Origin of the sequence: Novosphingobium sp. (assembly GCF_032093395.1) — a bacterium.
GTDB lineage: Bacteria > Pseudomonadota > Alphaproteobacteria > Sphingomonadales > Sphingomonadaceae > Novosphingobium.
In genome coordinates this window covers 1-42,395 of sequence record NZ_DAMDBA010000041.1, presented here as the reverse complement: position 1 = coordinate 42,395, position 42,395 = coordinate 1, and the positions used below count along the sequence as shown (strand labels likewise).

The 42,395-nt window shown below is 65.4% G+C and carries 35 protein-coding genes; 28 read left to right on the top strand and 7 right to left on the bottom strand.

Annotation, left to right across the window (positions count from 1 at the left end; translation table 11 throughout):
• Positions 1–197: 197 nt before the first annotated feature.
• On the bottom strand, positions 198–1,232 hold the full coding sequence (locus RT424_RS14370) for an integrase (protein ID WP_313439507.1): 1,035 nt from the start codon (positions 1,230–1,232) through the stop codon (positions 198–200).
• 183 nt (positions 1,233–1,415) lie between these two features.
• On the opposite strand from RT424_RS14370, the gene RT424_RS14365 reads away from it, so the two are divergent.
• Positions 1,416–2,609, top strand: a complete 1,194-nt coding sequence (locus RT424_RS14365; protein WP_313439504.1) for a hypothetical protein — start codon at positions 1,416–1,418, stop codon at positions 2,607–2,609.
• A gap of 1,265 nt (positions 2,610–3,874) precedes the next feature.
• On the opposite strand, the gene RT424_RS14360 is transcribed toward RT424_RS14365, so the two are convergent.
• From RT424_RS14360 to RT424_RS14350, 3 genes are all read right to left on the bottom strand, one after another.
• The gene (locus tag RT424_RS14360; protein WP_313439501.1) at positions 3,875–5,224 is read right to left on the bottom strand and encodes a replication initiator protein A; all 1,350 of its coding nucleotides are present in this window, start codon (positions 5,222–5,224) and stop codon (positions 3,875–3,877) included.
• 404 nt (positions 5,225–5,628) lie between these two features.
• The gene (locus RT424_RS14355; protein ID WP_313439499.1) at positions 5,629–6,726 is read right to left on the bottom strand and encodes a ParB/RepB/Spo0J family partition protein; all 1,098 of its coding nucleotides are present in this window, start codon (positions 6,724–6,726) and stop codon (positions 5,629–5,631) included.
• A 94-nt stretch (positions 6,727–6,820) separates the two neighbouring features.
• The gene (locus tag RT424_RS14350; RefSeq protein WP_313439496.1) at positions 6,821–8,014 is read right to left on the bottom strand and encodes an AAA family ATPase; all 1,194 of its coding nucleotides are present in this window, start codon (positions 8,012–8,014) and stop codon (positions 6,821–6,823) included.
• Between the two features lie 832 nt (positions 8,015–8,846).
• On the opposite strand from RT424_RS14350, the gene RT424_RS14345 reads away from it, so the two are divergent.
• From RT424_RS14345 to RT424_RS14300, 10 genes are all read left to right on the top strand, one after another.
• Positions 8,847–10,568: a ShlB/FhaC/HecB family hemolysin secretion/activation protein gene (locus tag RT424_RS14345; RefSeq protein ID WP_313439494.1), complete on the top strand. Its 1,722-nt coding sequence runs from the start codon at positions 8,847–8,849 to the stop codon at positions 10,566–10,568.
• A 90-nt stretch (positions 10,569–10,658) separates the two neighbouring features.
• A complete protein-coding gene (locus tag RT424_RS14340) occupies positions 10,659–11,219 on the top strand; it encodes a 2OG-Fe(II) oxygenase (protein ID WP_313439491.1) in 561 nt (186 codons plus the stop codon).
• Positions 11,220–11,372: 153 nt separating this feature from the next.
• Positions 11,373–12,362 (top strand): ParB/RepB/Spo0J family partition protein, encoded by a 990-nt coding sequence (locus tag RT424_RS14335; RefSeq protein WP_313439488.1) that lies wholly within the window; start codon positions 11,373–11,375, stop codon positions 12,360–12,362.
• Positions 12,363–13,309: 947 nt separating this feature from the next.
• Positions 13,310–14,623 carry a hypothetical protein gene (locus RT424_RS14330; protein ID WP_313439485.1) on the top strand — a complete coding sequence of 438 codons (1,314 nt, stop codon included), beginning with the start codon at positions 13,310–13,312 and terminating at the stop codon, positions 14,621–14,623.
• A 456-nt stretch (positions 14,624–15,079) separates the two neighbouring features.
• Complete coding sequence (locus RT424_RS14325) at positions 15,080–16,540, top strand: hypothetical protein (protein ID WP_313439482.1); 1,461 nt, start codon at positions 15,080–15,082, stop codon at positions 16,538–16,540.
• Positions 16,541–16,614: 74 nt separating this feature from the next.
• Positions 16,615–17,937, top strand: a complete 1,323-nt coding sequence (locus RT424_RS14320) for an EAL domain-containing protein (RefSeq protein ID WP_313439479.1) — start codon at positions 16,615–16,617, stop codon at positions 17,935–17,937.
• Positions 17,938–18,014: 77 nt separating this feature from the next.
• Positions 18,015–18,242 carry a hypothetical protein gene (locus RT424_RS14315; RefSeq protein WP_313439476.1) on the top strand — a complete coding sequence of 76 codons (228 nt, stop codon included), beginning with the start codon at positions 18,015–18,017 and terminating at the stop codon, positions 18,240–18,242.
• Positions 18,243–18,249: 7 nt separating this feature from the next.
• The gene (locus RT424_RS14310) at positions 18,250–18,981 is read left to right on the top strand and encodes a helix-turn-helix domain-containing protein (protein ID WP_313439474.1); all 732 of its coding nucleotides are present in this window, start codon (positions 18,250–18,252) and stop codon (positions 18,979–18,981) included.
• Positions 18,982–19,147: 166 nt separating this feature from the next.
• Complete coding sequence (locus RT424_RS14305; RefSeq protein WP_313439471.1) at positions 19,148–19,540, top strand: response regulator; 393 nt, start codon at positions 19,148–19,150, stop codon at positions 19,538–19,540.
• Positions 19,537–20,634: an ATP-binding protein gene (locus tag RT424_RS14300; RefSeq protein ID WP_313439468.1), complete on the top strand. Its 1,098-nt coding sequence runs from the start codon at positions 19,537–19,539 to the stop codon at positions 20,632–20,634. The genes RT424_RS14305 and RT424_RS14300 overlap by 4 nt, the downstream gene beginning before the upstream one ends.
• On the opposite strand, the gene RT424_RS14295 is transcribed toward RT424_RS14300, so the two are convergent.
• Complete coding sequence (locus RT424_RS14295; RefSeq protein ID WP_313439466.1) at positions 20,614–21,912, bottom strand: hypothetical protein; 1,299 nt, start codon at positions 21,910–21,912, stop codon at positions 20,614–20,616. The two genes, RT424_RS14300 and RT424_RS14295, sit on opposite strands and share 21 nt — an antisense overlap.
• 630 nt (positions 21,913–22,542) lie before the next feature.
• Here RT424_RS14295 and cpaB point away from each other — a divergent pair.
• The 16 genes from cpaB to RT424_RS14215 all read left to right on the top strand — a co-directional run bounded on the left by cpaB (position 22,543) and on the right by RT424_RS14215 (position 39,631).
• The gene (gene cpaB / locus RT424_RS14290) at positions 22,543–23,499 is read left to right on the top strand and encodes a Flp pilus assembly protein CpaB (RefSeq protein WP_313439463.1); all 957 of its coding nucleotides are present in this window, start codon (positions 22,543–22,545) and stop codon (positions 23,497–23,499) included.
• A complete protein-coding gene (locus RT424_RS14285; RefSeq protein ID WP_313439460.1) occupies positions 23,496–24,704 on the top strand; it encodes a pilus assembly protein N-terminal domain-containing protein in 1,209 nt (402 codons plus the stop codon). Before cpaB ends, RT424_RS14285 begins: the two co-directional genes overlap by 4 nt.
• 1 nt (position 24,705) lies before the next feature.
• Positions 24,706–25,869, top strand: coding sequence for a histidine kinase (locus RT424_RS14280; RefSeq protein WP_313439457.1), 1,164 nt, complete (start codon positions 24,706–24,708; stop codon positions 25,867–25,869).
• Entirely contained in the window at positions 25,866–27,275 is a 1,410-nt protein-coding gene (locus RT424_RS14275; protein ID WP_313439454.1) for a CpaF family protein, read from the top strand. The genes RT424_RS14280 and RT424_RS14275 overlap by 4 nt, the downstream gene beginning before the upstream one ends.
• Positions 27,269–28,171 carry a type II secretion system F family protein gene (locus RT424_RS14270; protein ID WP_313439451.1) on the top strand — a complete coding sequence of 301 codons (903 nt, stop codon included), beginning with the start codon at positions 27,269–27,271 and terminating at the stop codon, positions 28,169–28,171. The genes RT424_RS14275 and RT424_RS14270 overlap by 7 nt, the downstream gene beginning before the upstream one ends.
• On the top strand, positions 28,171–29,067 hold the full coding sequence (locus RT424_RS14265; protein WP_313439448.1) for a type II secretion system F family protein: 897 nt from the start codon (positions 28,171–28,173) through the stop codon (positions 29,065–29,067). The genes RT424_RS14270 and RT424_RS14265 overlap by 1 nt, the downstream gene beginning before the upstream one ends.
• Positions 29,064–29,765 carry a tetratricopeptide repeat protein gene (locus tag RT424_RS14260; RefSeq protein ID WP_313439446.1) on the top strand — a complete coding sequence of 234 codons (702 nt, stop codon included), beginning with the start codon at positions 29,064–29,066 and terminating at the stop codon, positions 29,763–29,765. The genes RT424_RS14265 and RT424_RS14260 overlap by 4 nt, the downstream gene beginning before the upstream one ends.
• Before the next feature lie 38 nt (positions 29,766–29,803).
• A complete protein-coding gene (locus RT424_RS14255) occupies positions 29,804–31,627 on the top strand; it encodes a pilus assembly protein TadG-related protein (protein WP_313439443.1) in 1,824 nt (607 codons plus the stop codon).
• Positions 31,628–31,703: 76 nt separating this feature from the next.
• Positions 31,704–31,877, top strand: a complete 174-nt coding sequence (locus RT424_RS14250) for a Flp family type IVb pilin (protein WP_313439440.1) — start codon at positions 31,704–31,706, stop codon at positions 31,875–31,877.
• Positions 31,878–31,886: 9 nt separating this feature from the next.
• Positions 31,887–32,315, top strand: coding sequence for a TadE/TadG family type IV pilus assembly protein (locus RT424_RS14245; RefSeq protein WP_313439437.1), 429 nt, complete (start codon positions 31,887–31,889; stop codon positions 32,313–32,315).
• Entirely contained in the window at positions 32,316–32,777 is a 462-nt protein-coding gene (locus RT424_RS14240) for a hypothetical protein (RefSeq protein WP_313439435.1), read from the top strand.
• A gap of 37 nt (positions 32,778–32,814) precedes the next feature.
• Complete coding sequence (locus tag RT424_RS14235; RefSeq protein ID WP_313439433.1) at positions 32,815–33,879, top strand: response regulator; 1,065 nt, start codon at positions 32,815–32,817, stop codon at positions 33,877–33,879.
• Between the two features lie 136 nt (positions 33,880–34,015).
• Complete coding sequence (locus RT424_RS14230) at positions 34,016–35,230, top strand: GGDEF domain-containing protein (protein ID WP_313439430.1); 1,215 nt, start codon at positions 34,016–34,018, stop codon at positions 35,228–35,230.
• Positions 35,231–35,388: 158 nt separating this feature from the next.
• Positions 35,389–35,766, top strand: coding sequence for a hypothetical protein (locus RT424_RS14225; protein WP_313439428.1), 378 nt, complete (start codon positions 35,389–35,391; stop codon positions 35,764–35,766).
• A complete protein-coding gene (locus tag RT424_RS14220) occupies positions 35,763–38,714 on the top strand; it encodes a response regulator (protein WP_313439426.1) in 2,952 nt (983 codons plus the stop codon). Before RT424_RS14225 ends, RT424_RS14220 begins: the two co-directional genes overlap by 4 nt.
• On the top strand, positions 38,711–39,631 hold the full coding sequence (locus RT424_RS14215; RefSeq protein WP_313439424.1) for a diguanylate cyclase: 921 nt from the start codon (positions 38,711–38,713) through the stop codon (positions 39,629–39,631). Before RT424_RS14220 ends, RT424_RS14215 begins: the two co-directional genes overlap by 4 nt.
• Before the next feature lie 84 nt (positions 39,632–39,715).
• Here RT424_RS14215 and RT424_RS14210 read toward each other — a convergent pair whose 3' ends face one another.
• Positions 39,716–40,768, bottom strand: coding sequence for a Glu/Leu/Phe/Val dehydrogenase dimerization domain-containing protein (locus tag RT424_RS14210; RefSeq protein WP_313439422.1), 1,053 nt, complete (start codon positions 40,766–40,768; stop codon positions 39,716–39,718).
• A 132-nt stretch (positions 40,769–40,900) separates the two neighbouring features.
• On the opposite strand from RT424_RS14210, the gene RT424_RS14205 reads away from it, so the two are divergent.
• On the top strand, positions 40,901–41,362 hold the full coding sequence (locus RT424_RS14205) for an Lrp/AsnC family transcriptional regulator (RefSeq protein WP_313439420.1): 462 nt from the start codon (positions 40,901–40,903) through the stop codon (positions 41,360–41,362).
• Positions 41,363–41,395: 33 nt separating this feature from the next.
• Here RT424_RS14205 and RT424_RS14200 read toward each other — a convergent pair whose 3' ends face one another.
• A complete protein-coding gene (locus tag RT424_RS14200; RefSeq protein WP_313439418.1) occupies positions 41,396–42,187 on the bottom strand; it encodes a hypothetical protein in 792 nt (263 codons plus the stop codon).
• Positions 42,188–42,395: the final 208 nt, after the last annotated feature.

The following is a 42,395-nucleotide window of genomic DNA, read 5'->3' as shown; positions in this document are numbered from 1 at the left end:
ACAATCCCGGATTTTGCCGACTTATCGAGCTACCATTAGGTCCGCTTTGTCGGCGTGTCCGGAACGGCAGCTTTGGAATCGAAAATCTCGGATTGCAGACCTTCGCTCCCGATTACCGCCATGACAGCTACCCATCCATTCCTGCCATTCAGCAGAGGTCGAATTTGCCCACGCCGCCTTGACGACCTCCCGGCACCTCACCGCAGCGAACGGATATCCAGGGCGGCGATCGCCGCTTCCAGCGCCGGGCCTTGCAGCGCGATCAGGCCCAGTTCCGCCGCGCGCCGCGCTCTGCGCTCAAGGATCAGCCGAACCGCCGCCGCCGTCAGTGCGGCTTCACCGATCGCATAGTCGACGCGCGCGGATCGTGCCGCCCTTGCGCCAAGGCGTCCCTCGCCGCGCCTGTGGTTCCATGCCAGCTTGCGAAGCGACGGCTCGGCCCCTGCGCGCGCCTTGACCCGGCGGACCGCGACCCGGCGGAACAGCGCGCCGTCCTCGATGCCCGACACGGCGATCCAGTCCTCGATGCGCCGCAGGGTTGCAGAAGATAGCGCAATGGCAGCCGAACCGTCCGGCAGCACGCCCAGATCCGCGCATGTCACGGCCGCGAGGCGGGCCAGGCGATGGCCGGTTTCGGAGGCAAGCGACAGCAGAGCCGCATCGCGGAGGCCCGGCGGATCGTCGTCGCAAGCGTCCAGCAAGGCTTCCAGCGGGATCGCTGCAACCGGGCCAGTCGCGGCCTTTCGCGCCGCCTCGCGCGCACGGGCCTCGCGCAGGAAATCACGCAGGATGTTCCTCTCCCCGATCATCTCGTTGTGGATTCCCTCCCAACCGAACAGGGCATGAAAGGCTCTCAAGGTGGCCAGGCGCCGTGCAAGCGTGGCCGGCTTCAATCCCCTCGCCTCGCCATCCGCCAGATATGGCAGCAGGCCAGCCTTGTTTGCAGGGAGGCCGATCAGGCGGCGCTCCCGGCAATAGCGGGCATAATCGTCGAGATCGTTCGCCATCGCCTTCACGCTTGCGGGGGTGTGCCTCGCCATCGCGGCGTGCAAGACCGCTGCCTCGATCGCGCGATCCGGCGGCAGCAACCCTTCGATCGCAGCCAGAATCCGCGCGCCCCTGTCCACCCCATGGCCGGATCCGCGTTTGGGCAACACCTGCTCTCCCGGACGATGGACGATGACGATCCGCGCCTCCCCGTTCTCCACCGTTGAAGAAGGTGTCGAGGTCATGGTATCCTTCCTCGCTGTTCGTCGTGCTGCGGCCTGTGCACGCAACCTGCCTTGCCCCGAGCACCTCCATAGCTCGATTCCATCGTTATCGATAGTGCATGAAATTTTGACACAAGAGGGTGTATACCTAATCTTAGTTAGGTTTACTTCTGCAAAATCCCTTTGATTTGGTGAGGAATTTTGGTGGCCCCGGAACCCTATTCCAAGCCGGAAACGCTGGCCGCGCTGCTTCTTGGCCGCTTTCAGGCCGGCATTGCGGGAGCGGGCACGGAAGTGCTGCAGGTTTTGGCCGCGCGATCGGTCCGCGAAAGCCTGATCGCAGCCCTGCGGCAGGAAGGGCATGAATTCACCGAGGACCGCTTTTTCGCCTGGTACGCAGGCCTGGACACGCTGTCGGACCATTCGGCAGCTTATCTCCCCCCTGCCGAAGCGGTACGGCCCAAGGCACTATCCCCCAAAGCACTATGCCAAGCCATCTTGACCGAGTTGCGCCATAATTCCTGGACCTCGCTGGCAACCGCCGCCGCAACACTCCAGCAGGCTTTCATGGCGCCTGAAGACTTCAATGGCGGTGCCGATCATGAAGATGCCCATGCAACGATCGCGGCGGCCCGCCAGGTCGTCGAAGCTCTGAAGGCCGGTGGAAACGGGCTACCTTTCGTGCCGGTAGAAAGGCTTTTCTCTGCGGCGACACAATCCCTGCATTTCGCGCGGGAGGACAACGCCATCGAACTGGCCCGAGGTATCGATCGCGACAAGGGCGTGGCGATCGAACGGCGTGGCTCCGGAAATTCCCGATGGGCGCTGGATCTGCTGGCGGGCGGCTATCTTTCACCTCGCCACGGCCTGCCGATCGCTTTGCCTTTGCCCGGCCTGGTCGCATTGCCGCTGGTCACATCGCCGCTGGCCGGGTTCGAGGCCGACGAAGACAATCTGGCGGACCACGCCGTCGTCAGCCTTCATGACACCCTGGCCCGACTGGATCGTTGGCTGGGCGATGCCAAGGCCGATGTCGCGACGATGCGGTCGCGTCTGGAAAACCGCCGCAGCAGCGGCCGCGCCCAGAGGCTGGCCGAATACCTCGCCGGGTTCGGCCCGTTGCGAGGCACCCAGATAGAGCGGGTGATCGGCGTGTCCCGTCCCGGGGTGCGGGTGGTGACCTCCACGCTGGAGGCCAGCGGCCTCGTTCATAGCCAGACCACGCGCAATGCCACCAGGCTGTACCTCTTCGCGCCCGGCTTCGACGATGCCCTCCCCTCCCCGCTCGATCGGCGGGAGGTGCATCCATCCTCCGATGCAATTGCCGATTACGAGGAATCGATGCGCGCGCTCGATGAACTGCTGAGCCGATCGACGTTCGGGGCCGGACAAAACTAGCGGGCGTCCATCGACCCGGATGGCGATAGCCTCGTTACGGCTCGCTGTGAAATCGGCCCGGGCAATGCCATGCGGGCCGATCGAACCTTCGGATAGCACCTTTTCGAGCGATTTCGGGCCGTTTGAAGTTCAAGTTCCTGGAAAACAGCGGTTTTGAAACGTCGCAAGACCGAGCCTCGTGGAGCGCCGAAACCGACGTTCGATAGGGTGCAGGCCCGGAGCCCTCCTCAACGCGCTCTACGGGCTTCTCAGGGCAAATTTCGCGGCACCATCCCGGCAGAGCGAGGCGGCCGTGGCTGCACTTGCACGAAAACTGCCTCAAGGGTGCTGAAAATGATTCAAATTGGGCGGACGGAACCGGTCGGGCGCGACAGGCCGTCCAGAGCCGCTGGCATCCGTGCAAGGCAGTCCGGGCGTGTGCTGCGCGACGCCTCTCCCCCGTCAATCCGGAACTCAAACTTCGGGCGAAGCGGTTAGAAATCTCTTTAGAGGGATTCTGTTAGAAAAGTTAGGCGCGCGGAAATCCGGCCGCAGGCTTCAAGATTCCGCGATTCGCAATTTCACGGCATTCCCGAAGTGTCGTCGCTTCGTTCCCGATGTGTCGTGGAAGGTGTTCCCGAAGGATCGAAAGCCTGTTCCTGAAATGTCGATCAGCTGTTCCTGAAGGGTCGAAGCATGCGATCAGGGCGTTCCTGGTGTGTCGAAGCCCCGGATTTGCGTCGAATATTTGAATCACTTTTTTCGAGGGGTGCTGCGGAAAGGTTCAATCATCCGCCCGCTCTTACAAAGACTGTCGTTCTGCGCGATCGTCTCGCCGTCGGACGCGACACTTCGGGAACGCCTGCATCGACGTGGATGATGAGGGCACCCTCACTATCGAACTTTCGCGAACGCCCGCCATGCATGCGAGCGGATTTCTATCGTCCAGGTATGCGCTGTGCCGGTACGAGTCGATCACGGCGATTTCGCGTGGCTCCTTGCCGCGCGTTCGTTCTGGCAGGAGTGCCTGTCGGGAGACCCTGCCTGGCGCCCCTGCTTGGCGATCGCAGGTCGGTCACTGCGCGGATTGCGGTTGGGCATAGCCGGATCAGCGAGTTCGGCGACATGGCTACCAAGCTTGCATCGGTTCTGGCAATCATGCCGGCGGACATCACCCGCTGCCCCCGAAAGTTTCATTGCCAGCCCGCCGGGCCGTTCGGGCAAAGAAAAGGCCCCGAAGCGATTACCGCTTCGGGGCCTTCATAGCCTGTTCGGACAGGGCGAGATCAGCCGCGCAGATTACGGCCGTGCTTTTCGTGATGGCGCTTCACCCAACCGATGAAGGCCCGCTGCCAGTCGGCCGGAGTACGTTCGGGCGAGACGGCGACCCACCGTTCGAAGTCGGCGTGAAGGGCGTGAAGATCCCAGCCCGGGCAGGTCCGGCGCAGGAAGTCGATGGTCTCGTCGGTCATGAAACCGCGGGTCGCCGCTTCGGACAGGCCGATCACGGTTCGCCGGATGAGCTGGCTGGCATCGACCACCCCAGCGGTTTCGGCGTCTCTGGCGGCGGCAGGTTTCCCCAGGGAAACGGCTTGTCGCGAAGGCGTCTCCGGGGTGCCTTCGACTTGCGCAGAGGCGGCGGCAGTGCGGGATGACGGCTTCCGCTTGCGCGGGGCGGATGCCTTGGTTCCGCTCTCGGGCAGCACGGCACGGGGTGAAGAGAACGCCTGTTCGACGGCCTGTTCCATTCCGTCCTCATTCGCGGCCAGGGAGGCTGGCAGGCCCCTCTCTGCTCCGCCCTTGCCGTCGACCCGGCGCATGCGGATCATCGGCTCGCCATCGCGCGCGGTTTCGAGCGAGAGCGTGTAGCCCGGCAGATCGTCCTTCTCGACCAGCTTGAGCATTTCGAACTTGAACCGGCGATACTGGCCTTCGGCCCCGGACTTTTCGAAGAGAACGGGCATCGAGATCGCGAAACCGCCCTCCCCCGCACCGCCGGCGTGCTTGCGCGCGACCTTGTAGAGCCAGCGTTCGCGGCCACCGGTGATGTCGAAATAGGCGCGGTCGATCGAAAGCACGCCGCCTTTCATCATCACGCCTTCCCAGAACCAGTTGGAAAGTTCGATGGTCATGCCGCGCGATCGTTCGGTGCGCTCATCGACCAGCTGGTTCCAGCCATCGAGCCAGGAAAACGTGGCCTCGCGGCGGTTTTCGGCACGGATATTGGTTTTGATCGTCGTGGCGACCAGGCGGTCCAGGGCCTGCGCAAGCAGTTCATAGGCGCGCCCGGTGGTTGGGCGGCCGATCGCCCGTAGCAGATCGTAGGGCATGAGATGCAGCTTGCGCGGCACATCGTTGACGCCGCGCCGTGCCATGTCGGCAAGCATGCTGGCGCAGTAGATCAGGATGTCGGCATCCCATATCGTCGCCATGCCATAGTCGGGGTTGGCCGAAACGTGCACCCACAGCTTGCCGTCGGGACTGGTGTAGTCGATCGGCTTGGCGCGCTTCGACTTCGCCAGGCTGAAGAAGGGCCGCTCCATCATTTCGCGCTGGTCGCGCATCGGCAGGTCCGCGATATACGGAAGGAACAGGTCGAACTGCTCCGAGGCCGTCTCTCTTTTCGGGCGACTCATTTTCTCATTCCGCGTTCAGAACGGTGGACAGGGCTTTGCCGGACACGGCGCTTCGCTGTTTCCCCGGGGAAACGAGAATCGACGGGTTCGGGTGATTCTCGGCATAATGGCGGCCCGCCAGGAACCGCGCAAATGGCGTAGAACCTTGCTTGTGCAGAACTTGTGCGTGGATTTCGCAGGCTTTGACGGCTTCCGTTCGACCATCGCGGACGCAGAAGGTGTTTCCCCGGGGAAACAACTGCCGGGATCGGTACCGGGCATGGAGGACGAACCTCTGCGGATACAAAAAATGCAGGGGAGTGCCCCTGCATTTTCGTGAATGGACTTGCGTCCTTCAAGGCAACCGTAACGAGTGGCGAAGGTGACGACGGCCATTCCTGGTCGCGTTTCACCTCCGCCGCCGATCAAGTCTGCAAGCCACGGCCTTCGCCGTCGAGCTGGATCAGCAGATTGCGCACGGCGTTCAGCACTTCCTCGCGATTGGCGCCGGAACCCGCATGAAGGCGCAGCGTAACGCCCTGGCGGTTGCTCGATTGAACCGAAGCCATGGCGCGGCCGTGACGAGACACGATCGACATGGGTTCCGGCTTGGCGCGCTCCGCGTCGGGTGCTGCGAGCAGGGCCTTGAGAACGTCCGCCGCCACGATCGCGGGGCGACCGTCGGCGCGGCGATTGGCCTGCTCGCGGGCGAGGCGGGAGGCTTCCTTGCGGATGGCGACGGCCTTGTCGCGGTCGTCGAGCAGTTGCGCCAGCGGGTAGGCCGGCTTCAACTGCACGTCGGCCGGAGATGCGAAGGCCGACAATACGGCATCGGGAATGGCGGCCACCTTGAGCATCTTCGACAGCCAGCCCTTGGAGAGCTTCAGGCGCTCGGCCATCCGGGTCATGTGGTTGCCGTAATGGTCCCGCAACGCGTGGGCATAGTTGCGGGCGCGCTCAAGATCCGAAACGTCCTTGCGGGCCCGGTTCTCCAGGTCGGCAAGGCGGAAGGCGGCTTCGTCGTCCAACTGGGCGACTTGGGCCACGAACTGCATGTCCGGGTAGGAATGACCGCGCAGCCAGGAGATGGACCAATGGCGGCGGGTACCGGCAATGACTTCATAGTCGTGATCGGCATCGCCTTCCACGCGGCGCACCACCGCTGGGACTTTCTGCCCGCCCTCGGCGATGATCGAGTCGATAAGTTCGCGGCAGGACTCTTCCGACAGATGCGCATAGGATCGGGCATTGCCCGGCCAGATACGCACACGCGCGGGATCGAGAAGGAGCTGCGTGACCTGGCGTACTTCGCCGGTGGCGACGCGGGCGAGGGCGCTCTCGCGTCCTAGCAGGGTGGTGCCGCGCGAACGCTCGGCACGCGGGCGTGGCTCGATGGGCGGCAGGCTCGCCGGTTCGGCGGCTGCTTCGGAAGCGTTGTCGGCCTGTGGCGAGACGTCGTCTTCCAACCGGAAGTCGTCGTCCGAGAGCAGGGCGGCGAGATAGTCTGATTGCTTGCGGGCCATGGCTTACCTCGAAGATGGATAGCGAGAATCGGACGGGAACATATGACGAACAAAAGCCCTGTAGGAAAATGCTTTATCGCGGTGCGAGAGCAGGTTAGCCATTGACCAGCAAATCCTCGTCCACGCGCTGCGAACGGCCCCATCCGGTGCGCACCAGCTGTTCGATCTGGCCCATGGCCTCGTCCAGGTTGGCCTTGCAGCGCTTGTGCGTGCGCGGGGTGCCGATCGGCTTTTCAAGTTCGTAGACCGTCATCATGCGCAAGGCGGCATGGCTGATCTCGGCGCTCTCCAGGATGGGCACGGGCAAGAGGGCGGGCCCGAAGGTCTGCTCCATGATGGTGCGGACCATTTCGTGGCTGGGGTCGTTGCCGTCGAACTTCGAGCAGATCAGGCGAACGAACGAGTAGTCCACCGAGATACCGGCACCGACGAGCTGCTCCAGCACCTGGTCCATCATCGAAAGGAACTGGACGGTCGAGCAGAAGTCCGGCGTGGTCGCTGCCAGCGGAACGAGCAGGGCGTTGGCCGCCTGCATGACTGCAAGGCTGATCGTGCCGAGCGCCGGAGGCGGATCGAGAATGACGACGTCATAATCGCGCGCCAGATCCATCAGACCCTGCTTGAGCTTGCGGAAACGCGCCGCGAGTACCGACTGGCCATCCGCCCCGGCGGCCGCCAATTCGTATTCGACGTCGAAAAGTTCCAGGTTCGAAGGGATCAGGTCGACGTTCGGCCAAGGCGTGCGCTTGACGGCGTAGAGCAGATCGGCCTGCGTCGGGTCAATGGAGAGGTACGGGTAGAGCGTCTCTTCGCGCGTGATGTTGAAGTGCGGGTTGAAGCCGAACAGCGTCGTCGTGGTGGCCTGGCTGTCGCAATCGACCACCAGCACGCGATAGCCCTGCACCGCGAAATAGTGGGCAAGATGGGTGGTAACGGTAGACTTGCCAACGCCGCCCTTGAAATTCTGCACGGCGATCATGGCAGGAACGTCCAACGGTGCGCGGGCAGGGGAGGCGCCCAGAACTTCCCGCATGTGCAGCATTTCTTCCACCGTGTAGCCCAGACGGCGGCCGTTGCCGGCGGCAGGTGGCGGCGGAAGGCGCCCGTCATCCTCGGCCATGCGGATGCGATTCGTGGAACAGCCGAGCAGGGTCGCTGCCTCGGCGATTCCGAAACGGACATTGAGTCCCTTCCGGGTCTCGGGCAGGAAGGCTTTGCGCCGCAACCGCTCGATCATTTTCTCGCCCGCCTGGGCCATTTCCGAGATACGGTCGACTTGTGAATGCATGTCTGGCCTGCGGTTATATTTTGAACGATTTTGCAGGTATATGCGCGAACGGATGTTCAGTCGAGCCCAAATATCAATCAAGAGATGTCTTGGCTGAAGTTCGACCGAACATGGCGACTATGATGCACTGAGCATCAAATTGGGCCTCGGCGACCGGATCGAGGCGCAGATTGCTTCAACCCATAGATTCATGATTCGATTTGCCGCCAAAGGGGGGCATCTTGCGGGAAGCGAAGTGTAACCAGACCAGGATGATCCGCGGCGAACGTCGTCAGCGCTTCAACGACGATCTCACCGGCCCAAGACCCATTTATATAATGTGTCCAGCACCAAGCGGGCTCGCGTCGATACGAACCCTTTTTCGTCTGTCTATCGGAATGCGTTTCAGGGCTAATTTATAGCCGAACCGGCCTATATCCCGTTTCCTCGCTTTTGCCGGTGGGATGACCCCGGTTTGCGTGGGTTGGCTGGGCTTTGCGTGCCTTGGCCAGAGCCGATCCCTTGTGAGTCTCCGCGACGCCCGCAGAATAAAGCGCATAAAATCAGTATGATATAGCTCTTTCCCGGATCGGCATGTCGCCAGGCTTTCGCTCCGCATGCCCGTCCCTGAGGTGAACGAATTCCGGTCCCGGCACTCTATTTTCCCCTACCAGAATGCCTTTTGCGTGTTCTTCGGCGGCGCTTGGCCCGGTGCCGACATCATCTGCCGGTTGCTTTTCCGGCGAAGCCGCCGCTCCGGCTCCAGTTCGAGGTGCCGCCGGACTCCATGTTGTTCATCGTGCGGATGAACGCATTCGAACACCCATCCAACCCAACAGGCGATCCCCGATCCATGACGGCTTCGGCATATCTTTCACTTGGCTCGCGCGCTTCGCTCAGGAGCCTTTCGCACCGAGCGATCCTGCTGCTGGCGGCGCTCTTGCTTGCGCTGACGTTCGCGCTTTCGGCGAAAGCCCAGGTTGCTGCGCCTTCGCCTCAATCGCCGATCCTGGGACGAGAGCGCATCGATCAGCAGGATCCAAGCCTTCCGCGTGCTCAAACTCCTGCCCGCGTGCCGCAATCGCAAGCACCGGTCGTGGCCGCGCCCGCAGCGCCATCTGGCGGACCCGGCGTGGCGCTGACCGCGCTGCGTTATCAGGGTTCGACATTGCCCAAGGACGTACTGGACAAGTCCGTGGCAGCCTTCATCGGAGCGCCGCTCAATCGCGATAATCTGCAGAAAATCGCGAATGCAGTGAGCGCCACCTATGCGCAGAGCGATATTGCCTTCTTCGCCGTTTCGATCCCGCAGCAGGTTCCCACGGGCGGCGTCCTCACGCTGCGCGTGCTCGAAGGGCGGATCGCTCGCTACACGCTCGACGGCAGCACCCGCAGCACCCCCAAGCGCCTGATCGACGCGCAAGTGAAGCGCTTGATGAAGGAGACCCCGACCCGCAAATCGACGATCGAGCGCACCATTTCGCTGCTCCGCGACATTCCGGGACAGACCGTGCAGGCCAGCCTCAAGCAGACTGCAACGCCGGGAGAACTCCTGCTCGATCTCAAAGTGGACCGCAAGCAGATCGACATTACGATGAACGTCAACAACAACGGTATCGTCAACGTCACCACGGGTGTGCAGACCCAGCTCTCGGTCGCGGTGAACGGCGTGCTGCGCGAAGGCGACACCACGCGTTTCTCGGGCAATGTGCCGTTCAATCCGGACCGCTATCAGTTCTATTCTCTCAGCCATGCCACGCCGATCGGCTCGAACGGCACGACACTGGGCATGAGCGGCGCCTATGTGCGCACGAAGACCAGGGATCTGAACATCGTGGGCGAAGCGAAACAGGCAGGCATTGCCATCTCGCACCCCTTGATTCGCTCTTACCGCCGCAATCTTTCGCTTAGCCTTTCTCTGGACGGGACCAATAGCGAGAATTACTTTCTCGATACTGCATTCGGTGGTTTCAAGACGCGGGCTCTACGGCTCGGCACGGTGTGGTCTTCGGTGGACAAGACCGGTGGTTATGCCATCTCCACCAGCCTGAGCCAGGGGCTCGACGCCCTCGGTGCCCGACCGATCGAGGGCTATTCGGAAGCCTCGTTCCGCAAGGCCAACCTTCAACTTACCGCGATCAAGGAAGTGACCAAGGCGATCTCCGTCAAGGCAACCCTGCGCGGGCAATTTACCAAGGATCGGCTGCCCACTACGGAACGCTTTCCGCTTGGCGGCGAAGGTGCCGGGCTGGCCTATCGCGCCGGCATCATCACCGGGGACAAGGCGGTGGCGGGCAGTCTGGAACTGTCATGGCGGGTAGTCGGGAAGCCCACCGCATCGCGCGGTCTGACGGTGTTCGCCTATACGGACGGTGCGCTGGCCCGTAGCTACGAACGACCCGCATATCGATTGGCCGCGCAAGACTTTTCGCTGGCGACGGCAGGTGTGGGCGCCCGGATCACGCCGATAAAAGGATGGACTGCAACTGCACAAGTGGCAGTTCCTGTCAAGTCTCCATCCGATTTTTACAGTAAAAAGGCAAGGTTCTTCTTCAGCGTGAACAGGACCATTTGATTGCGCTTTTGCGTGTACGCAAAAACGGCAGCGGCCCTCCCTCGGTACCGCCGCCGTCATGGACGTGCGGCGAAGGAAAGGGGGTAGGCGATGAAGAATGTTTGGGAAGTCTGGACCAGTGCGCTGACCGACGCGGAGTGCGATGCCATCGTAAAACGCGCCGAAGGTTATGCGGAGCAGGATGCGACGATCGGGTTCTCCGGCAACCTGCGCAGCGATCTGGGGTATCGCACATCGACTGTGCGCTGGCTCGATGCGAGCCGGGAGAAGGACATCGTCTCGCGCATCATGGATTTCGTCCGCCCTTCCAACCGTAACAACTTCGGCGTGGAAATCGACGCGCCTTACGAGCTTCAATTCACCGAATATCGCGCGACGAATAAGGGGCATTACGACTGGCACCAGGACGTCTGGCTGGAATCGCCGCGTCCTTATGCGCGCAAGCTTTCCGTTGTGGTCCAGCTCTCCAATGACGGAGACTACCAAGGCGGTGCGTTCGAGTTCTTCGGCATAACCAACCCCGCCGAGAAATTCCTGCCGCGTGGAAGCCTGCTCGTCTTTCCGTCCTTCCTTCAGCACCGGGTGCTTCCTGTGGTTGAAGGCACCCGCCGCAGCCTCGTTACCTGGGTTGAAGGACCAAACTGGCGCTGAACTTTACGCGCCGTCCGCACCGAAACGGCCCCAATACCCCGCCAGAACGAACATTGTTTAACCTCGATCTTGCGTGATCCGCGATATGAAAGGGCAAGGTAGAAGATCGAGGAGGATGTTATGGTCGGGTTTGTAAGGGACATCTTGGCAACCTTGTCCTATGAACCTAGCCCGGCCGAGGCTTTCGGGGTGGATGGCGAAGCGCTGTCGCGTCTCGATCAGCGGCTTGCCGGTTTCACGCAAGGAAGCGGGCGCGCCCGCACCGCTATTTCCATTCGCCCATCCGACTGTAGCGTGTGGGACGGCAACCCGCGCGACGTTCCGGGGCTTTCGGCGGAAAGCTGCCGGTCGCTCATCGAATCGATCGCGCAGGAGGACGGCAATCGGATTCCCGTGCTCGTTCGCCACAATCCGCCGGGGTCGGATCATCCCTATCAGTTGCTGGTGGGGAGCCGTCGGCGATTTTCGGTCGATTGGCTGAACCACAACGGTCGTCCCGAAATCCGGCTGACCGCGCTCGTGGTGGACCTGACCGATGAAGAGGCGTTCCGCCTTGCCGATATCGAAAATCGAGAACGGGAGGATATCACCGAACTCGATCGCGCGCGCAGTTATCAGAACGCGGTGGACCGGTTCTATGGCGGCGTGCAGTCGCGCATGGCCGAAGCGCTGAATTTGTCCAACAGCCAGCTGAGCCGCCTACTTGCCCTGGCGCAGATGCCCGATGAGGTGGTTAACGCTTTCGCGACGCGGGATGAACTGCGCGTGCGCCATTCCGAAGTCTTGACGCCTTTGTTGCGACGAGCGGAACAGCGGGAGCGGGTGATGTTTTCTGCCCGGCAGATCGGTGAGGAGCAGCAGAGGCTAGCGGCGTCTGGAGAGCGCATGATTCCGGCCGCCACCGTGCTCGCCCGGCTCAAGGAAGCGACGCGGGAAGGGCTGGCCCGCCCCGGCAACGAGCAGCCGCTGGTTCTTGGGGACAGCCGCGTGGGACGGATTCGGTCGGGACGAGAAGGTCTGGCCATCGATCTCCTCGTCACGCGGGATGCTGACATCGACGCTTTGCTGGAGACTTTGCGAACGGCACTTCTCGACAGTCGCCGTCAAGCGGTCAGCGACGCTGAAGCCGATCGAGTCGCCTGAAAACCCGGCAATGAAGGAATAGGGCGTCTTCGCTCCATGTGAAGACGCCTTCGGCGCGGCACTCGGCGGTTTCTCCGCCGAAGGACTTTCAACAACAGCCCTTTCGGTTTGAATTTCCGCATTCGTCGGCAGGGTGTGGTTGCGCGTCCTGAGCGGGAAAGGCTGCATGTCGTGCTGCCCGATACGCCGTCTTGCGTGATCTCACTCCTGAACGCAGCACTTTTTCCAGCTCCCGGCGCTGGTTTTCGCATTCCCCTTGCGGGACATACCGATCGCGCCAAGCGGCACCTTCGCGACGGTTCCTTCTCGCCGAGAAGCGGTTTCGGACCGTGTCTAGCTTCCATGCAGTGGGCATTTTCATGGAGGTCAACACGATGCCGCGTCACCAATCGCACCCAACCGCCAGGCACCTGCTGCTTTGCGCGACGGCCATTCCGCTTCTTCTGTTGAGTGCCTGCGCCGATGGCGTCGGATTCAGGGTAGGCGCCGGAGGCGGCGGTTCACCGTCCGGCCCCAGCGGCGCCACCGGTCCGACAAGTCCAAGCGGTCCCAGCGGTCCAAGCGGCCCGAGTGGCCCAAGCGGCCCGAGCGGCCCTTCCGATCCCAGCGGGCCCACGGGGCCTACCGATCCCAACGGTCCGAGCGGTCCCACCGGGCCCAGCGGCCCAACCGGCCCGAGTGGCCCCACGGGTCCCACCGGTCCGACGAGCCCAAGCGGTCCTGCCGGCCCCACCGGTCCTACTGGTCCGAATGGTCCGGGCGGTCCCACCGGCCCGGCAGGCCCGAGCGGCCCAACCGGTCCCACCGGTCCCACCGGTCCGACAGGCCCGAGCGGTCCCACCGGCCCGACCGGCCCGACCGGCCCCACCAGCCCTACAGGCCCAACCAGCCCAACAGGCCCAACCGACCCTACCGGTACTCCCGGCTTCACCGGTCCCATCGCCGGGGTGAACGTCGGTGGTGGCGGAGTGCTTGGGCCGAGCGGGTCCGGCACACTGATCGACGTCAATGTTGCGCCGGACGCGGCTTCGGCGAGTGGTAGCGGCATCGCCGTGGACCTGCTCACGGGTGACGGAAAGGCTGTGCAGGTCACTCTGCCGACCACGGCCGAACAGACGCAGCAGGCCCTGGCGCCGGTCGGCTCGCTTACCGGGGCGCTGCTCGGCGATCAGGTTGGAAGCACGGTGACGCAGCTGACCGACGGGCTGGCTCCCACCGTGGCGACGCTCACCTCAACGGTGGATGGTCTGACAACGCCGCTGCTCGATACGGTGAACGGCGTGCTGGCTCCCGTGGTGGGCGAATCGGGCCTGCTCGCACCGGTCACCGGCCAGCTCGGCGGCCTCATCGACGGGCTGACCGCCAATCTTGGGGGCACTATCGGCAACGGTAGCGGCGATCCCGCGCGGACATTCGACGGGCCGCTGCTTGGGCTCGATCTGGGCAACAACCCGCTGACCGGCCCAAGCACGGGCGACACCGTCGTCGGTCTGAACGTCCTGTCCGAAGGTACCGGACAAGTTGCCGGTCAGCTCGCGACGGTCGGCGTCCTGTCGAACGGCGCCATCGTGGACCTCGCCCTGCCGACCACGACCGAAGCGGTTGCGGCCGGATTGGCGCCGGTAGGCAACCTGGCCGGAGCCTTGCTGGGCGAGCAGGCCGGGGGCGTCGTCGACCAGCTGACCAGCGGTCTTGCGCCGGTGGTGGCACCGGTGACGGCGGTAGTGGACAGCGTGACGGCGCCGCTGCTCGATACCGTCAACGGATCGCTGGGCGGCGTGGTTGGCGGCCTGACCGGGGGCCTTACCGGTAGTCCGGGTTCGGGCGATGGCGGTGTGCTGGCGCCCGTGACCGGCGTCGTCGAATCGCTGGTCGGTGGACTGGGCGGCGGACTGGGCGGTGGTGCGGCTGCGGGAGGCGTGCTTGCCCCTGTGACGGGCGCCGTCGATACGCTGCTGAGCGCGCCCAACCAGGGCGGCGCGCTCGCGCCAGTCACGGGCGCAGTCACGGGCGTGGTAAACGGCGTGGTCGGGGGCCTGACCGGTGGCGCTGTCCCTGGCGGCACGGGCGGTGCCGGCTCGGTACTGGCGCCGGTCACCGATGCCGTAAATGGCCTTGTCGGCGGCGTGGTGGGCGGCCTCACCGGCGGCGTGGCTCCGGGTAACGGATCGGGAGCGGCCGCCGGGGCGGGATCGGCGCTTGCGCCGGTGACCGGCCTTGTCGGCTCACTGCTCAGCGGTCTTGGCGCAAGGACGAACTGATCGTCATGCGTGCCCGGCGCCCCACAACCCCATGGCCGGGCACGCGAACGACCCCCACCCGCTGAACGCAGGGGAGGGGAGAAGAGGCAGTCCCGGAGACGGGGCTGCCTCTTCGATTCCGGCGCCGTGCGCCTTGCGGCAGCTACCGGAACGCAACGAAATTGAGCCGGAGTGAGTATTTAACCATTGGCGCGTCTTACGCTGATGATTTCGTCCACGATCCGCGCGGGAAGGCGGATATCGGCTGGATTTTCGGCGTTTCGACAGGGTTTGCGTATTCTCCGCCGGCCGATCCGGGCTTGTTCCGGACAATTGCAAATGCACCGCCCGCCCTGGCGTCGTCTCTCATCCGTATCAGGGCCGGGGCGGCTGCTTCTCGACGAGGCCAAGCGTTCCGATCGACCTATCATTTCTCCAACAGGCCGCAGCGGCCGATACCACGTTGGAGAAGATCCCATGCCGATCCGTCGTTACCCGAAGATCAAGCGGCTCGCCCTTCTGGGCACGGCCACGGCTCCTTTGCTGCTGGTAGCGGCCTGCACCAGTGGCATGGATTTTCAGGCGGGCAATCCTTCGGGGCCGTCTAGCCCCAGCCCGAGCGGTCCCAGCCCCAGTGGTCCGACTCCCAGTGGCCCGACTCCCAGTGGCCCGACTCCCAGTGGACCCAGTCCTAGCGGCCCGAGTGGCCCGACAGATCCGAGCGGGCCGAGCGGCCCTAGCCCCAGCGGCCCGAGCGGGCCAACCGACCCGGGCGGCACCACCACCGGCTTCACCGGCCCGGCTGCGGGCATCTCCGTCGGCGGCACCGACCTGCTTGGCCCGAGCGGCTCCGGCACGCTGATCGATGTGAACGTGACGCCCGATACGGCGACCACCGATGGCACCGGCGTGACGGTGGATGTCCTGACGGGCGACGGCAAGGTCGTGCAAGTCACTCTGCCGACCACGGCCGAAGAGACGAAGCAGGCACTCGCCCCGGTCGGCGCGCTGACCGGCGCGCTGCTGGGCGAGCAGGTGGGCGGCACCGTCACCCAGGTGACCGATGGCCTTTCCCCGACGCTCGCGGCGGTCACTTCCACGGTCGATGGGGTAACTTCGCCGCTGCTCGATACGGTCAACGGCGTGCTCGCGCCGGTCGTGGGCGAGACCGGCGTGCTTGCACCCGTTACCGGGCAGCTTGGCGGCCTGGTGGACGGTCTTACAGGCGGACTGGCCGGTGGACTGACCGGCGGCAGCACTGGATCGGAACCGGCGCGGACCTACGAGGGACCGCTGCTGGGGGTGGACCTGGGCAACAATGCCCTAACCGGTCCCAGCAGTGCCGACACGCTGATAGGCCTCAATGTCCTGTCCGAAAATCCCGGACTGGCGACGGGGCAACTCGCCACCGCCACCGTGCTGTCGGACGGCAAGGTGGTGGACGTGGCGCTGCCGACCACCGCGGATGCCGTCACGGCGGGGCTGGCGCCGGTCGGCAATCTCGCCGGCGCCGTGCTTGGCCCGCAGGTCGGCGGACTGGTGGACCAGGTGACGGGCGGACTCGCACCGGTGGTCGCACCGGTTACGGCCACGGTGGAAACGGTGGCTGCGCCTATCCTCGATACCGTGAACGGCGCTTTGGGCAGCACGCTGAGTCAAGTCACGGGCGGCCTGGGTGCGGGTGGCGGCTCGGCCGGAGGCGGTACCGGCGCGGTGCTGGCGCCGGTCACCGGCCTCGTGGATGCGGTGACGGGTGGCCTGGGCGGAGCACCGGCGGGCGGTGCGGGCGGCGTACTGGCGCCGGTGACGGGCGCGGTGTCCTCGCTGGTTGGCGGGCTTACGGGGGGATTGGCCGGTGGCCTTTCGACGGGTGGCGCCGGAGGCGCTGCCACGGGCGGCAATCTGCTGAGCGGCCTGCTGGGCGGCGCCGGAAGCTGATCCTTTCGTCCCCTCGGTGCGGGCTCCCCCGGCCCGCACCGACCCCCGTTTCCATCTCTTGCGGACATCTTTCGATGATCGACCTTGCCAGGATCAGCCCGCCGAACCGCCGCAGCAATTATCTACTGGTCGTCCGCCTCGACAATGCGCGGCAGATCGCTTCGGCCTTTGGCACGGCGGCGCTGATCACGGCCACGGCGCATGTGCGCGGCGCCATCGCCAGCCATCTCGATCCGGTGATTTGCCGGGAGGCGGCGGATGAGATCATCGTGCTGGCCCATGCGGCCATGCTCGAAGCCGACTTCGTCCGCACCCAGATAGAGGTGCTCTGCGCGCGGCTATGCGGCACGCCGGTGGAACACGAAGGATCCCGCATCCTGCTGTCGATCTCGATCGGCCATAGCGACCCCGCACCCGGCGGGCTGGAGAGCGACACGGGCGAGGCTCTGGACGAAGCAAGGTCACGGTTGCAACGCGTGGCCGCGCCTGCTCTCTCGCTGGATACCGGGTCCGCGCCGGAAGAGGCCCGCTATCGGGCGGACATGGCCCGGGCGGCGTGGCTGGTGCATCAGGTCGCACGGGGCGAGATGTTCTTCGCGTGGCGTCCGATCCACGATCCGCGCCGTCCCGATCGCCTGCTCCAGCACGAGGCCCTGCTTCGCTATGCCGATGCGCAGGGCGAGCAGTTCGACTGCACGGCCGCCTATCAGGCGCTGGAGCGGGTGGGGCTGGCCCATCTGCTGGACCGTGCCCTGGTGCTGCGGGTGCTGGACGAGCTGGAGGCGGACCCGCGCGCGCACCTGTCGATCGCGATCTCGCCGCAAAGCCTTTCCTTCGACCTCGGCGGCCAGGATGCCGCCTGGACCGACTTTCTGGCGCGGATCGAGCGCCACCCCGAGCTGGCCGAAAGGCTGGTGATCGAATTTCACGAATCGGCGGCCTCCCGGTTCTGGCCGGGCACGCTGACGTTCCTCAACACGCTGCGCGCGCTGGGAATCGGTATCGGGCTGGTCGGGTTCGGCTCTGGCCATGCCTCGGTTCGCCAGCTTGCCGTCCTGCGGCCCAGCCAGATCAAGCTCGACAGCGCCTTCCTGCGCACTGCCTTTCTGTCCGAGCGCAATCGCGCCCGCGTCGGCCAACTCGCCGCGCAGGCGCGTGGTTTGTGCGATAGCGTGGTGTTCGTCGGCGCCGATACGCCCGCGCAGATCCGGCTGGCGGTGGAGGAGGGCGCGCAATGGGTGGCCGGGGAGCGGCTCGGCCGCGTCTGCACGCGCCGCACCTGGAGTGCTCGCCACCGCAGCCCGGCGCACCATCCCGGCACGTCGTTCGCCTCGCGGGCGGAGCCGTCGCCGGCTCTGGCGGAGGGCCTTCGCGCCGTGCGGAGCCCCGTGTTTTGACAGCCTATCGTGACAGTCAGTCCCGTTCCGGATTCCGGCCGATGACCGGAACCGAATACAAAGGAAAGGAAGCCGCCATGACGAATGACAAGGTGCAGAACGCACGCGAACTCCTGCGGATCGCCCTGGACATGCTCGACGAATGCGATGCTCTGGTCAGCGGGGCGCTTGTGGCAGGCGCGCTAGATGCGCTGGAAGGCGTGCCCGAGCACGACGCGCGCCTATCCGCGCCGCCTGTCGGGATCATGGCTCTGGCGGTCGAGCGTGGCCGCTCCATGCCCGCCGGCCTCCATAGCTGCGCGTGAGCGGGCGATGCTGACGAAAGAAGGCGCCCCGCTGAACTGGGGCAACCAGAGCCTGCCGGCCCGTTTCCAGCGGGACGGGCGTTCGGGACTGCCGCGTTTCAGCCTGCTGCTGGACGCGCAGGTCACGGCGGATGGCGATGCGGTGGACGTCGTGGTGCACAACCTGTCGCAGGGCGGCATGCTGGTGGAATGCGATGCCGACCTGGATATCGGCGATCCGATCGAGATCGATCTTGCTGCCGATCATCGCGCGCAGGCCAGCGTCATGTGGCACAACGAGAATTTCTACGGCTGTCGTTTCGATAGCCCGATCTCCGCCGCCGTGCTGGGCGCCGCCCGCCTGCGTTCGGCGCCGCGCTTGCGGGAGGACCAAGACGATCTCGACGCGCCTGATGCCGAGGGGGGCGATACCGAGGGGGCCAGTCTCGATGGTGAAGCCCAGGAGTCGCTGGCCCGCCGTCTGCGTCGTCTACGCAAGCAAAACGGCTTCAGCCAGGGCGAACTGGCCGAGCGGATCGGCGTGAGCAAACCCACGGTATGGGCCTGGGAGCATGGCCGCGCCCGCCCGCAGGAAGCCCGCCTCAAGGGCATCGCCGACGCTCTGGGCACGACGATCGACGATCTGGACGGCTTGCCCCGCACCGATAATCTGGCATTTCTGATGGCGGAATATCGCGATCAGATCGCCGCCCATTTCAATGTCGCGCCGGCGAAAGTGAAAATCGTGATCGAGTTCTGATAACGATTGATATCAGTTTTTTCAGAACTTGGAGCGGCTTGGGTCGAAACAGCGTGCATCCAGCATTCATTTATTGATAATGTCGCGGCCATATAGGAGTACGAAACATCAGTGGCGGCAGCACCCTTCGGGAACGCCGGTGCGTCGCACGGAGGAACGGGATCGGATGAGTGACGATCAGGCCAGGGTACTTGTTCTCGATGATTTTTCGGCCATCGTCGAAGAGTTGCTGACCTTGATGTCGCTCCACGGCATTGCCGGGATCGGCGCTTCCAATCTTACCGAAGCCGTTGACATGCTGGAGCGGCATCCTGCCGTGAGCGTGGTCGCCTGTGATTTGCGGCTCGATCGCGAATCCGGGCTCGACATCGTTTCGCGGGTTCGCGCGCATCCCCGGCTGGCGGCCCGCCCCTTCGAATATGTCTTCATCACCGGCGACCAGATGCGCGAAGACCTTGTGGAAGGCATCTCGCGCTACGCCTTCCTCACCAAGCCGGTGCAGCCCCAGGCGCTGATCGGCACGATCCGCCGGATGCTGGTCAACGGTGTCGGTGCGTGACGGCACCTTCGGATGAAGCGACCGCGAACCGCGGTCTTCTGGAAGCGCTGCGTCGCCATGTCGGGCTGAAAGTCGTCAGCGACGTTCGGCTCGATGCGGCGGCGACGCGGATACTGTTCCGCAGCGAGCATGCCGCAGCCGACGAACAACCGCAGGCCGTGCGCATCCACTCCGAGGATATCCTGCGTCTGGCCGCGCTGGCGGGCCGGTCCGAAGTCGTGACCGATCTGCGTACGCAAGAAAGCGGCATGGGCACGCTGACGCTGATCCTGCGTGACAATCGCGGCGGGACGCATTGGGGCAGCGCGGTCCTGATCGATGCGCCGACGCCGCGTCATGAGCACCAGGCCCTGGCCGAGCGTGCGCGCATGGCGGATCTGGGCGAACGGGCCCTTACCCTGGCGCATGAACTGCGCCAGCCGCTGTTCACGATCTCGATGGCGAACGAGAGCCTGCGCCTCATGCTCGACCGGCCGGACACCACGCGCTCGCGCCTCCAGACCAGCGCGTCGCGCATCGCCGAGCAAGTGCTGCGTGCCCAGGCGATCATCAAGCGCACCTTGGGACAGGCGGCGGACGAGAAGATCGTGGCGCGCCACACCGACGTCATGGAAGCTGCGGCCAGCGCCGTCGAATTCCTGGAAGCGCTGTTCGAACGGGCCGATATCGTCGTGGAGCGCGATGCCGCCGGCCTTTCCGCCTGCGTGGCGCTGGGCCGGGTGGAACTGGAGCAGGTCTTCGTCAACCTGCTGCGCAATGCGGCCGACAGCATCCAGTCCCGCCGCGCGGCGGGCTGGGACGGGGAAGGGCGGATAGCGATCACGCTGGAGGGCAAGCCGGGCCAGATCCGCTGCGTCGTCACCGACAATGGCGCGGGGCTTTCCGCCGATCTGGAGCGGCTGGCCTTCGAACCGTTCTTCACCACCAAGGCGCAGGACGGCACCGGCCTTGGTCTGCATATCTGCCGCCAGATCGTGGAAAAGGCGCGTGGCTCCATCCGGCTGATCGCCAATCCGGGCCATGGCGCGCGCGTGGAGATCAGTCTTTCACCGGCTCCCGGCGGGCATGCCGCTTCAGATGTCGTCGCGGCCTAGGCGGATGACGAACCGCGTCGGCTGGCTCGATCGCAGCATCGAACGGAAATCCCCACCCGCCTCGATCGCCACTTGCTCCACCAGCCACAGCGTGGCGTGATCGAGCTTGCGGGCGGGCGCGGGCGCGCCGTCCTCTTCGATGCATTGCACCGTCACCACCACGTGCGCCGGAGACATCGCTGCCTTTAGCAGAATCTTGCCGCGCCGCTTCTCGTTGTTCGGGCCGATGAAGCTGCCGAACGCGCTGAGCAGCGCCGCCACCGCCATCATCTCCAGCGCGCCGTGATGTTCGGGGAGGACATGCTCCAGGGCGTTGCCTTCCAGTTCCACGACGACGCCGTGATGGCGCACGTTGGACTTGGTGGCGGCCACGGCGCAGTCCAGCGCGCTGCGCACGTTGAGCGTCGAGCGTTCCTTGTCTCCGTCACGGCCGAACCAGCGGAACAGGCTGAGGATGAAGGCCGCCGCCTCGGTATGGGAGGAGATGCGCGCGACACGGTCCAGCAGTTGCTTGCGGCTTTCATCGCTGATGTCGAGCTGTTCGACGATGTAGCGCATGTTGCCGTTGGCCATGGAGATCACGTTCAGCGGCTGGGCCAGATCGTGCAGCATGCCGGCGGTGACCCGGCCCAGCAGCAGGTCGCGGGTGACGGGGACCAGGCCGTCTTCTCCCCAGGCCAGCAGGCGCGCATCCACCATGGCGAGATGGCGGGCAAGCCCGGCGCCCAGGAAGGCCGCGCTGAGCGAGCCGGAGAAGACGGCGGCCGTGGCGAGCGGGCCTTTGAGCAGCAGCACGCAGCAGAAGCTGGCCATCGACACGAGCAGCGCCACCAGCCAGGTCCAGCGCGGGGCCCGCAGCAGCACCAGGACCAGGCTGCGGGGAAAGAACCCGGCAGCGCAGACCATGGCCAGCACGGTCCAGTAGGCGGCGGAGAAACGAGCTTCGGGGATGATGTAGAAGCCGGCGCTGAGCACCGCAGCCACCAGAGCGGCCTTGAGGGTCTTGTGCAATACGAACAGCGCGCCGGCGGCGCCCGCGCCGATCACGCCCGCGGCGGGCGCCTGGCTGGATACCAGGCCAAGGCACAAGGCGCAGGCGGCCAGGGCGCCGGGGTAGAAACGCGTGCCGTCCTCCCAGGCCCGCAGGCGCATCGCCAGTTGCGGAGCGAACCCCGCGCCGACCGGGCGCGTGCCTTCCAAAGCGTCGTCATTCGCGACTGCCTTGCCGGAAGGGTCGGGCGGAGGAAAATCCACGACGTTGGTGTTTGGCACAATCATTTCAGTCAGCCCCCGAGACCGGTTCGGATGCCGTGCATCTTCGATTCCGGACGGGGCGATGATCGCGAAGCCGCGAAGCTTTCGCAACAGCGAATTAAACCTGATAGAAGGTTTTGTTAGGTCGTAAGTAAATATACTAACAAAGCCGGATTGTCCCGCATCAACAAGCCGGTTTCAAATTGTTAATCCGTCGACATAGCGGGCCAAAATCGGACTATGTGCAAGAGCAGCGCAGGCCAATAATGCGCAAACTGCCTTTCAGAATGTCCTGTTAAGATCAAAGATGCCTCCTTGAACATGATCTATGTTTCACCGGAAGATCTTGAAAGAACCGATCCGGACATGTTCCCGGCTTCTGTTCGGCGGGTGTCGTTGCCGTCAAGTTGAGGATTGGCGCCCGATTTGGATGAAATGAGCAAAGGTATACTTTCCGGCGCTTTAACGCTTGTGAAACACTCCCGCTGATTGCGGTCGCTTCGGCTATTTCTCCGTCTCGGATCATATTCGAGAACAGCTATCATCAATACGCAAGACGGCATTTCCGGTCGTCTTCGATGAAAAAATCCAATCCGGGTCTTCGGGGCAGGCGATCCGGTTTGCGTAAACGCAAGGAGCCAGGGGGGAATGGGCATGAGGCTCGGTTCTAAAGCGAAGCTGACGATTGGTATCGGGCTGGTAGCGGCTTGCGGCTTCGCTTTCCTGGGCATGCGCGAACTGGGTCGCGCCGCCGGGCCGGTGGCGGATGCCGCGGCCCGCATGCCGATCGGTCAGCCGGAGCCTTCGTTCGTCGTCCTTGCCGCCACCACCCGTGATATCAAGGTAGGCGAAACCATCACCGCGGACATGATCCGCAATTCAAAGTCCGATCCGGCGCGATACCCCACGGCGGTCACCCCGGCCGAGATCGTCGGCAAAGTGGCCACGCAAGACATTCGCGCCAACTCCCTGATCCCGCGCATGGCGCTGGGGCAGGAAACCAAGCTGGCGATCCGGGTGCCCATGGGCATGCGCGCGATCAGTATCGACACGACCTCCGAGATTGCCGTCGCCGGACTGGTGCGGCCGGGGGACCGGGTGGACGTGCAAGTGGTCTATCCCGGCGAGGATGCTCTCAGCGGCGCCCGCACCAGCGGCGCCAGTCGCGCCCGCACTTTGTTGCAAATGGTTCCGGTGCTGGCCGTAGGCGAGGCCGTGGTCGGCACGCAGCCTGCCAGCGGCGTGGAAGGCGCCGTGGCGGCCGAACCGCCGCCGGCCCGCACGGTCACGCTCGCGCTGGCGCCGGAGCAGGTCTCGCAGCTGGCTCTCGCCAAGAGCACCGGGGCGCTGACGCTCTCGCTGCGCAATCCCGGCGATCGCGCGGAAGTGGCGGTGGCGCAAGTGGCGTCCAGCCCGCAGCCGCGCCCCGCCTCGGCCTTCGCTGCTCCCGCGTTTACCGCCCCGGTCCAGTTTACACCGCGCCCGGCCCCCGCGCGCGCCGCGTCGGGCCCACCGCCTGCCGAGAAGAGCGCGTCCGGCGGATCGCAGGCCATCGAACTCGTCGTCGGCGGCAACCGGCAGGTCATCTATTCCGGGAGTGCATCGCAGTGAAAGCCCTGATCGCCTCTCTGTTATTGGCCGGTTCCCCGCTCATCGCCGCCCCGGCGCAGGCTCAGGTCCGGCCCCAGCTCCAGGGCGACCAGCAGCAGGAACTGCTCCAGGTGGACGACCAGCGCACTCTGTCCTTCCCCCATTCCGTCGGCCGGGTGGAAGTGAGCCGCGAAAACGTGATCGGCATCACCGCGCCCACCGCGCAGTCGATCCGGGTCAAGGCCCTGGCGGTGGGCGATGCCGTCCTCACCGTGTTCGCCAAGGACGGCACCGTCCTGGCCGAGCGCATGGTGCGCGTGGGCGGCGCGGGCTTCACCGGGCAGGCGGCCACCTACCGCCCCGGAGAGAAAGTGGTGGCGGTGGACGTGCAGTTCGCGGCGGTGTCCAGTTCGACGCTCAAGGCGCTGGGGTTCAGCTTTTCCAAGCTGGCCGGCGACCTGCAAGGCGCCGTGATCGCGCCGAGCGGCGTCAACAGCTACAGCATGGGCCGTGGCGGACTGACCGTGGACGCGGCCGTGCCGCTCCAAAGCGCCTTCAACTTGTTTCTCTCCTCGCGCAGCCATGGCATCGGCGCGGTGCTGAGCGCGCTCTCGTCCAATGGCCTGTCGCAGTTGCTGGCACAGCCGACCCTGCTGGTGCGCTCCGGCGAGCAGGCCAGCTTCCTGGCAGGCGGCGAGTTTCCCGTGCCGGTCCCGCAGAACAGCGGCAACGGCAATACGCTCTCGATCGAATACAAGGAGTTCGGCGTGCGCCTTTCGGTGACGCCCTATGTCCTGTCTTCCGATCACATCGTGCTGAAGCTTGCACCCGAAGTCAGCGAACTGGACTACAACAACGGCGTCCAGCTTCAGGGCTACACGGTGCCCGGCATTCGCCGCCGTTCGGCGGAAACGACGGTGGAACTCGGCAGCGGGCAGAGCTTCGTGATCGCCGGGCTCAACTATACCAATAGCGCGATCACCAAGGAGAAAGTGCCGTTCCTCGGCGACCTGCCGGTGCTCGGCGCCTTCTTCAAGCGCCAGCAGAACCAGAAGGAGCGGCAGGAACTCATCATCGTGGCGACGCCGCGGCTGGTCGAGCCCGGTACCGCGCCGATCGCGCTGCCCAGCGCGCCCGGCGATCCCGATCCCAGCGTGGGCCAGATGATCGTCGGCAACGACGGCGTCGAGCAGTCCGTCAAAACCTTCGGCGTCGTGAGGCCCTGACATGCCCAAAATCCACCTCCTTTCGGTAGACCGCACCCTGGCCCAGCGCCTGTCCGATGCCATGGGCGAGCACGTCTCGGTCGAGATGGTTCAGTCGTTGGAGCACAGCGATCTCGACGGGCCGGGCATCGTGGTGATCGACCATGCCTCCGTTCCGGCAGATCGCTCGCTGTCTTCCGCGATAGGCGAAGTGGCGCAAATGGCGCCGGGCCGCGCGGTCGTCGTCGCCACCGAGGACATGTATGCCGGGCAAGTGCTCCAGGCGATCCGTGCCGGTGCCGCCGATGTGCTGCCGCGCGGGGCCGGCGGCGCGGAAGTGTCCGAGATCCTGACGCGGGTCATGAACAGCACGCTTGCCACGCAAGGCCGACTGGGCCGCCTCACCATCGTCCTCGGCAACGACCGCGAGGCACTGCCGATGCTCGCCACCGACATGGCGCTGGCCTACAGCCTCGACCAGACGCCCACCTTGCTGGTGGACTTCACCCTGCCTACCAGCACGGCCGAGGCCTACCTCGACCTCAAGGTGGACTACGGCATCGCCTCGGCCGTCGCCGACCTCGATCGCATGGACACCAGCTTGCTCTCGGACGCTTTGGCGCGGCACGAGGCCAGCGGGCTTTCGCTGCTGACGTTCGACGGCGGCACCGGCACCGAACCGGCCGGGGTCGGGCCCAGCGACGTGGTCGGCCTGATCCAGCTGCTGCGAGCCAATTTCGCGCAAGTGGTGGTTTCGGCGGGCAGCTTGCGACACGGTGGACTGCTGCGCGAGCTGGCCTCCCAGGCGCAGGCGATCGAGATCGTGTGCAGCCAGTCGATCCGCGAACTGGAGGCCTGCCGCCGCCTGCTCGACAAAATCGCGCTCGATACCGCCAGCGCCAATCGGATGCGCCTGCTGGTCTGGGACTACGAGCCGCGCGTGCTGCTGGATGGTCGCCGCATGGCGGACGTGCTGGGCGTGGACGCGGTGATGGGCGTGCCGACCGACCGGGTGAGGGCGGCCAATGCGCTCAATGCCGGGCGCCCGCTGACGTTCGACCGGGACAGCGCACCCTATCTCCTGGCCGTTCGCCGGGCCTGCAACATCGCCGCGCCTGTCAGGTCGGGCAGCAGCCTCGATCGCATGCGCCGCGCCATCCTGCGTTCCGTGGAGCGCAGCGCATGAGCCTCCTGACCGCCGAGGAACGACAGGAAGGCTTCGCCGCGGCCGGTCGCAAACCGGCCGTGGCTCAGCCTTCGGCCCAGCGCATGAGCGACAGCTATCAGGCGGTCAAGGCGATCACCTGCCAGCAGGTCATCGAGCAGCTCGAAGCGCAGGGCGTGACGGCGGAAGCGCTGGACCAGCGCACTTTGCGGCACGAGATCGAGCAGGTCATCAACAGCCGCAGCCGCCGGGGCCAGCTGGCGCTCAACAGCGCCGAGCGGCTACTGCTGATCGAGGACGTGGAAGACGAAGTGGTCGGCCTCGGCCCGCTCGCGCCGCTGCTGCGCGACGGATCCATCGACGACATCATCGTCAACGGCGCCCACACGATCTACGCCGAGCGCGGGGGGCTGCTGGAGCGCGTAGAGACGCGGTTCCGCGACGACGCGCACCTGATGAACATCATCCAGCGCATCGTCGGCCCGATCGGCCGCCGCGTGGACGAGGCGACGCCGTTCTGCGACGCCCGCCTGGCGGACGGATCGCGCGTGAACATCGTCATCCCGCCGATCGCGCTCGACGGCCCGCTGGTCTCGATCCGCAAGTTCCGCCTTCAGGCCTTGACGCTGGACGATTGCGTGGCCGGCGGGGTGATGAGCGGGCCGATGGCCACTTATCTTGCCGCCGCCGTGCGCTCGCGCCTCAATGTCCTGATCTGCGGGGGCACCGGCGCGGGCAAGTCCACCCTTCTCAACGTGCTCTCCGCCTGCATCAGCAACCGGGAACGCCTCGTCACCATCGAGGACGCGGCGGAGCTGCAACTCTGCCAGGACCATGTGGTGCGGCTGGAAACCCGCCCGCCCAGCGTGGACGGCAGCCGGGAGGTGAGCGCGCGCGATCTCGTGCGCAATGCCCTGCGCATGCGGCCCGACCGTATTATTCTGGGCGAAGTGCGCGGGGTGGAGGCGGTGGAGATGCTCCAGGCCATGTCCACCGGCCACGACGGTTCGATGGCGACGCTCCACGGCAATTCGCCCCGTGATGCGCTGTCCCGCCTCGAAATGCTGCTCGGCTTCGCGGGGCAGCAGAACGACGTGCGCGCGGTGCGGCGCTTCGTGGCGAACAGCATCCACGTGATCGTGAACATCCAGCGCCTTGCCAGCGGCGTGCGCCGCGTCACCACGATCAGCGAAGTCACCGGCACGGAGGGCGATGCCTTCACCCTGAACGAACTGTTCCGCTTCGACGAGCAGCCGCCGATGTCGGGCGAGGGCACGTTCCAGACGCTTTCGCCTCGCCCGTATCATGCGGCGCGGCTGAAGGACTATCCGATGCCGGGGGGCTCCGTTTCGGGTCTTGCCGGGGGCCGGATCGACAATCTGGCCAATAACATGGCTAGTAACCGGGGAGTCGCGGCCGGATGGTGAAGGGCGCCGCCTATCTGATCCTGGCCCTGCTGATCCTGGGCGCGGTCCTCTTCGCCCTCGTCAGCGAGCGGGCGCGCAGCCTGGCGGCGATCGACCGGCGGCTGGCCGGTCTGACCCTGCCCGGCGCCGCGCCGGCGCGGGTTTCGGCGGCGATCTCCGTGCCTGAACGCATCGCGCCGCTGCTGGCGCAGGCCCAGCTGGAAGTGACGATGCGGGCCGTGCGCATTCTGGCCGTGGCGGGGCTGGGACTGGTGGTGACGGTGCTTCTCCTGGCCGGACCGGCATTCGCGCTGGCGGTGCTGCTGGGCCTGCCGATGGCGGCGCTTTCCTGGCTGCGCGGGCGCGCCCGCAAGCGGGTGGATGCCCTTACCGAAGCGCTGCCGCTCTATCTCGACGGCGTACGCCAGTTGCAGGCCGTGGGCAATTCGCTCTCGCAGGCGCTCTCCCGCGCGCTCGCCGATGCCTCGCCGGTGGTGCGCTCGTTCTTCGACACCGCCGCGCGGCGCCTGGAAATGGGCGCGCCCGTGGCCGAGACGATGCAGCAGCTGGCGGACCGGCTCCAGGTTCCCGAAGTGTCGATGATCGCCGCTGCCATCCGCACCAACTTGCGCTATGGCGGCTCGATCGGGGCGGTCTTCACCAATCTCGCCCATATCCTGCGCGAGCGCCTGCGCATCCGCCGCGACCTCGTGGCCGCTACCTCCGAGGCGAAAGTCAGCTCCCGCGTGCTGATCGCCATGCCGCTGCTGGCGATGGTCGGCCTGGTCATGATGAACCCGGCCTATCTCGACTTCTTCATCGCGGATCCGCGCGGACAGAAGCTCTCGCTTCTGGCCGTGGGACTGGAAGGCGCGGGCATCCTGATCATCCGCCGCATGCTGAGGCTGGAGTTCTGATGCCGCCGCTCGCCGCCCTCCTGCTGTTCGCGCTGGCGGCGGGCAGCCTGGTGCTTGCCGTCCACGGCGTGCGGATGCTCGATGCCGATGCCCGGTTGCGGCAGCGGATCGAAGGCCAGCCCGGACGCGCGGGGGCCGCCTCCGCCGCCCTGCGCTTCCGGCTACCGCGCCTGTTCGTGGTGCGTGGCCGCGATCGCGAGGAGATCGAGCAGAAGCTGCGCAAGGCCGGTTACTTCGAACCCGGCGCGCTGGAAGCTTTCGCCTGGCTGCGTCTCGCGGCCACCGCCGGGGTGGCGCTGGCCTCGATGCTGGCCTGCCTCGTGCGCGGCGGCAACCCGTTCAGCCCGCTGTTCCCGACGCTGGCCTTGTCCGGCCTCACCTACATCGGCGCCAAGTATGCGCTGCGGATGCGGGCCGCCTCGCGCGAGCGAATCCTGACCGCCGAGTTCCCCTTCCTGCTCGATCTCATGCTGATGATGCTGGAAAGCGGCGTCTCGCTGGACCAGTGCTTTCGCGGCATCGCCCGCGAGGAGCGCGCCGCCGTACCCAACCACGCCCGCCTCGTGGCGATGCTGGTGGAGGATCTCGACCGGGGGCAGGACTATCAGCTCGCCTTCGACCGCTGGGCCGCGCGCGTGGCCGTCACCGGCGCCCGCGAACTGGCGACGGTGTTCCGCCAGTCGCTGTTTCACGGCATGGAACTGGTCCCGGCCCTGCGCGAATTCGTGAGCGAGTTCTCCCAGCGCCGCGTCGCCCGCGCGCGCGAGGCGATCGGCACGATCACCGTGCGCATGGTCATCCTGATGCTCGTATTCTTCATGCCGGCGCTGTTCATCGTGCTCGCGGGACCGCCGGTCGCCGCCATTCTCGACACTTTGGGGAGCGTCAAGGGATGACTGGTCGCCTGTTTCTGGCCGTGCTCGCGCTGGGCGTCGGCACAGCCGCCTCGGTTCCGCCGACGAACCGCGCATGGGCTGCCGAAGCCCTTGGCACGGAGGCATCGGGCTCCACCCGGCAGCTCTATCTCGTGCTGATCCAGCAGGCCCGCAAGGATGGCCGCCAGCGGGCCGCGCTGGCCTTCCTCGACGATTTCGACCGGCAATATCCCGGCGACCGGGAATCGCGCATCCTGCGCATCAATTGCCTGCTCGACCTGGGGCAGACCGAAGGCGCTGCCGCTGCCCTGGCGCAGATCCCCACCGCCGACCGCAGCGCCGAAGCGCAGGCGGTGCGCGGCCATGTGCTCGCTGCGCAAGGGCAGTGGCCGGCCGCGGCCGAGCAGTACCGCGCCGCCCTGCGCGCCAGCCCCGCCGATCCGCTGATAGGCAACGCTCTCGGCTATGCCCTGCTGCGCGGGGGGGATGCGACGCAGGCGGTGGAGGCGCTCAAGGCCGCGCGCGACCTTGCGCCCGGCAACGACGTGGTGCGCAACAACCTCGCGCTGGCGCTAACGGTCGCCGGGCGGCGGGGAGAGGTCGATGCGCTGCTGGCGACGGTGCGCAACCCTTCCGCCAAGGCCGCCTTGCGCGCGCAGATCGCCGAGCAGGCCGCGTTCCTGCTCGCTCCGCCCGCGACCGCTGCACGGGAGAACTGACCGTGGCGCGTCTCCGCAACCGTTTGAAATTGCGGTCCTTGCGGACGCTGCCCAAGGCACTGGCGGAAGACGAAAGCGGCGTGATCGGGCCGATGGTGGCAGTGCTGGGCGTCTCGCTGCTGGGCGCGGCGGGGCTCGCGCTCGACGTCGGACTCTATTACCAGGGCAACCGCGACTTGCGCGCCGCTACCGAGGCCGCCGCGCTGGCGGCGGCGATGAACCCCTACGACGCGAAAGCCCGCGCCGAAGACTATCTGGTGCGCAACGGTTACGACGCTTCGGTTCTCAAGTCCGTGGAGATCGGCCGCTATTGCGCGGACATCGGCCAGGCCGCCGGCCAACGCTTCGATCCCACGATGGCGCGGTGCCCCGGCAATGGCCGCGCCAATGCGGTGCGGCTGGTTTCCAGCCATGAAAGCCGCCGTTTCCTCACCGGGGTACTGGGCGACGCCAGCCCCATCCCCGACCTTTCCGCCACGGCTTCCGCCGCCCGGATCGACGAAGCGGGCGTCAGCGTAACGTCCGATGTCCTGACCAAGGTCGTCTCGCCGCTGCTCGATCCGGTGACGCAACCGCTGGTCGATGTGGTGAACGGCCTGTTGGGCGGGTTGCTCGGCATTCCGATATCGCTGGGCCGGACGGACGTTCGCGGGCTGATGCAGGGCAATGTCGATGCGGGCCTGTTCTTCGACGCGCTGGCCGAGAAGGAGGGCTTCACCGGCACTTATGGAGAGCTGGTGCGCCGCTCCCACGGGTTGAAGAACGTCGCGGAAGCCGCCGCAGAGGCAGCCGCTACGCCGGAAGCCGCCGCCGCGCTGCGGGTCTTCGCGCGGCAGGTGGGCAATGGCTACGCGGTGCCCTTCGAAGGACTGTTCGGCCTGGGCGTGTGGAAGAACATGCCGGTGGGAGAGGCCGACCACAAACCGGCGCTGCGGGCGGGCATGAACGCCTATTCGCTCATCACTTATGCCGTCCAGTCGGGGCCGACCGCCATCGATCTCTCCAAGGCGGTGGGCTTGCTGGTGCCGGTGAACACCGTGAAGATCGGCCTGGTGTCGAGCGGCGCGGGCGACCGTCCCCGCTTCGCATTCGGGCCTGCGGGCGAGGCGCGGGCCGGCAGTTCGGCGCTGCGGATCGGGGTGATGATCGATCTGCCGGTCAATCTGGTAGGGCTCGCCTCCGTCAATGTCCACCTGCCCATCATCGTGGATGTCGGAGCGGCGCAGGCCGAAGTGCGCGAGATTTTCTGCGCCGGCTCGGCCGAGCAGGCGCGCGACACCACCGTCGATGTCCACGTCAGGTCGGGCACGGTCAATGCCTATATTGGGGACGCCGCGTTCGATCCCATGGCGAAGTCGCTCCCGATCATCGGCGCAAGCGACATCCGCCAGACGAGCCTAGTGGGCATCAAGCTCTTGGGCTCTGTCCTGACGGCGGACGTGAAGGGCAGGGCGGTCGTGCAGCCGGTGACGGGGACGGGGCCTGACGACATAACGGTGAAGTTCGGTCCGGGAGCCGGCAGCCCGGCAATGCCGACGATCCCGCGCACTATCGGCAGTTCGGTGCAGATCGGCCAGACGCTGAGCAATCTCACCACGAGCCTGCTCGGCTCGGATGGGTTGGACATTCAGATCGGCCTTCTCGGCAGCGACTGCGTGATTGCCTGCAATATTCTTCAGGCCACCGGGCTGAACGACGTGACCACCAAAGTGCTGCCCAGAGTGGTGGGGCCGGTGACGAACCTGCTCGCGACCGTGGTCGATCCCTTGCTGAACAACGTGCTGGCGGCGCTGGGCGTCCAGGTCGGCAGCGCCACCGTAGCCACTACGGGCGCGCGGTGCGGAGTGCCTGTTTTGATTTAGTTTTCGTGAACACCGGCACCGGAGTCCTCCAACCGGTTACGGAAATTTAATCGGAGGAAATGGGGAGTAATGAGTCATGAATACCATTCGTAAGCTTTTCGCGCGTCTGATGACTGACGAACGTGGTCTTACGGCCGTAGAATATGCAGTTCTGGGAGCGATTGTTGTGGGCGCAATTGGCGGCATTGCTACGCAGTTCGAAGACGGTCTCACCGGGGCTTTTGAAACAATGATTGGTAACTTCTCGTAAGGTCAGTTTATGCGCAAATCAGCTCAAAAACTGCTGAAATGCGAACGCGGAATGGCGGCGCTGGAGTTTGTTTTCCTCGCTCCGGTGCTGCTGGCCCTGGTCTTCGGGGTCATCATCTACTCGATCTACTTCAGTGCCTTGATCGGGGTGCGGCAGGCGGCGGCCGAAGGCGCGCGGGCTGCCGTCGCCGGGCTTTCCACCAGCGAGCGGGTGGAACTGGCGCAAACCCGCGCCAGACAGGTCGTAGAAGGCTACGGCCGCATCCTCGGCGGCAATACAGCGCCAGTAATAACCGCTTCGTCCGATGGGGCGGGTGTGTTCAAAGTCAAAGTCAGCTATGACATGGTCGGCAGTCCAATAATGAAATATGGGAAAATCGTTCCCATGCCGTCCTCGATCGTCGAAGCAAGCGTCGTCGTGACCAATGGGGGATACTGAATGGCTGGTCTGAGTTACTTCAATCTTGCCTTGCTGATTGTATTGCTTCTGCCGGCGGTGATCTTGCCGTGGGAGGGGCGCAGGCCACCCAATCTTCTTTATCTGGTGATCGCCATCGGCGGCCTCAGCTTCGCCGCGCTGAAAGGCGGCGTCCCCGCGTTCAGCTTGTCGGTGCTGGCGGGCGCATCCTGCCTGGTGCTGGTGGCGGGCGGCCTTGCCATCCTGCGCTCCACCACGGGGTTTTGCCTACTGACCGGCAGCCAGATCAAGCTGCTGGCCGCCGGCGCCACCTGGCTGGGGCTGCTCGGCGCGGCGACCATGATCGCGATCACGGCGATGACCCTGCTGATCGTGGCAACGGCGCAGCAGTTCCGCACGGTTGCGCGGCGCCCCGATTCGGGGGCGATCGTCGCCGTCGCCATCTTCTGCGTGGGCCTTCAGCAGGTTCTGCCGTCAATCTGAAAAGGGAAACTTCGCCTTGGCGAGGTTTGAGGTGCCGATGAACGTAATGAATCCAAGCTGGCGCTCACGCCTCGGAGCCATGCTCAATGCGCCGCGATCGGATGCCGATGCGGAAGCCGAGCAGGGGACCGAGTCAGGCGCCGACGGCTCGCTTTCGCCCGAGCCGGTGCTCATCGTCGACGATGACGAGGATTTCGGCAGCGAGTGCGCCTTCAGCCTGCGCCTGATGGGCTACGATCCGATTGTCGCCACCAGCGCGGAAGAGGCCATGGCCTTGTTCGATGCCAACGAGATATCGATCGCCATCGTCGACTACAATATGCCGGGGCAGGACGGCATCGCCCTCATCCACGCCCTTGGCCGCAATGCCGAGGCGCGGGGCCTGCGGCTCCAGTTCATCATGGCCACCGGCTATGCCAGCAAGGATGTCGCCATCGACGCCATGCGGGCCTCTGCCGTGGATTTCCTGGAAAAGCCGATAGACCAGTCCGACTTGCGGCAGGCGCTCCAGCGCATCAAGGGCCTGCGCCCGACGCCGGATGCGCGGGAATCGCTGCTGGGCAAGATTTCCAGTCTCAGCACCGAATTGCAGCGCCTGGCGATGCTGATGGACGATCCCGCGGCGCAGCCGAAATTCCGGGCCGGAGACTTTCAAGAAGGCGACTTCCGGCGGGCGAGCGACCTGATCGGCGAGTCCGAACCTGCCCTGTCGGCGCCGCCTGCGGACATGCGCGCAAGCCCAGAAACCGGGCAGTTGACGGACTTCATCCGCGAACTCCTGCGCAAGGAGATGAAGCGGCGCGAGATCGGCGGCGGCGAACTGTTCGGCGATCCGGCATGGGAGATGCTGCTCGATCTGCTGCTCGCGCGGATCGAGAACCGCCGGGTTTCGGTTTCGAGCGCCTGCATCGCCTCCGGCGCGCCGATGAGCACGGCCCTGCGGCTGGTACGCCGCCTGGTGGGAGAGAACGTGCTGTGCCGTCTGCCCGACGAGCACGACCGGCGCCGACACTTCCTGGTGATCAATCCCAAGTTCGAGGGGCCATTGCTCGAATATCTCACCGAGCAGATGCGCCAGCGCGCGAAATCTTCCGCCAAATAGCGCAGGGGCGCGCAGTCGCGCAGTTTGCGCTTCGTCGCGCCGGTTGAACGCTTTGTTTACAAACAATCGTTAACCACGCGGCGATCCTTTCCAGCGCGACTGCCCTATGACCATAGATCCCCGCACAATGCTGTTCATGACGAATGCCGTCGCGTTCGTGGCTTCGGCGTTCCTGCTTTTCGAATGGCACCTGCTGCGCGAGCGGTCGCTCGCCTACTGGAGTGCGGGCTTCGCCGCGATCGTGGTGGGCTGTGCGATCACGCCATTGCGAGAGGCGGGCTTCTTCATCGCGGGAGTGTGGCTGGCGAACGGCATGCTGGTTCTGGCACACGTGGCGTTCCTTTACGGCACCGCCAGTTTCCTCGGTCGTCGGATCTCGCCGGCATGGTGCCTCGTGCTTCCGGCCTGGGCCTTGATGCTGGCTGTTCCCGACGATGGCGTGCGCACGCAGATCCTGTCGCTGGTGAACGCGCTGTTGGTCGCCGTGCTCTCGCTGCGGTCCGCCCAGATGCTCGGCGGACTGCGCGGCCGCCGAGATCCGGACACGACGCTGCTCGCTTTCGCATTCCTCGGCCATGGCGGGTTCTATCTGCTAAAGACGCTGATGGCCTTCGTTCCGGGGGCCTTCATCGACCTGTCCCATTACACCGGCCTGATGATCTCGATCTCGCTGTTCGAGGGGATCATGATGGAAGTGGCGCTGGCGTTGTCGATCGTCGGCGCTTTGCGGCGCCGCCGCGAGCGCAGCATCGTGCGTCTGGCGGAGCACGATCCGCTGACCGGGCTGTTGAATCGCCGAGGCTTCGAAGCTCGCGCCCGCACCGTACTGGCGCAGGAGGACGGGCCGGTGGCGCTGTTGCTGCTGGACATCGATCATTTCAAATCGATCAACGACGGCTACGGCCATCCGGAAGGCGACCGCCTGCTGGTGGCCCTGGGAGTTTTCCTGAATTCGACTTTGCCGCATCGCGCCATCTGGGGACGGTTGGGGGGCGACGAATTCGCCGTGCTCCTGCCGCGGGCCGACGTTTTTGCGGCGCTTACCCTGGCCAAGGCGCTGTGCCAGGGCTTCGCGCGGGTCGGCGGTGGCCGCGGGCAGGGCGGTACGCTGAGCATCGGCTGCGCCACTTATGCGGAAGGCGCGATCGACCTTGAGGCGCTATCCGCCGTGGCGGACCGCGCGCTTTACGACGCCAAGCGGCAAGGCCGGAATCGGGCCAGCCATCGCGAAGTTGCGGGCGAACCCTTGGCGAAGAGTCGTCTCGTCGCCGAATCCGTGTCGCACCCGGCCGCCGTCGCAATCACCCCGCCGGACAGGGTCAATTCCCCCGAAGCCCTCTCGGCTCGTTGATAAAATCGTTTAATTTTCACGTACAATCGAATGCAACAATCGATTGATCGCGAATACGCAGAGTTCACTTGAGAAACCTTTACTAAAACAATACCTGAAGAGCATAACGCTATCGCTTTGACCCGGGGGGGACAAACTTGCGATCGAGCTGTAAAGACGTGTTTGATCAGGATCTTGAGGATACGGCGCGGCCGTCCGGCCCTTCGGGCTCGTCGTTTCGCGTCCGCGATCTGGTGCCCGCCGCTTGCCTGCTTGCCGTGGGGCTGATCGCGCTGCTGATCGCCTCGATCCGGAGCGATGCCGCGCCCGGCAAGTTCGTGGTGGTGGCGCCGCCCGGCTGGTCGCTGGGCCGCACGGTCGCGCTCGTCCGGGCCGGAGACGGACGTCTTCTGGGCACCGGCAACTTCGCGAACGTGGTCTTCGCGGCGTCCTCCGATTCAAGCTTTGCTGCGCGTCTGCGTGCAGCCGGGGCCTGGCTGGTCGAGCCCGCGCCGCTGGCACCGGGTTGCGTCACTCCCGAAAGGACAAGCCCTTGAACGACGCGCTCGACAGGCTGCGAACCCGCTTCGGCCTTTTCCTGGTGCCGTTGCTATGGGGACATGTGCTGCTCCAGGCCGCCGTGGCCCAGGCGATGACGGTGTCGGGCGGGCAAGTTGGAAATGGACTGGCGTTACGAGCGGGGCTGGCGGCGGCGCTGGTCGCGGCTGCCTATCATGTCACTTGGCGCCGCTACGGCACTGCGCCCGCCACCCGCTATCTCTCGGTAGTGGCGCTGATGGCGGAGCCGGCCATGCTGCTGTTCCTCCTGCGGGGGCATCCCTGGCAGATGGACATGCACATGTACTTCTTCGCGATGCTGGCACTGACGATCGCCTGGCTGGATCGACGGGCGATACTGGTCGCCGCCATCGCCATCGCCGCGCATCACGCCCTGCTGCTGTACCTCCTGCCCTATGCGGTGTTTCCGGAGGCGGGAAATTTCGAGCGCGTCCTGCTCCACGCCGCCATCGTCGCGTTTCAGACCGGCGTGCTGATCTGGCTGAACAACATGCTGCTCGCCAGCTTCGCGCAGAGCGCCCGGATGAGCGAGGAGATCGGGGCCAAGAACATCGCGCTGGAAGAGCGTACGCGCGAAGCTGAGGAAGCCACCCGTGCCAAGAGCATGTTCCTGGCCAACATGAGCCATGAGATCCGCACGCCGATGAACGCGATCCTCGGCTTCTGCCACCTGGTATCGCGCACGGACCTGGACAAGCGGCAGCGCGGCTATGTCGAGCGGATCAGCGGCGCGGGGGCCTCCCTGCTGCGCCTGATCAACGATATTCTCGACTATTCCAAGAACGAAGCGGGCAAGCTGACGCTCGAAGCGCGACCGTTCGACCTTCGTGCTGCCGTTGCCGGACAGATCCAGCTTCTCACGGTGGAAGCGGCGGCCAAAGGCGTGCGGATCGTCGCGCGGACCGACCACCGCCTGCCGGTAAGCGTGGTGGGAGACGAACTGCGGTTCTCGCAGGTGGTCCTCAACCTCCTGAGCAACGCGGTGAAATTCTCCGATCGCGGAGAAGTGACGGTCGCCGTCGATCTGCTTTCATCGCAAGCGGACGGCCTCGAAGTCGCGCTGGTCGTGCGCGATCATGGCATCGGCATGGATGGGGAGCAGCAGGCCAGCCTGTTCCGGTCCTTCTCCCAGGGCGACAGCTCCACCACCCGTCGTTTCGGGGGCACCGGGCTTGGACTGGCCATCTGCCGTCAGATCGTCGAGCAGATGGGCGGAGACATCGGCGTGGAAAGTGCGCAGGGCCAGGGCAGCACTTTCACCTGCCGCATGCGCTTCGCCGCGGGTCGGGCGGCCGGATCCGAGAAGCCGGCGGCGCATATCCGCGCCCTGCGCGTGCTTGCGGCGGACGACAATGCGGCCGCCCGCCAGCTCGTGGAGGAAATCTTCGAAGGCTGGGACATGGGCGTGGATCTCGTGGCCTCCGGTGACGAAGCCGTGGCAGCCTTCGGCAGTGCCGCGGTGGACCAGAAGCCTTACGACCTCGTCCTGCTGGACTGGAAGATGCCGGGCATGGACGGCATGGAAGCGGTGCGAGAGCTTCGCCGCATGCAGCACGGGGCGCCCTCGCCGGTCACGCTCATCGTCACCGCCTATTCGGTGGACGAGATGGCGGCCGAAGCGGGGGAAGCAGGCGTCTCGGCCTTTCTTACCAAGCCGATCGATTCCCACGCCCTGCTGGAGACGATCTCCTCGCTGTTCGCAGAGGGTTCGCCGCAAGTGACGGTGGCGAGTTCAGCGCCCACGCGGGAGGCAAGGGCTCCGGTTGCGGATGGGCCGGTTGCGGATGGGCAGGTCGCGGGGCCGTTGCGCGGCCTGCGGGTGTTGCTGGTGGAGGACAACGAGATCAACCGCGAGATCGCCACCGAACTGCTAACCCATGCGGGCCTGGTGGTGGATTGCGCGGAAAATGGGCGTGTAGCCTGCGACAAGGTGGCGCAGAACGGCCGAGCCTATGCGGGCGTGTTGATGGACGTGCAGATGCCCGAAATGGACGGCATCGAGGCGACGACGATCATCCGCCGCACTTGGCCGATGGCGGAATTGCCGATCATCGCCATCACCGCCCACGCCTTCGAGGCGGAACGGCAGCGCTGCCTGGACGCAGGCATGAACGATCATGTGGCCAAGCCCGTCGATCCCCGTCAGCTCATCGTGACGCTGGACCGCTGGTTGAAGCCGGCGCGCGAAGGAAGTGTCGTCACGCGATCCGGCGCACCTTCGACTTCAACACAGGTCGCTACGGTGGCGGAGCTTCCCGATCGCCTGGGCCCATTCGACATTGCCGAGGCTTTGAAGCGCGTCAACGGCAAGGCGGGCCTGCTCCGCAAGCTGATCGTCAGTTTCGCGGCGACGTACGGCCATGCCGGGCAGGACATCCGCGATCGGATCGCGGCAGGGCAGATTGCGGATGCACGGCGCCTGGCCCACAGCCTGAAAGGCGTAGCGGGGTCGCTGGAACTGCGCGAGCTGCAAGCTTGCGCTTCGGACGTGGAGCAGCGGCTGGCGCACGAGGATCTGATTCCGGCGCTCGCCGCGATCCAGGCGCTCGAACCGGAACTGGACCGCGCTGTCGCGGCGGCCGGGAAGCTTGCGGAAGCGGCACTGCCCAAGGGGGAAGCGGTCGCTGCTCATGCTCGACCTGCACCGTCCGACGATGGACGGGACCTTTCGGCCGCCTACGACGAACTTCGCGCGCTGCTACGCCGGCGAAGCCTGGGCGCCAGAAGCGCGTTCGAACGGCTGGCCCAAGACATGGGCCTGGACGATGTCGAACGCGCCGCGCATCCGCTGCACCACGCCTTGCAGCGGCTGGACTATGTCGCCGCTCTCGCGCTGCTGGAAGGCTTGGCAGGTGGAGCGGAGCGCCTGCCGATCACAGAAAGCACTGCCCCCCAAGCCGCCTTCTCCCAAGGAATCCCCTCGTGAACAAAGCGACCATTCTCGTCGTCGATGACGATGTGGCCAATATCGAGATCATGAACGCCGTGCTGGAGGACGACTATGACGTCTGCTTCGCCACGTCCGGCGAAGAGGCGATCGATACGGCGCGATCCGTGGATCCGGACCTGATCCTGCTCGATATCGTACTGCCCGGCATGGATGGTTTCGAAGTCTGCCGTCAGCTCAAGGTCGATCCCGTTCTGGCGGACGTGCCGATTATCTTCATGACCGGGCTGGGCGACACGGAAGACGAGATGCGCGGGCTTTCCCTCGGTGCGATCGACTATGTGGCCAAGCCGATCCAGCCCGCAATCCTGCGCGCGCGGGTGAGCAATCACGTGGAGCTCAAGCGGCTGCGCGACAAGCTGGCGGAACTCGCGGTAACCGATGCGCTGACCGGGTTGAGCAATCGCCGCCAGCTTGAGCGCACGCTGGAAGGCGAATGGGTGCGCCTCTGCCGCACCGGAGACTGGCTGTCGGTGATCATGCTCGACATCGATTTCTTCAAGCAGTTCAACGATACTTACGGCCATGTCGCGGGCGACCGCTGCATCGTCATGATCGCCGCCTCGCTCAACCGCGCGCTGCGGCGGATGACGGCGGTGACGGCGCGTTACGGCGGCGAGGAATTCGTCTGCATCCTGCCCGGGGCCGATCCGGCGACGGCCCTTCAGGTGGCGGAGGAGATCAGGCGGCAGGTGAACGCGCTGCAAATTCCGCACGAAACATCGAATGTCAGCCCCTGCGTCACCGTCAGTGTGGGGGTCGCCTCGGCTCGTTGCTCCGGCGAAACGACGCCGGAACGGTGGATCGCCGAAGCGGACAAGCAGCTCTACCTGAGCAAAGTCGCGGGTCGCGACCGCACGGTCGCAACCGAGTTCGAGGTGCCCTGTCTGGGGTAAGGGATCTGAGTAAGGGCCTGGGGTAAAGGGCTGGCGTCAGGGAGTCCGGATCGCTCCGGACTCCCCCGATCCTCGCGCGGGGCGTCAGGCCGGTTCGTGAACCTGCTGCTGCATCAGGCGCTCGGCAGTGCGGTCCGCCACGATGGACGGCGCAAGACCGTCCCGTGCGGCTTCGTCCAGCACGGCGGCGACGCGCGGGCCGATGCGGACGACGCGCTGGCGAACTTCGTCGGCGCTCTCCTTCAGGTATTCCGCCGCCACGTTGATGATCCCGCCAGCATTGGCGACGTAATCGGGCACATAGGTCACGCCGCGTTCGAGCAGCAGCGCGGCCATGTCCTCGCTCGCGAGCTGGTTGTTGGCCGCGCCGCAAACGAGGCGCGCTTCCAGCGTGGCGATCGTGGCTGCATCGAGCACGCCGCCCAGGGCGCAGGGTGCGAAAATGTCGGCGGCAACCCCGGCAATCTCATGAACCGGCACGACGCGTGCGCCATGGGCTTCCGCCACGCGGGCGCAGCGCGCCGGATCGATGTCGGCCACGACGAGTTCCGCACCGGCCTCCGCCAGCATGTCGCACAAGTGGCCGCCGACATTGCCGACGCCCAGCACGGCCACGGTCATGCTCGAAAGCGCGCTGCCGGACTGGAATGCCACGGCGGCGCGCATGGCCTCGAACACGCCCAGCGCGGTCCAGGGCGAGGGATCGCCGCCAGCGCGACCGGGCAGGGCGGTGCGCCCGGCGACATGGCTGGTGTGACGCGCGATCGCTTCCATGTCGGAAACGGTCGTGCCGACGTCTTCGGCGGTGACGTAGCGCCCGTCGAGCCGCTCGACCGCCTGGCCGAAGGCTTCGAACAGGGCGACCCGATCGAACGCGCCTGCCGGGCGTCGCAGCACGGCCTTGCCACCGCCGAACGGCAGTTCGGCCATGGCGTTCTTGTAGCTCATGCCCTCGGCAAGGCGCACGGCATCGGCCATGGCGCTGCTCTCGTCGGCGTAAGTCCAGAACCGGCAACCACCGGCGGCCGGACCGCGCGCGGTGGAGTGAATGGCGATCACTCCGTCCAGGCCGGCTGCTTCGTCATAGAGACGGACATATTCCATCGGCGGCGTCATGCGGCTGGCGCGGGCGACCATTTCAAAACTCCAGGCTGGCGTAAGTGCCGACACCCTTATTGCAGGTCCGCCGAGGGCATTCTCTCCTCTTTCAGGGTTGAAAGCCCCCAATATCGGCAAGACGTACCCGAAAAGGCATGATATGAGAAAATTATGTCCGACCTTGACCCATACGAGCGAAAGATTCTCCGAGAACTCCAGCGAGACGCGAGTCAGACGACGGCGCAGATCGCAGAGCGGGTTGGCCTGTCGTCCTCGCCCTGCTGGCGGCGTATCGACCGGCTGGAGCGGGAAGGCTTCATCAAGCGCCGGGTGGCGCTGGTGGATCGCAAGAAAGTGGGGCTGGACGCGCACGTTTTCGCGCAAGTGAAACTGAACGCCCATGGCCGCGCCAATCTCGATGAGTTCTCCGCCAAGATCCGCGAGTTCCCGGAGGTGCTGGACTGCTACGTGCTGATGGGCTCGGTAGACTTCCTGATCCGCGTGGTAGCCGCCGATATCGAGGCTTACGAAAAGTTCTTCTTCGAAAAGCTTTCACAGCTTCCCGGTGTGCAGGAATTGAACTCGATCGTGGCATTGTCCGAAATCAAGGCGACCACGGAATTGCCGATCTGAATGCGGATGTCGGGGCTGTCGGCGATTCCCGTTTCAGTTTTCCAGCTTGCGCAGTCGATTGTAGAGGTCACTGCACGCGTCGCTTGGCGCGATGGCCCAGCTTCGCTTCGCGCACTGTCGCGCTCGGTCGAGATATTCCGGATCGTGAGCCAATTCGTAGCGATCCAGCCATAGCGATCCGCGCTGGATTAGCAGAATGCGTGTCTCCTCGCCGTCCAGACCATTGGCCCTGCGGGCGACCAGATCGGTATGGCTCAGGGCTTCCATTATCTTACCCGAATCCCGCATGCTCGATACCAGGGCGATGACCAGATCTCCGGGAGGTGGATCCTGGGCACCCTCCAGCCATGCCGCGGCTAATCTGGCCTCCTCGCGCGCAGAGCCATACTTGCGTGCGAGACGAAGCCCCTCGAACCGGTCCTCGCGCCAGGGCAGGCGATAGGCCTGAGCCGCTTCGATGGCCGCAACCAGGCCGGGGAGATCGTCCTGCTCGATACGGGCGTGAAACCCGAATGCCGCGGCTTTCTGCCGCATCTTGTCATGCTCGACGTCTGCGGGCGAGCGGAGCGAGGATATCGCGGACATTAGAACGGGTGTCAGAAGCACGTATCCCGAGGTGAGGGGGCATTTCCGTGGCAGGCCGTCTATCGTCCGCAAGTGAACCGCGCGGCTATGAAGATCCAGCCTGACGATGGTCGCCACATCCTCGGGGTCGTCGATATAGAAGTCGGCACCGATCAGGCTTTCGGCCAGCATTTCCGCGCCGGGCTTGTGAAGCAGTGGCAATATGTCGTCGCCACTGATGTCCTCCGCTTCGATGTCCAACAGCCGCACCTCCTGCTGCGGCTTTTACAGGTTTCGCTACAGAGTGAACATCCCGGTTTCAGCCGAACTGGCGGAGACGGCGGCGGAAATCGGTCGGTTTGGTCGATTATGAAGATTTTTTGAAATTAGCGTGTTGACCGAATCGTGGGTGGGACTTAGAGGGCCTCTCACCGCAGCGGAGCAGACGCTCTTGCAGTGGTCGCCAAGA

What these genes read in the sequence shown, in the direction of transcription:
- RT424_RS14355 (WP_313439499.1), bottom strand. Translation starts at nt 6,726, where the DNA reads ATGGCCCGCAAGCAATCAGACTATCTCGCCGCCCTGCTCTCGGACGAC.
- RT424_RS14360 (WP_313439501.1), bottom strand. Translation starts at nt 5,224, where the DNA reads ATGAGTCGCCCGAAAAGAGAGACGGCCTCGGAGCAGTTCGACCTGTTC.
- RT424_RS14315 (WP_313439476.1), top strand. Translation starts at nt 18,015, where the DNA reads ATGACGAATGACAAGGTGCAGAACGCACGCGAACTCCTGCGGATCGCC.
- RT424_RS14205 (WP_313439420.1), top strand. Translation starts at nt 40,901, where the DNA reads ATGTCCGACCTTGACCCATACGAGCGAAAGATTCTCCGAGAACTCCAG.
- RT424_RS14305 (WP_313439471.1), top strand. Translation starts at nt 19,148, where the DNA reads ATGAGTGACGATCAGGCCAGGGTACTTGTTCTCGATGATTTTTCGGCC.
- RT424_RS14275 (WP_313439454.1), top strand. Translation starts at nt 25,866, where the DNA reads ATGAGCCTCCTGACCGCCGAGGAACGACAGGAAGGCTTCGCCGCGGCC.
- RT424_RS14350 (WP_313439496.1), bottom strand. Translation starts at nt 8,014, where the DNA reads ATGCATTCACAAGTCGACCGTATCTCGGAAATGGCCCAGGCGGGCGAG.
- RT424_RS14260 (WP_313439446.1), top strand. Translation starts at nt 29,064, where the DNA reads ATGACTGGTCGCCTGTTTCTGGCCGTGCTCGCGCTGGGCGTCGGCACA.
- RT424_RS14230 (WP_313439430.1), top strand. Translation starts at nt 34,016, where the DNA reads ATGACGAATGCCGTCGCGTTCGTGGCTTCGGCGTTCCTGCTTTTCGAA.
- RT424_RS14325 (WP_313439482.1), top strand. Translation starts at nt 15,080, where the DNA reads ATGCCGATCCGTCGTTACCCGAAGATCAAGCGGCTCGCCCTTCTGGGC.
- RT424_RS14370 (WP_313439507.1), bottom strand. Translation starts at nt 1,232, where the DNA reads ATGACCTCGACACCTTCTTCAACGGTGGAGAACGGGGAGGCGCGGATC.
- RT424_RS14245 (WP_313439437.1), top strand. Translation starts at nt 31,887, where the DNA reads ATGCGCAAATCAGCTCAAAAACTGCTGAAATGCGAACGCGGAATGGCG.
- RT424_RS14250 (WP_313439440.1), top strand. Translation starts at nt 31,704, where the DNA reads ATGAATACCATTCGTAAGCTTTTCGCGCGTCTGATGACTGACGAACGT.
- RT424_RS14265 (WP_313439448.1), top strand. Translation starts at nt 28,171, where the DNA reads ATGCCGCCGCTCGCCGCCCTCCTGCTGTTCGCGCTGGCGGCGGGCAGC.
- RT424_RS14270 (WP_313439451.1), top strand. Translation starts at nt 27,269, where the DNA reads ATGGTGAAGGGCGCCGCCTATCTGATCCTGGCCCTGCTGATCCTGGGC.
- RT424_RS14280 (WP_313439457.1), top strand. Translation starts at nt 24,706, where the DNA reads ATGCCCAAAATCCACCTCCTTTCGGTAGACCGCACCCTGGCCCAGCGC.
- RT424_RS14320 (WP_313439479.1), top strand. Translation starts at nt 16,615, where the DNA reads ATGATCGACCTTGCCAGGATCAGCCCGCCGAACCGCCGCAGCAATTAT.
- cpaB (WP_313439463.1), top strand. Translation starts at nt 22,543, where the DNA reads ATGAGGCTCGGTTCTAAAGCGAAGCTGACGATTGGTATCGGGCTGGTA.
- RT424_RS14345 (WP_313439494.1), top strand. Translation starts at nt 8,847, where the DNA reads ATGACGGCTTCGGCATATCTTTCACTTGGCTCGCGCGCTTCGCTCAGG.
- RT424_RS14310 (WP_313439474.1), top strand. Translation starts at nt 18,250, where the DNA reads ATGCTGACGAAAGAAGGCGCCCCGCTGAACTGGGGCAACCAGAGCCTG.
- RT424_RS14235 (WP_313439433.1), top strand. Translation starts at nt 32,815, where the DNA reads ATGAACGTAATGAATCCAAGCTGGCGCTCACGCCTCGGAGCCATGCTC.
- RT424_RS14240 (WP_313439435.1), top strand. Translation starts at nt 32,316, where the DNA reads ATGGCTGGTCTGAGTTACTTCAATCTTGCCTTGCTGATTGTATTGCTT.
- RT424_RS14295 (WP_313439466.1), bottom strand. Translation starts at nt 21,912, where the DNA reads ATGATTGTGCCAAACACCAACGTCGTGGATTTTCCTCCGCCCGACCCT.
- RT424_RS14210 (WP_313439422.1), bottom strand. Translation starts at nt 40,768, where the DNA reads ATGGTCGCCCGCGCCAGCCGCATGACGCCGCCGATGGAATATGTCCGT.
- RT424_RS14340 (WP_313439491.1), top strand. Translation starts at nt 10,659, where the DNA reads ATGAAGAATGTTTGGGAAGTCTGGACCAGTGCGCTGACCGACGCGGAG.